The sequence below is a fragment of the Microvirga antarctica genome, assembly GCF_017921815.1.
In the GTDB taxonomy this organism is placed as follows: domain Bacteria; phylum Pseudomonadota; class Alphaproteobacteria; order Rhizobiales; family Beijerinckiaceae; genus Microvirga; species Microvirga antarctica.
Genome location: NZ_JAGEMM010000009.1, coordinates 56,412 through 111,956 on the forward strand (window position 1 = coordinate 56,412; position 55,545 = coordinate 111,956).

55 protein-coding genes, 1 tRNA gene and 2 pseudogenes (2 of these 58 running past the window's edge) are annotated in these 55,545 nt (G+C 62.0%); 28 read left to right on the forward strand and 30 right to left on the reverse strand.

The features are described from left to right. Window positions 1-1,720, reverse strand: partial view of a [protein-PII] uridylyltransferase gene (locus J4G32_RS20285; RefSeq protein WP_210497381.1) — the 5' portion only. The gene continues 998 nt to the left of window position 1, outside the view; only the first 1,720 of its 2,718 coding nucleotides appear in the window; its start codon is at window positions 1,718-1,720; the stop codon falls past the left edge of the window. Window positions 1,721-1,971: 251 nt separating this feature from the next. Here J4G32_RS20285 and J4G32_RS20290 point away from each other — a divergent pair, with 251 nt between their 5' ends. The 4 genes from J4G32_RS20290 to J4G32_RS20305 are packed head-to-tail and all read left to right on the forward strand — an operon-like array spanning window position 1,972 to window position 5,121. Continuing rightward, window positions 1,972-2,931 carry an aliphatic sulfonate ABC transporter substrate-binding protein gene (locus J4G32_RS20290; RefSeq protein WP_210497382.1) on the forward strand — a complete coding sequence of 320 codons (960 nt, stop codon included), beginning with the start codon at window positions 1,972-1,974 and terminating at the stop codon, window positions 2,929-2,931. Between the two features lie 22 nt (window positions 2,932-2,953). Next, window positions 2,954-3,808 carry an ABC transporter permease gene (locus J4G32_RS20295; RefSeq protein WP_210497383.1) on the forward strand — a complete coding sequence of 285 codons (855 nt, stop codon included), beginning with the start codon at window positions 2,954-2,956 and terminating at the stop codon, window positions 3,806-3,808. Further along, window positions 3,808-4,596: an ABC transporter ATP-binding protein gene (locus J4G32_RS20300; RefSeq protein ID WP_210497384.1), complete on the forward strand. Its 789-nt coding sequence runs from the start codon at window positions 3,808-3,810 to the stop codon at window positions 4,594-4,596. The genes J4G32_RS20295 and J4G32_RS20300 overlap by 1 nt, the downstream gene beginning before the upstream one ends. Window positions 4,597-4,611: 15 nt before the next feature. After that, window positions 4,612-5,121 (forward strand): OsmC family protein, encoded by a 510-nt coding sequence (locus tag J4G32_RS20305; RefSeq protein WP_210497385.1) that lies wholly within the window; start codon window positions 4,612-4,614, stop codon window positions 5,119-5,121. Window positions 5,122-5,131: 10 nt separating this feature from the next. Here J4G32_RS20305 and J4G32_RS20310 read toward each other — a convergent pair whose 3' ends face one another. Continuing rightward, entirely contained in the window at window positions 5,132-6,373 is a 1,242-nt protein-coding gene (locus J4G32_RS20310) for a penicillin-binding protein activator (RefSeq protein ID WP_246505396.1), read from the reverse strand. 125 nt (window positions 6,374-6,498) lie between these two features. Between J4G32_RS20310 and rsmI the strand changes: the two genes are divergently transcribed. Continuing rightward, entirely contained in the window at window positions 6,499-7,437 is a 939-nt protein-coding gene (gene rsmI, locus J4G32_RS20315) for a 16S rRNA (cytidine(1402)-2'-O)-methyltransferase (RefSeq protein WP_210497386.1), read from the forward strand. Next, window positions 7,434-7,811, forward strand: coding sequence for a YraN family protein (locus tag J4G32_RS20320; RefSeq protein WP_210497387.1), 378 nt, complete (start codon window positions 7,434-7,436; stop codon window positions 7,809-7,811). Before rsmI ends, J4G32_RS20320 begins: the two co-directional genes overlap by 4 nt. Here the strand turns inward: J4G32_RS20320 and J4G32_RS20325 are convergent. Further along, window positions 7,808-8,677, reverse strand: a complete 870-nt coding sequence (locus J4G32_RS20325) for a lipid kinase (protein WP_210497388.1) — start codon at window positions 8,675-8,677, stop codon at window positions 7,808-7,810. The genes J4G32_RS20320 and J4G32_RS20325 overlap by 4 nt on opposite strands. Window positions 8,678-8,809: 132 nt before the next feature. Between J4G32_RS20325 and gshB the strand changes: the two genes are divergently transcribed. After that, window positions 8,810-9,751, forward strand: a complete 942-nt coding sequence (gene gshB / locus J4G32_RS20330; RefSeq protein WP_210497389.1) for a glutathione synthase — start codon at window positions 8,810-8,812, stop codon at window positions 9,749-9,751. Between the two features lie 3 nt (window positions 9,752-9,754). Here gshB and hemW read toward each other — a convergent pair whose 3' ends face one another. Beyond that, window positions 9,755-10,918 (reverse strand): radical SAM family heme chaperone HemW, encoded by a 1,164-nt coding sequence (hemW, locus tag J4G32_RS20335; protein WP_210497390.1) that lies wholly within the window; start codon window positions 10,916-10,918, stop codon window positions 9,755-9,757. A 165-nt stretch (window positions 10,919-11,083) separates the two neighbouring features. On the opposite strand from hemW, the gene J4G32_RS20340 reads away from it, so the two are divergent. Continuing rightward, complete coding sequence (locus tag J4G32_RS20340) at window positions 11,084-11,725, forward strand: TetR/AcrR family transcriptional regulator (RefSeq protein ID WP_210497391.1); 642 nt, start codon at window positions 11,084-11,086, stop codon at window positions 11,723-11,725. 148 nt (window positions 11,726-11,873) lie between these two features. Beyond that, window positions 11,874-12,329: a DUF2852 domain-containing protein gene (locus J4G32_RS20345; protein WP_210497392.1), complete on the forward strand. Its 456-nt coding sequence runs from the start codon at window positions 11,874-11,876 to the stop codon at window positions 12,327-12,329. 57 nt (window positions 12,330-12,386) lie between these two features. On the opposite strand, the gene rdgB is transcribed toward J4G32_RS20345, so the two are convergent. Both rdgB and rph read right to left on the reverse strand, forming a co-directional pair. Continuing rightward, window positions 12,387-13,031 carry an RdgB/HAM1 family non-canonical purine NTP pyrophosphatase gene (gene rdgB, locus J4G32_RS20350; RefSeq protein ID WP_210497393.1) on the reverse strand — a complete coding sequence of 215 codons (645 nt, stop codon included), beginning with the start codon at window positions 13,029-13,031 and terminating at the stop codon, window positions 12,387-12,389. An 11-nt stretch (window positions 13,032-13,042) separates the two neighbouring features. Then, on the reverse strand, window positions 13,043-13,756 hold the full coding sequence (gene rph, locus J4G32_RS20355; RefSeq protein WP_210497394.1) for a ribonuclease PH: 714 nt from the start codon (window positions 13,754-13,756) through the stop codon (window positions 13,043-13,045). A gap of 148 nt (window positions 13,757-13,904) precedes the next feature. Here rph and hrcA point away from each other — a divergent pair, with 148 nt between their 5' ends. Beyond that, a complete protein-coding gene (gene hrcA / locus J4G32_RS20360) occupies window positions 13,905-14,996 on the forward strand; it encodes a heat-inducible transcriptional repressor HrcA (protein ID WP_210497395.1) in 1,092 nt (363 codons plus the stop codon). Window positions 14,997-15,028: 32 nt separating this feature from the next. Here hrcA and J4G32_RS20365 read toward each other — a convergent pair whose 3' ends face one another. Further along, the gene (locus tag J4G32_RS20365) at window positions 15,029-15,565 is read right to left on the reverse strand and encodes a Dps family protein (RefSeq protein WP_210497396.1); all 537 of its coding nucleotides are present in this window, start codon (window positions 15,563-15,565) and stop codon (window positions 15,029-15,031) included. A 231-nt stretch (window positions 15,566-15,796) separates the two neighbouring features. On the opposite strand from J4G32_RS20365, the gene lepA reads away from it, so the two are divergent. Further along, window positions 15,797-17,602 (forward strand): translation elongation factor 4, encoded by a 1,806-nt coding sequence (lepA, locus tag J4G32_RS20370; protein WP_210497397.1) that lies wholly within the window; start codon window positions 15,797-15,799, stop codon window positions 17,600-17,602. 12 nt (window positions 17,603-17,614) lie between these two features. On the opposite strand, the gene J4G32_RS20375 is transcribed toward lepA, so the two are convergent. Together J4G32_RS20375 and J4G32_RS20380 are read right to left on the reverse strand one after the other, a co-directional pair. Next, window positions 17,615-18,397, reverse strand: a complete 783-nt coding sequence (locus tag J4G32_RS20375; protein ID WP_210497398.1) for an SDR family oxidoreductase — start codon at window positions 18,395-18,397, stop codon at window positions 17,615-17,617. Between the two features lie 54 nt (window positions 18,398-18,451). Then, the gene (locus J4G32_RS20380; RefSeq protein WP_210497399.1) at window positions 18,452-19,057 is read right to left on the reverse strand and encodes a hypothetical protein; all 606 of its coding nucleotides are present in this window, start codon (window positions 19,055-19,057) and stop codon (window positions 18,452-18,454) included. A 186-nt stretch (window positions 19,058-19,243) separates the two neighbouring features. On the opposite strand from J4G32_RS20380, the gene J4G32_RS20385 reads away from it, so the two are divergent. Then, window positions 19,244-20,047, forward strand: a complete 804-nt coding sequence (locus J4G32_RS20385; protein ID WP_246505398.1) for a lytic murein transglycosylase — start codon at window positions 19,244-19,246, stop codon at window positions 20,045-20,047. Between the two features lie 152 nt (window positions 20,048-20,199). On the opposite strand, the gene J4G32_RS20390 is transcribed toward J4G32_RS20385, so the two are convergent. The 6 genes from J4G32_RS20390 to J4G32_RS20415 form a co-directional block, all read right to left on the reverse strand. Beyond that, window positions 20,200-20,373, reverse strand: coding sequence for a DUF1328 domain-containing protein (locus J4G32_RS20390; RefSeq protein WP_210497401.1), 174 nt, complete (start codon window positions 20,371-20,373; stop codon window positions 20,200-20,202). A gap of 103 nt (window positions 20,374-20,476) precedes the next feature. After that, window positions 20,477-20,833 carry a response regulator gene (locus J4G32_RS20395; RefSeq protein ID WP_210497402.1) on the reverse strand — a complete coding sequence of 119 codons (357 nt, stop codon included), beginning with the start codon at window positions 20,831-20,833 and terminating at the stop codon, window positions 20,477-20,479. Beyond that, window positions 20,830-22,344: a DUF7125 family protein gene (locus J4G32_RS22120; protein ID WP_210497403.1), complete on the reverse strand. Its 1,515-nt coding sequence runs from the start codon at window positions 22,342-22,344 to the stop codon at window positions 20,830-20,832. The genes J4G32_RS20395 and J4G32_RS22120 overlap by 4 nt, the downstream gene beginning before the upstream one ends. A gap of 22 nt (window positions 22,345-22,366) precedes the next feature. Further along, the gene (locus tag J4G32_RS20405; RefSeq protein ID WP_210497404.1) at window positions 22,367-23,149 is read right to left on the reverse strand and encodes a sensor histidine kinase; all 783 of its coding nucleotides are present in this window, start codon (window positions 23,147-23,149) and stop codon (window positions 22,367-22,369) included. A gap of 126 nt (window positions 23,150-23,275) precedes the next feature. Beyond that, the gene (locus J4G32_RS20410; protein WP_210497405.1) at window positions 23,276-24,367 is read right to left on the reverse strand and encodes an ATP-dependent DNA helicase; all 1,092 of its coding nucleotides are present in this window, start codon (window positions 24,365-24,367) and stop codon (window positions 23,276-23,278) included. Next, complete coding sequence (locus J4G32_RS20415) at window positions 24,364-25,230, reverse strand: DMT family transporter (RefSeq protein ID WP_210497406.1); 867 nt, start codon at window positions 25,228-25,230, stop codon at window positions 24,364-24,366. The genes J4G32_RS20410 and J4G32_RS20415 overlap by 4 nt, the downstream gene beginning before the upstream one ends. Window positions 25,231-25,858: 628 nt before the next feature. On the opposite strand from J4G32_RS20415, the gene J4G32_RS20420 reads away from it, so the two are divergent. Continuing rightward, the gene (locus J4G32_RS20420) at window positions 25,859-26,644 is read left to right on the forward strand and encodes a histone H1-like repetitive region-containing protein (RefSeq protein WP_210497407.1); all 786 of its coding nucleotides are present in this window, start codon (window positions 25,859-25,861) and stop codon (window positions 26,642-26,644) included. A gap of 109 nt (window positions 26,645-26,753) precedes the next feature. Here J4G32_RS20420 and J4G32_RS20425 read toward each other — a convergent pair whose 3' ends face one another. After that, window positions 26,754-27,152, reverse strand: a complete 399-nt coding sequence (locus J4G32_RS20425) for a PRC-barrel domain-containing protein (RefSeq protein ID WP_210497408.1) — start codon at window positions 27,150-27,152, stop codon at window positions 26,754-26,756. A gap of 179 nt (window positions 27,153-27,331) precedes the next feature. On the opposite strand from J4G32_RS20425, the gene mepA reads away from it, so the two are divergent. Next, on the forward strand, window positions 27,332-28,243 hold the full coding sequence (gene mepA, locus J4G32_RS20430; RefSeq protein WP_210497409.1) for a penicillin-insensitive murein endopeptidase: 912 nt from the start codon (window positions 27,332-27,334) through the stop codon (window positions 28,241-28,243). Window positions 28,244-28,316: 73 nt separating this feature from the next. Here mepA and msrA read toward each other — a convergent pair whose 3' ends face one another. Together msrA and J4G32_RS20440 are read right to left on the reverse strand one after the other, a co-directional pair. Beyond that, window positions 28,317-28,976: a peptide-methionine (S)-S-oxide reductase MsrA gene (gene msrA / locus J4G32_RS20435; protein ID WP_210497410.1), complete on the reverse strand. Its 660-nt coding sequence runs from the start codon at window positions 28,974-28,976 to the stop codon at window positions 28,317-28,319. A gap of 79 nt (window positions 28,977-29,055) precedes the next feature. Beyond that, entirely contained in the window at window positions 29,056-29,376 is a 321-nt protein-coding gene (locus tag J4G32_RS20440; RefSeq protein WP_210497411.1) for a PetM family of cytochrome b6f complex subunit 7, read from the reverse strand. Between the two features lie 199 nt (window positions 29,377-29,575). On the opposite strand from J4G32_RS20440, the gene J4G32_RS20445 reads away from it, so the two are divergent. Further along, a tRNA-Ser gene (locus J4G32_RS20445) sits at window positions 29,576-29,665 on the forward strand. A gap of 835 nt (window positions 29,666-30,500) precedes the next feature. Here the strand turns inward: J4G32_RS20445 and J4G32_RS20450 are convergent. Then, window positions 30,501-30,917, reverse strand: a complete 417-nt coding sequence (locus J4G32_RS20450) for a DUF411 domain-containing protein (protein WP_246505424.1) — start codon at window positions 30,915-30,917, stop codon at window positions 30,501-30,503. 607 nt (window positions 30,918-31,524) lie between these two features. Between J4G32_RS20450 and J4G32_RS20455 the strand changes: the two genes are divergently transcribed. Further along, entirely contained in the window at window positions 31,525-32,016 is a 492-nt protein-coding gene (locus J4G32_RS20455) for a DUF305 domain-containing protein (RefSeq protein WP_210497413.1), read from the forward strand. A 135-nt stretch (window positions 32,017-32,151) separates the two neighbouring features. Here the strand turns inward: J4G32_RS20455 and J4G32_RS20460 are convergent, their stop codons facing one another. The 6 genes from J4G32_RS20460 to J4G32_RS20485 form a co-directional block, all read right to left on the reverse strand. Further along, window positions 32,152-34,533: a heavy metal translocating P-type ATPase gene (locus tag J4G32_RS20460; protein WP_210497414.1), complete on the reverse strand. Its 2,382-nt coding sequence runs from the start codon at window positions 34,531-34,533 to the stop codon at window positions 32,152-32,154. A gap of 94 nt (window positions 34,534-34,627) precedes the next feature. Beyond that, window positions 34,628-35,602, reverse strand: a complete 975-nt coding sequence (locus J4G32_RS21880) for a copper-binding protein (protein WP_246505402.1) — start codon at window positions 35,600-35,602, stop codon at window positions 34,628-34,630. Between the two features lie 99 nt (window positions 35,603-35,701). Next, window positions 35,702-36,193, reverse strand: coding sequence for a cupredoxin domain-containing protein (locus tag J4G32_RS20470; protein WP_210497415.1), 492 nt, complete (start codon window positions 36,191-36,193; stop codon window positions 35,702-35,704). 33 nt (window positions 36,194-36,226) lie between these two features. Continuing rightward, a complete protein-coding gene (locus tag J4G32_RS20475) occupies window positions 36,227-37,639 on the reverse strand; it encodes a multicopper oxidase family protein (protein WP_210497416.1) in 1,413 nt (470 codons plus the stop codon). Window positions 37,640-37,652: 13 nt separating this feature from the next. Then, a complete protein-coding gene (locus J4G32_RS20480; RefSeq protein WP_246505404.1) occupies window positions 37,653-39,140 on the reverse strand; it encodes a TolC family protein in 1,488 nt (495 codons plus the stop codon). Window positions 39,141-39,161: 21 nt separating this feature from the next. Continuing rightward, a complete protein-coding gene (locus J4G32_RS20485; protein ID WP_210497417.1) occupies window positions 39,162-39,425 on the reverse strand; it encodes a hypothetical protein in 264 nt (87 codons plus the stop codon). Between the two features lie 1,088 nt (window positions 39,426-40,513). On the opposite strand from J4G32_RS20485, the gene J4G32_RS20490 reads away from it, so the two are divergent. From J4G32_RS20490 to J4G32_RS20535, 11 genes and pseudogenes are all read left to right on the forward strand, one after another. Beyond that, a complete protein-coding gene (locus tag J4G32_RS20490) occupies window positions 40,514-40,873 on the forward strand; it encodes an ArsR/SmtB family transcription factor (protein WP_210497472.1) in 360 nt (119 codons plus the stop codon). Then, window positions 40,866-41,393, forward strand: coding sequence for an arsenate reductase ArsC (locus J4G32_RS20495; protein WP_210497418.1), 528 nt, complete (start codon window positions 40,866-40,868; stop codon window positions 41,391-41,393). Before J4G32_RS20490 ends, J4G32_RS20495 begins: the two co-directional genes overlap by 8 nt. Before the next feature lie 3 nt (window positions 41,394-41,396). Then, window positions 41,397-41,780, forward strand: a pseudogene (gene arsC / locus J4G32_RS22025) (arsenate reductase (glutaredoxin)); the annotation flags it as partial. Window positions 41,781-41,828: 48 nt separating this feature from the next. Next, window positions 41,829-42,221: pseudogene (arsN2, locus tag J4G32_RS22030) on the forward strand (arsenic resistance N-acetyltransferase ArsN2); the annotation flags it as partial. Window positions 42,222-42,230: 9 nt separating this feature from the next. Next, on the forward strand, window positions 42,231-43,286 hold the full coding sequence (gene arsB, locus J4G32_RS20505) for an ACR3 family arsenite efflux transporter (protein WP_210497420.1): 1,056 nt from the start codon (window positions 42,231-42,233) through the stop codon (window positions 43,284-43,286). Further along, a complete protein-coding gene (gene arsH / locus J4G32_RS20510) occupies window positions 43,283-43,996 on the forward strand; it encodes an arsenical resistance protein ArsH (protein WP_210497421.1) in 714 nt (237 codons plus the stop codon). The genes arsB and arsH overlap by 4 nt, the downstream gene beginning before the upstream one ends. Window positions 43,997-44,928: 932 nt before the next feature. Next, a complete protein-coding gene (locus tag J4G32_RS20515; RefSeq protein WP_210497422.1) occupies window positions 44,929-45,570 on the forward strand; it encodes a TetR/AcrR family transcriptional regulator in 642 nt (213 codons plus the stop codon). 526 nt (window positions 45,571-46,096) lie between these two features. Further along, a complete protein-coding gene (locus tag J4G32_RS20520) occupies window positions 46,097-47,761 on the forward strand; it encodes a thiamine pyrophosphate-binding protein (RefSeq protein WP_210497423.1) in 1,665 nt (554 codons plus the stop codon). A 59-nt stretch (window positions 47,762-47,820) separates the two neighbouring features. Continuing rightward, window positions 47,821-48,600 (forward strand): fumarylacetoacetate hydrolase family protein, encoded by a 780-nt coding sequence (locus J4G32_RS20525; protein WP_210497425.1) that lies wholly within the window; start codon window positions 47,821-47,823, stop codon window positions 48,598-48,600. A gap of 46 nt (window positions 48,601-48,646) precedes the next feature. Next, window positions 48,647-49,408: an SDR family NAD(P)-dependent oxidoreductase gene (locus J4G32_RS20530; protein ID WP_210497427.1), complete on the forward strand. Its 762-nt coding sequence runs from the start codon at window positions 48,647-48,649 to the stop codon at window positions 49,406-49,408. Window positions 49,409-49,435: 27 nt separating this feature from the next. Continuing rightward, entirely contained in the window at window positions 49,436-50,200 is a 765-nt protein-coding gene (locus tag J4G32_RS20535; protein ID WP_210497429.1) for an SDR family NAD(P)-dependent oxidoreductase, read from the forward strand. A 37-nt stretch (window positions 50,201-50,237) separates the two neighbouring features. Here the strand turns inward: J4G32_RS20535 and J4G32_RS20540 are convergent, their stop codons facing one another. Genes J4G32_RS20540 through J4G32_RS20560 form a run of 5 tightly spaced genes read right to left on the reverse strand, consistent with a single transcriptional unit; the run spans window position 50,238 to window position 54,933 of the window. Beyond that, entirely contained in the window at window positions 50,238-50,954 is a 717-nt protein-coding gene (locus tag J4G32_RS20540) for an ABC transporter ATP-binding protein (protein WP_210497431.1), read from the reverse strand. Then, window positions 50,951-51,694, reverse strand: a complete 744-nt coding sequence (locus J4G32_RS20545; protein ID WP_210497433.1) for an ABC transporter ATP-binding protein — start codon at window positions 51,692-51,694, stop codon at window positions 50,951-50,953. The genes J4G32_RS20540 and J4G32_RS20545 overlap by 4 nt, the downstream gene beginning before the upstream one ends. Next, entirely contained in the window at window positions 51,687-52,697 is a 1,011-nt protein-coding gene (locus J4G32_RS20550) for a branched-chain amino acid ABC transporter permease (protein ID WP_210497435.1), read from the reverse strand. The genes J4G32_RS20545 and J4G32_RS20550 overlap by 8 nt, the downstream gene beginning before the upstream one ends. Before the next feature lies 1 nt (window position 52,698). Next, the gene (locus J4G32_RS20555; RefSeq protein ID WP_210497437.1) at window positions 52,699-53,598 is read right to left on the reverse strand and encodes a branched-chain amino acid ABC transporter permease; all 900 of its coding nucleotides are present in this window, start codon (window positions 53,596-53,598) and stop codon (window positions 52,699-52,701) included. A gap of 57 nt (window positions 53,599-53,655) precedes the next feature. Then, window positions 53,656-54,933 carry an ABC transporter substrate-binding protein gene (locus J4G32_RS20560; RefSeq protein ID WP_210497438.1) on the reverse strand — a complete coding sequence of 426 codons (1,278 nt, stop codon included), beginning with the start codon at window positions 54,931-54,933 and terminating at the stop codon, window positions 53,656-53,658. 265 nt (window positions 54,934-55,198) lie between these two features. On the opposite strand from J4G32_RS20560, the gene J4G32_RS20565 reads away from it, so the two are divergent. Continuing rightward, a protein-coding gene (locus tag J4G32_RS20565; RefSeq protein WP_210497439.1) for an FAD-binding oxidoreductase crosses the window boundary here: on the forward strand, window positions 55,199-55,545 show its 5' portion. Its footprint extends 1,063 nt past the window's final position; only the first 347 of its 1,410 coding nucleotides appear in the window; its start codon is at window positions 55,199-55,201; the stop codon falls past the right edge of the window.

The window sequence follows — 55,545 nt, forward strand, 5'->3', positions numbered from 1 at the left end:
TCAACAGGTGGTGTTCCACCAGCCACGCCACGGTCTCGGTCTCGGCCTCTGACAGGCCGAAGCGCGGACCGAGCTTGCGGGCGATGATCGCGCCCGCCTGCGAATGATCGGCCGGCCGGCCCTTGGCGATATCGTGCAGGAACACCGCCACGAACAACGCCCGCCGGTTGCGGATCGTGCCCACGATGGTGTTGGCCAGCGGGTGATCGTCGCCCAGCCGTCCGGCCTCGATCTCGGTCAGCACCCCGATGGAGCGCAGCAGGTGCTCGTCGACCGTGTAGTGGTGATACATGTTGAACTGCATCATCGACACGATGCGGCCGAAATCCGGCACGAAGCGCCCGAGCACGCCGGCCTCGTTCATCAGTCGCAGCACCACCTCCGGCGCGTTCTTCGACGACAGGATGTCGACGAACATCCGGTTGGCGTCCGGGTCCTTGCGCAGGGTCGGGGTGATGAGCTTGAGCGAGCGCGTCGCCAGGCGCGTCGCGTCAGGGTTGATCGGCAAATTGTGTTTGTCGGCGAGCCAGAACAGGCGGATGAGATTGACCGGGTCGCGCTCGAAGGCGAGGTCATCGACGACGTTGATGCGGTTGTTGTCGATGATGAAATCGTCCGCCACCAATGCGCCGCCGCGCTGACGGCGGAAATGGCCGAACAACCGGTTGAGGACAGGACGACGCTTGGTCTGCCGGGCTTCGAGTTCCGCGCAGACGATGGCGGTGAGATCGCCCACATCCTTGGCGACGCGAAAATACGCCTTCATGAAGCGCTCGACGCCGGACAGTCCGCCGCGCCCCTTGTAGCCGATCCGTTCCGCGATGACGCGCTGCAGGTCGAACGTCAGGCGCTCCTCCGCGCGGCCGGTGACGAAGTGAAGATGGCAGCGCACCCGCCAGAGAAATTCCTCGCAGCGGGCAAAGAGCTGGAATTCTTCCGGCGTGAACAGGCCCGCGCGCACCAGCTCTTCCGGCTCACGCACCCGATAGACGTATTTGGCGATCCAGAAGAGCGTGTTGAGATCGCGCAGGCCGCCCTTGCCGTCCTTGACGTTGGGCTCCACGAGGTAGCGCGACACACCGGCTTTCGCCACGCGGGCGTCGCGTTCCTTGAGCTTGGCGTCCACGAAGGCGGGAGCAGAAACGGCCACCAGTTCCCGGTCGAAGCGCTCGACCAGCGTGTCGTAGAGTTCGAGATCGCCAAAGAGATAGCGCGCTTCCAGCAGGGAGGTGCGGATCGTCATGTCGCCTGCGGCCTCGCGCATGCACTCCTCGACCGACCGGGTCGCGTGGCCGACCTTTAATTTCAGGTCCCACAGCACATACAGGATCGCTTCGACGACGCTCTCGCTCCAGGCAGTCTGCTTGTAGGGCAGCAGGAATAGGAGATCCACATCCGAGCCGGGAGCGAGCGTCCCGCGCCCATATCCCCCGGTCGCCACAACCGCGAGCCGTTCGCCCGATGACGGGTTGGCGGCGGGGTAGAGATGGCCCACCACCGCGTCGTAGATGGTGCGGACGATGCCATCCATGTCGGCGCACAAGGTGCGGGCGCAGGCGAGGCCATCCTGGTGCGCGAGAAGGTTTTTCTCCGCCTCCGCATGCCCTTCGGAAAGCTGGCGCAGCAGTTCAGGCACCAGCACCTGTCGCAGATCGCTCGTATCGCGAATGGTGGCCTGCTTCAGGGCGGTCAGGACATGGGCGGAGGACGTGGTCAGCATGAGCGGCCTTGGTTGTCTCGCCTCCGCCATAGCATTTCGCCCTTCACAAGCCCATGCGGTGTGTGCAATGCAGGAAGCACAGTTCTTTCTTGAACTCCACGTTTGACATAAGAAACACTACGTCCTACAAAAAGGACACGCGCCGATTTGAGCATGCAGCTTGCGGGCGCGAAACAAGTGCAGCTAAAGCGCCGGGTAGCGACAGCCGATCAAGGCCGAAGCTCCAAAGCGCGGAACCCAGGACATTCCTCATGAGCGTCTCCCGCCGTCTCCTTCTCGTTGCCGCCTTCACGGCAGGCCTCGCCAGCACCGCGTTCGCCCAGCCCAAGGAAGTGCGGATCGATTACGCGACATACAATCCCGTCAGTCTCGTCCTGAAGGACAAGGGTTTCCTCGAGAAGGAACTGGCCAAGGACGGCATTTCGGTGCGCTGGGTGCTGTCGGCGGGCTCCAACAAGGCGCTCGAATGTCTCAATGCCGGCTCGATCGATTTCGGCTCGACGGCGGGCGCAGCCGCGCTGATCGGCAAGATCAACGGCAACCCGATCACCTCGATCTATGTCTATTCGCGCCCCGAATGGACGGCGCTCGTCACGGGCAAGGACTCGACCATCACCAAGGTCGCCGACCTCAAGGGCAAGCGCGTGGCTGTCACCCGAGGCACCGACCCGCATATCTTCCTGGTGCGCGCGCTGCAGGAAGCCAAGCTCACCGAGAAGGACGTGAAGCTCGTCCTGCTCCAGCACGCTGACGGGCGCACCGCGCTGGAACGCGGCGACGTCGATGCCTGGGCGGGTCTCGATCCCCTAATGGCGGCAGCCGAAGTCGAGAGCGGCGCGAAACTCTTCTACCGCAATGCGCCCGCCAATACGTGGGGCGTGCTGAACGTCAGCGAGTCCTTTGCCAAGGACAACCCGGCCCTCGTGCAGAAAGTGCTCAAGGCCTACGAGGAGGCGCGGGCCTACGCGCTCGCCAATCCGGCCGAGCTGAAGAAGTCCCTTATCGCCTATACCAAGCTGCCGGACGCGGTCATCGACCGTCAGCTTGCGCGCACCGAACTCACGCATTCGACCATCGGCAAGGCGCAGGCCGAGACCATCCTTGCCGCCGGTCTGGCGCTTCAGGAAGCAGGCGTGATCGCGGCCGACACCAACGTGAAGGCTGCCGTCGACTCCCTTATCGATCCCCGTTTCGCGACCGCGTCTCGCTGAGACCTCACCACGGGAGAGCGCCGTGACAGGCAAAGCCGAACGCCAAGCCTGGTCCTCTGTCGAGGAAGCCGCCGCTCTCGCGGCTCCTCCACCTGCCGGGAAGCAGCGCCCTTTCGAGTGGCGCGTGCTTCTCGGTTTTCTGTTGCCCGTGATCGTGGCGCTCGCATGGGAGGCCGCGGTCCATTTCGGCTTCGCGCAGGGCCGGCTCGTCCCGCCCCCGAGCCGGATCTTCGCCACGCTCAGCGCACTTGCCGCGACCGGCGAACTCTGGACGCATGTCAGTGCGACCTTGTGGCGGGTCCTTGTCGGATTCGTTCTCGGTGCGTCGGCGGGCATCGTGCTGGGCGCACTGTCTGGATCCTCGGAGACGACCCGCAGGCTGCTCGACCCGACCCTCCAGGCCCTGCGCGCCATTCCGTCCATCGCCTGGGTGCCGCTGTTCATCCTCTGGCTCGGCATCTTCGAGGCCTCGAAGGTGGCGCTCATCGCCATCGGGGTGTTCTTCCCCGTCTATCTCGGCATCACGGGCGCGATCCTCTCGGTCGACCGCAAGCTCGTCGAGGTCGGCCGCGTGTTTCGCCTGTCGCGCCTGAAAATGGCCCGCCGGATCCTGCTTCCCGCCGTGCTGCCCGAAGCCTTGATCGCGTTGCGGTCGGGGCTGGGCCTCGGCTTCATGTTCGTGGTCGCCGCCGAGATCATGGGCGCGTCGGAAGGGCTCGGCTATCTTCTCGTCGACGGCCAGCAGATGGGCCGTCCGGACCATATCCTGGCGGCCATCATCGCCTTCGCGATTTTGGGCAAGCTCGCCGACAGCCTTCTGGTTGGCGCAACGAAACCCCTGGTGCGCTGGCAGGACACGGCGCGGGGAACGCTCTGATGCTGAATCTCGCGCATCTCTCCAAGGTCTATGCGGACGGCACGCGGGCCCTGTCGGACATCAATCTGGCGGTGCGCGAGAGCGAGATCGTTGGCCTGATCGGCGGCTCGGGCTGCGGCAAGACCACCCTTTTGCGTCTCATCGCCGGCCTCGATACCGCCAGTCAGGGCCAGATCAGCCTCGACGGGGAAATCATCACAGAGCCGCATCCGGCCATCGGCATCGTCTTTCAGGAGCCGCGCCTGCTGCCCTGGCTTACGGTCTCGGACAACGTGGCGTTCGGCCTCGACCAGGTGGCGCCGGCAGAGCGCGCCGCGCGGGTCGCCCACGCCCTCGACAAGATCGGCCTTGCCGAACACGCCACGCGCTGGCCCCGGGATCTTTCCGGCGGGCAGCAGCAGCGGGTCGCCATCGCGCGGGTCTTTGTCGCCAACCCGAAGGTGTTGCTGCTCGACGAGCCTTTCTCGGCGCTGGATGCCTTCACGCGCGCCAGCCTGCACGAGCATCTGCTTGGCCTCTGGGAAGAGACGCGCCCCACCGTCGTCCTCGTCACCCACGACGTTCAGGAAGCGGTGACGCTTGCTGATCGCGCCATCGTCATGCAACCCAAGCCCGGGCGCATCTTCGACGAATTGCCGCTGGGCATTGCCCGTCCGCGCGACCGCTCCTCCCTCCCCTTCGAGAGCGCGGTCCGGCGCGTCATGGGCGCTCTGGACCATTCGCTCAACACCGTGCAAACATCGCCGCAACGCGAGCGCGACCGCGAGGCGGCCGGGCTCTGGTGGTAATTCAGGAAACGCATCATGGAATCGACGGAACTGCGCGCCCTCCAGGCGCCGCTCAAGGACCAATATCGGGCAGCGCCGGAATCGGCCGTCGTCACGTTGAAGGCGCAGGGCACCCTCGATGACCAGAGCATCGCCTGCAAGGTCGAGACGGGACGCGCCCTTGCCATCGCAGGGCTTCATCCGGCCAGCGGCGGAACCGGTGCGGAATTGTGCTCGGGCGACATGCTGCTGGAGGCGCTCGTCGCCTGTGCGGGCGTGACCCTGAAGGCGGTCGCCACAGCGCTCGAGATCGACATCCGCCACGGCGTGGTGAAGGCCGAGGGCGATCTCGATTTCCGCGGCACGCTCGGCGTCGACAAGACGGCGCCGGTGGGCTTCCGGGCCATTCGCCTGAGCTTCGAGGTGGACACCGACGCGCCGCAGGAGAAGGTCGATCAGCTGCTCAAGCTGTCGGAGCGCTATTGCGTGGTCTACCAGACGCTCAACCACCGCCCCGAGCTGACCAGCACCCTGTCGCGCGCCTGAGACCTCTCGCTTAGTTGCCGCTCAACGACCGCGGCGCAGGGCTGATGGTCGCGGTCGCGCCCGTGTGGATTTCCTGCACCGACAAAGCGCGCTCATTGGTGCCGTCGGCCTTGAAACGGAACACGCCGTCGGCCCCGGCAAAGCCCGCCGGGTTGGTGAGCACGCCATCCGTGAAGCGCTGCGAGCCCTGGACCCGTGTGAGTGCGGCCGCGAGGGTCACGGCGTCGTAGGACAGGGTGGCAAGGCGGATCGGATCGCTGTTGAACCGACCCCGGTAGCGGGCCGCAAAGGCGTTGAACCCGCGATTGTCCGGCGCCGAGAACCAGGCCCCGTCCAGGATCGCCACATCGAACAGACGGGGCTCATTCCACAGGCCGGTGCCCAGCAGCTTCACCTTCTGCGGATCGAAGGCCACGGCCTGGAGGTTCTGCGCGACGGCGCGCAGGCCATCGGCATTCTCCGGGACGAAGAGCGAATCCGCCTGCGGGGCGGATCCGCCGATCACCGCGCGCAGACGCTGAATGGCAGCCTGCGATTGCCCTTCCGCATAGCGCTCGATCGCCACCACCCGCAGGCCCTGTCGGGCGGCGGCCTCCCGGAACTGCGCCTCGGCGACGCTGCCATAGGTCGTCTCCGGCACCAGCGCTGCGACGGACCGGCGTCCTTGCGAGGCCGCGTAGGTGATGATCCGGTCGACCTCCGCCTGGACCAGGAAACTGAGCAGATAGATGCCGCGCGCCGCCACCGTGGTGTCGGTCGAAAATGCGATGACGGGCTTTCCGGCCTGACGGGCGACCTGCCCCGCCGCCCGAACGGATCCGGCAAAAAGCGGCCCGATGATCAATTCGGCGCCTTCGCCGATTGCTTCGCTTGCGGCCTCGCGCGCGCCCTCCGGCGTGCCGCGATCGTCCTTGACCATCAGGGAAATCTCGGCGTTCGGCGTCTCGCCCAGCGCGAGTTCGGCCGCATTGCGCATGCTCTGGGCAGCGGCCGCCCCCTGCCCCTGTCCCGAAAGCGGAATGATCAGGGCGACCCGCACCGGCCCGGTGCCGATTGTGGAACCGGCCGCACTTTGCTGCGGCGCGGCAGCGACGCTGGCAGGCGGAAGATCGGGAGGACCGGCATCCCGGCCGACCCGACCGGGCGGAATCATGCTGCCGGAGCCGACACAGCCGGATAGACACAGGCCAGCCAGAACCGCGATCCGCGAACCGATACCGGCACGCCACGCGACACGGGATAAACGCACCATGTTCGGCCCCCTGGCGAAAGCAATCTTCTGTCGAGCCTGCCCATGGTAGAAAGAAAAGGTAAACATTGTTTCCAACCGGATATCCGGCTTCCGCCTGTGCCCGTCCCCATGCGAAACTGCCCGCGATGACACAGAGAATCGACAATCGGACTCGCCGGCGTGAGCCGTCCGGCCGCACCAGCACCTTCACGGCCTTTGGCCTTGCCGCGGAAGCCCAGCCCCTGCCGCCGGGCCTTTATGTGGTGGCCACCCCCATCGGCAACCTGAAGGACGTGTCGTTCCGCGGCCTCAGCACGCTTGCCGCAGCCGACGCGGTGCTGGCCGAGGACACCCGGGTCACGAAGACCCTGCTGGCCCATTACGGCATCACCACGCCGCTGGTGGCCTATCACGAGCATTCCAACGACGCGGTCCGCGACCGCATGGTGCACCGGATCCGCGAGGGGCAGGCCCTGGCGCTGGTCTCGGATGCCGGCACGCCCCTCGTGTCCGATCCCGGCTACAAGCTGGTTCAGGCTGCCATCGCCGAAGGCCTGCCGGTGACCCCGATTCCCGGCCCGTCGGCCGTGCTGACCGCGCTCGTGGTCTCGGGGCTGCCGACGGACCGCTTCTTCTTTGAGGGCTTCCTGCCGCCCAAGAGCGCCGCGCGCCGGGCGCGTCTTGCCGAGATCGGCAGCATTCCCGGCACGCTCATGCTGTTCGAGGGGCCGCACCGGCTGCCCGAGATGCTGGCGGATGCCGCGGCTGTTCTGGGCGATCGGCAGGCGGTGGTCGCCCGCGAGCTGACCAAGATGTTCGAAACCATTCGACGCGGCTCCCTGCCGGACCTCGCCGCGACCTTCGCGGCGGAAGGGCCGCCCAAGGGCGAGATCGTCGTGCTCATCGGCGAGGCCACAAAAGCCATGCAGGCGGTCGAAGTGGATGCAGCACTCGACGGCAAACTCGAGGCCGCCCTCAAGAACCATTCCATCAAGGACGCGGCGGCGATCGTCGCCGACGAACTCGACATGCCCAAGCGCGAGATTTACGCCCGCGCCCTCGCCCTCGCCAAAAAGGCCGAATGACCGGCGCGGCGGAGCGGCGGCGGACGACCTTTCTGCGCGGACATCAGGCCGAGTGGATCGCTCTCCTGTATCTTCTGGCCAAGGGCTACCGCCCCATCGCACGCCGCTTTTCGGCGGCCGGGGGCGAGATCGACCTCATCGTGTCGCGCGGCGACACGATTGCGTTCGTCGAGGTCAAGGCGCGAGGGCTGATGGACGATGCCCTCACCGCCATCACGGCGACCAAGCGACGGCGGTTTTCGCGCGCCGCGCGAGCCTGGCTGTCCCGCAATGGCTGGGCGGCTGGCCGGACGTGGCGGGCAGATGCGGTTTTCGTGGCCCCGGGACGCTGGCCCCGTCATCTGAAGGCGGCGTTCGAGCTCGAGATTTCCTAGGGCGCAAACACCGTCACGGCCCCCGGCTTGAGGGAGAAATGGGCGGGCGTCTTGGTGACGATCTCACCATCCGCGTTGACGGAGCGGGGCCGCCTCGTGCGAAGCTCGAATTCGGTGGCGCGGATCGCCCGCACCTCGTCCCATGCACCTTGCTCGCCGTATCGAAACGACCGGGCCATCAGCGCAAGTTTCCAGGCGCGGCGGAATTCGAGGCTGTAGAGGTCGAGATGCTCGTCATCGATGGCGGCGTTCTTTTCCACCGCGTTGCCACCGCCGTAATAGCGCCCGTTCCCGACAGCGATCTGCAGGGTCCTGACCCGCACGCTGCCCTCTTCGCTCGTGATCGTGGCGCGAAACGGACGGGCCTGCGACAGGACCTTGAGGGCCGTGAACGCATAGGCGAGGCGGCCGAAACGACGCTTCACATCCTTGGTCAATTGCCGCGCCAGTTCCGTCGACAGGCCGATGCTGGCCACGTTGAAGAAGGGCTGCCCGTTCACCAGCCCGAGATCGATGGCGCGCGTCCGCCCCCGCGCGATGATGCCGGCCGCCTGCCCGATATCGGGCGGAATGCCCAACGTCCGCGCCAGGTCGTTGGCGGTGCCCATGGGCAGGACGCCGAGGGGAAGACCCGCCTCCATCACGCCGAAGGCTGCAGCGTTGAGGGTGCCGTCGCCGCCGCCCACCGCCACGAGGTCGACCTTGCCCGCATAGGCCATGATCAAGGGCGACAGATCCTCGCGACGGCCGCATTCCACATGGATCGGCGTGACGCCCTGCGCCAGCAGTGCATTCTTGGCCGTCTCGCAGCCATCGGCGCCGCTGCGGCTCTTGGTGTTGACGATGAGAAGGGCGCGGCGGGACATGATGGGCACAGGGTTCTCAAGCTCAGCTGGCTGGATACGACCACGTCAACACCTTGACCGTGGCTTGGTTCAGACTGGTTGCTATTCTACCGGTTCGGTTCGATAACCCGACCATATCGGAGATTCGACGCCATGACGCTCACTGTCGCGGTCCAGATGGACCCCATCCAGAACATCCGGATCACAGGCGATTCGACCTTCGCGATGTTGCTGGAAGCACAGCGGCGCGGTCACCGGCTCCTCCATTACACGCCCGATCGCCTGAGCATGCGTGACAGCCGCGTCACCGCCATGGCGGAACCCGCCGAGGTGCGCGATGTGGACGGCGATCACGTCACGCTGGGCGAGGCGGAGCGGGTTGATCTTGCCGATGTGGACGTCGTGCTGCTGCGGCAGGACCCGCCCTTCGACATGGCCTATATCACCACGACCCATCTGCTCGAGCGCATCCATCCGCAGACGCTGGTGGTCAACGACCCCGCCCATGTGCGCAATGCGCCCGAAAAGCTGTTCGTCACGCATTATCCGCACCTGATGCCGCCGACGCTGATTTCGCGCGACAAAAGCGAGATCGACGCGTTCCGGCGCGAACACGGCGACGTGGTCATGAAGCCGCTCTATGGCAACGGGGGTGCGGCCGTCTTCAAGGTGTCGCGGGAAGACCCGAATTTCGGATCGCTCTTCGACCTCTTCTCCGCAACTTTCCGCGAGCCATGGGTGATCCAGCGGTTCCTGCCGAAGATCACCGAAGGCGACAAGCGCATCATCCTCATCGACGGCGTCGCGGCCGGCGCGATCAACCGGGTGCCGGCGCTCAACGACATCCGCTCCAACATGGTGCGCGGCGGCGCCGCCAAGCCCACCGACCTCACACCGCGCGAGATCGAGATCTGCGAGACCATCGGTCCCAAGCTCAAGGAAATGGGCCAGATCTTCGTGGGCATCGACGTGATCGACGGCAATCTTACGGAGATCAACGTGACCTCGCCCACCGGGCTTCGCGCCATCAAGCGTCTGGGCGGCCCGGATCTGGCGATCACGCTCTGGGACGCAATCGAATCGAAATTGCCGTAGCGCCTAGGCCGCGAGTTCGGCGATCACCGCATTCAGCACCGGAAAGCCCTCGCGGGTGACCGTCAGGCGTGAATCGGCCCGGCGAACAATCAGGCCGTGGTCTTCAAGCGTGCGGATGCGGCGCTCGTTGAGGGTGCGGCCGGTAAAACGGGTATAGCGGCGCGGATCGATCCCCTCCTTGAGGCGAAGCCCCATGAGCAGGAATTCGTCACCCTCGGCATCCGCCGTCAGCACCTCTTCGTCGATGATTCCATGACCGTCGCGCTCCACGCGCTCAAGCCATGTTTCCGGGTGCTTTTCCGTTGCGGTCGCCAGCCGGGCATTGCCGGTCACAAGACGCCCATGCGCGCCGGGTCCGATGCCCGCATATTCGCCGTAGCGCCAATAGACGAGGTTGTGGCGGGATTCAGCACCCGGCCGGGCGTGGTTGGAGACCTCGTAGGCCGGCAGCCCGCGCGCCTCGCAGATCTCCTGCGTGAGGTCGAAAAGCGCCCGCGAGGCGTCGTCGTCGGGAACCGTCAGTTTGCCGGCGCGGTGAAGCTTTTCGAACCATGTGCCGGGCTCGATGGTGAGTTGATAGAGCGACAGATGTTCGGCCGCGTGGCCGATCGCCCGCTCCAGTTCCGCGCGCCAGGCCTGCGGCGTCTGATCGGGTCGCGCATAGATGAGGTCGAACGACGACCGCTCGAAGATCGACGCCGCGATGGTCACGGCGGCCAGCGCCTCGTCGACCGAATGCATGCGGCCAAGCCGGCGCAGATCGGTGTCGTTCAGCGCCTGGACGCCAAGCGACACCCGGTTGATACCCGCCGTCCGGTAGCCGCGGAAACGCTCCATCTCGACACTGGTCGGATTGGCCTCAAGGGTGATCTCGGCCCCTGCATCGACGCTCCAGGCCGCCCCGATGGCGTCGAGAATCGCCCCCACCGTCTCCGGCTTCATCAGGGACGGCGTGCCGCCGCCGAAGAAGATGCTCGTGACTGTCCGGCCCGGGATCCGCGCCGCCGTGTGGGCGATCTCCCGCCGAAAGGCCGCAAGGAAACGCTCCTGGTCCACCGGTTGGTGGCGGACATGGCTGTTGAAGTCGCAATAGGGACATTTCGAGGCGCAGAAGGGCCAATGGACATACACGCCAAAACCGGCATCGCGCGTCGGGTGATCGATCATCGGAGGCTTATGGCAGGTTCCTCAAACAGCGTCACGTCCGGCCATCGCGCACCGGTGACGCAACCATCCGCCTGTGGGGCGGTTCACTCTCAGGGCGTCACGAGTCTAGCCTCAGTCCGGCCAAGCGATTAGGGTCGCGGCTCGGTACCAGACAGGGAAGCGATCATGCGGCACTGGCGCGCCCCGTTCGACAGACAGGGCTACCACCACGGCAACCTCAAGGAAGCGCTGATCGAGGCGGCGCAGCGCTTCATCGCCGAGCGCGGCCTGGGGGGATTCACCCTCGCGGACGCGGCCAAGCTCGTGGGCGTGACTCCGGCAGCCCTCTACCGTCATTTTCGCGGGCGCGACGCGCTGGTAGCCGAAGTGGCCTTTCGTGGGTTCACCCAGTTGGCCGAACGGCTGGGCCGGGCGCTGAACAGCGAGGGCACGCCTCTGGAACGCTTCACGCGGATGGGCGAGATTTACCTGACCTTCGCCGAGCAGGAGCCGGGCTTCTACGCCGCGATGTTCGCACCGCAAAATCAGCCCGCGACGGATGAGCCGGCCGGCTGCGGGGTGACAGGCCCGCCCTCCCAGCAGACGGCCTTCGACTTCCTGGTCAAGGCGCTGTCGGACACCTTTCCGGAGGGCTTCACGAGCGTCGACGTCAGGTTCATCGCCGTGGAGGTCTGGGCGCTGTCCCATGGCCTGGCGATGCTATCGGCCGCAGGACAGTTGCCGAAGGGGCCGGGGTTGCCCGACAAGTTCGAGTTGCTCAGGGCCGGTGTCCTCGCCCTCGTTCACGGGGCGCGACGGCCTACCTAGCTGGGAGTCGGTTCAGCTTCCCTCGACGTCAGGGAGGCAGCGGAGACCGCGAGCATCTCGGCACTTCCGAATTTGTAGATGCCGCCCTTGAAAGCGCCGGAATCGATCCGTATGTAAATGTTGTTATCATTAACATGCGGGAGCCGAGATGTCTGATTCTGCCTCACCTGCCTGGAATACAGGCGCTCACCGGCGCTGCGGGAAACCACCGCGCCGGCTCTTGGAAATCGCCGGCGTCGTGCTGGCCTTCATCTGGTTCTGGCCGCTCGCGCTGGCCTATCTGGTCTGGAAAGTCATGGGATATCCGAAATTCGACGAGGCGAAAGCCTACCTGCAGAGCAATTTCGGCCGCGGGGCCGGTGACTTCTTTGCGTCACGCGCCGCTCCCGGCGGCGGCTTCGGCTCTGGCACCGGCAACGCCGCTTTCGAGGATTACCGCCGGGCCGAACTGGCGCGCCTCGAAGAGGAGCGTCGCAAGCTCGACGAGGAGGCGCGCGCCTTCCGCGGCTTCGTCGAAGAGCTGAAGCGGGCCAAGGATCGCGAGGAGTTCGACGCCTTCATGGCACGGCGCCGCAACGACCAGGGCGGCGGCACCGACATCTGAACCGGCCATGCCGGTCATCAAAACGGGGCGCTTCGGCGCCCCGTCTTCGTTTGAGGCTCAGGCCCGGCGAAGGCAGCCTTCGGCCAGCCTGAGAAAGGCGCGGGCGCGATGGGACAGCGCCTTCGCCACCCCGTCCGTCCAAACGATCCCGTGCTTTTCCTCGGCCGTGAGCTGCCCGAACGTCTGTTCGAAACCATCGGGCTGGAACATCGGGTCATAGCCGAAGCCCTTTTCCCCGCGCGGCGGCCAGACGACTTTGCCGTGCACCCGGCCCTCGAACAGGTCCTCGTGCCCATCCGGCCAGGCCACCACCAGGGCCGAGACGAAATGGGCCCGCCGGTTGGGCTCCATACCGTCGCTTCGCTTCTGCAACTCCTGCTCCACCCGCCCCATCGCGGCGGGGAAATCCTTGGTCGGGCCAGCCCAATCGGCCGTGAACAGGCCGGGAGCGCCGTCAAGCGCCTCCACGCAGAGCCCCGAATCGTCCGAGATGGCCGGCAGGCCCGTGGCTTTTGCTGCCGCATGCGCCTTGATGGCGGCGTTCGCGGCAAACATGTGCCCGGTCTCGTCGGGAACCGGCAGGCCGAGTTCGCCTGCCGACACCGCCGTGATCCCATAGGGCGCAAGGAGGTCGCGCATTTCCCGAAGCTTGCCGGCATTGTGCGTGGCGATGACGACTTTTCCGGTGAGGGGGCGGGCCATGGCGGGTTCTCCTACGCGACGGTCTTCTTCTGGAGATCGACGAGCTGGGCGACGCCCTCCTTGGCAAGCCGTAGCAAGGCCAGGAACTCCTCCTCGGAGAATGGCTTGCCTTCGGCCGTGCCCTGCACTTCGACGATGCCGCCGGAACCCGTGATGACGAAATTGGCGTCCGTCTCGGCGGTCGAATCCTCGGCATAATCGAGGTCGAGGACGGGCTTGCCCTGGTAGATCCCGCACGACACGGCCGCGACCGGCTCCCGCAGCGGGTTGATGGAGATGATCGACCGGCTCTGCATCCAGGCGAAGCATTCGTGCAGCGCCACCCAGGCCCCGGTGATGGACGCGGTCCTTGTGCCCCCATCGGCCTGGATCACGTCGCAATCGAGCACGATCTGCCGTTCGCCGATGGCCGGCAGATTGACGACGGCGCGCAGCGAACGGCCGATGAGGCGCTGAATCTCCTGCGTGCGCCCTGACGGCTTGCCGGACGTGACCTCGCGACGGGTGCGCTCATGGGTGGCGCGCGGCAGCATGGAATATTCGGCCGTCACCCAGCCCTTGCCGGTTCCGCGCAGCCAGGGCGGACCCTTTTCTTCGAGGGAGGCGGTGCACAGGACGCGGGTGTTGCCGAAGGACACGAGACAGGACCCTTCTGCGTAGCGCGCGACGCTGCGCTCGAGCGAGATGGGGCGCAACTCGTTCAGGGCGCGGTTGGATGGGCGCATGGCGGTCAGTCTCCTTGGGGCCGGATCAGGTGCAGCCTCTTAGAAGGTGCAACCGGGCGCGGCAAGCGCGGCGCTTGCGTTATCGGCTCCGGGCCAGCACATATAACGGCGTTGCCTCTCGGTCGCCCAAGGGTTGAATGTCACGCGAATGCACAGACCCGGCCACTTCTCCAGCCCCTCCGACATCCGCGCCATCGCGGAGCTGAACGACCGCTCGCGGGAGATTTTCCGGCAGATCGTCGAGAGCTACCTCATGACCGGCGAGCCGGTCGGCTCGCGCAATCTCGCGCGAATCCTGCCGATGGCGCTCTCGCCCGCCTCGATCCGGAACGTCATGTCCGACCTCGAGACCGCAGGCCTGATCTTCGCGCCGCATACGAGCGCCGGCCGGCTTCCGACCCAGAGCGGCCTGCGCTTCTTCGTCGACGCGATGATGGAGATCGGCGATGTGGGCAGCGAGGAAGGCGCGCGGATCGAGGCGCAGATGAAGGCCGCTGCCTCAGGTCATACGCTCGAGACCGCATTGGCCGAGGCCTCGACGCTGCTCTCGGGCGTGTCGCGGGGCGCAGGCGTCGTGGTGACGTCGAAATCCAACCCCACCCTCAAGCACATCGAATTCGTCAGGCTCGACCCCCGCAGGGCGCTGGTGGTTCTGGTAGGCGAAGACGGCTCGGTGGAAAATCGCATCCTCGATCTGCCGGAGGGCCTGCCAGCTGGCGCGCTGGTGGAAGCCGGCAATTTTCTCAACGCGCAAATCCGCGGCAAGACCCTGGCGGATCTCAAGCGCGAAGTCGGCCAGCGCCGCGAAGACATGGAATCGCAGCTGGACACGCTGACGGCACGGCTCGTGGAAGCGGGCCTTGCAACCACCGTCGGGACCGCCGACACACGACAGCTCATTATCCGAGGACAGGCCAATCTGCTTGAGGATCTCAAGGCGGCCGAGGATCTCGACCGGGTGCGGCTGCTGTTTGCCGATCTCGAGACGCAGACCGACGTCATCGACCTTCTGACCCGGGCCGAGGGCGGCGAAGGGGTGCGGATTTTCATCGGCTCCGAGAACAAGCTGTTCTCGCTCTCGGGATCATCGATGATCGCGGCGCCGTTCCGCGATGCCAGCCAGAAGATCGTGGGCGTTCTGGGCGTCATCGGGCCGACGCGGCTCAATTATGCGCGCATCGTGCCCATGGTGGATTACACCGCCAAGGTGATCTCGCGGATCATCGAGCAGGGCCGATAGGCGCAGGGCCGATCCTGCGCCACGCCCCCCGGTCAGTGGCCGCTATTGTCCCCGGCGCGGCTCGCCTCGAACAGGAACCAGGTCCGGCGCTCAGTGGCGTCGATCCAGTTCTCGATCAGGCTGGCGGTCGCCACATCGTCGTGCTTGTCGCACAGCTCGTGCGCCTTGCGCAGATTGGCGGTGAACGCCTTGTTGTCGTTCATCAGTTCGCGCAGCATCTCGACCGGCGGCACGAACTCGGCATTGTTGTCGACCACCCGCTGAAGAGACGCGATCTGGCCGATCGACCGCAGGGTGGTGCCGCCGATCTTGCGGACGCGCTCGGCGATATCGTCCGTGGTGGAAAAGATCTGGTCCGCCTGCTCGTCCAGCAGCAGGTGATAATCGCGGAAATGCGGGCCGCTCACGTGCCAGTGGAAATTCTTGGTCTTGAGATAGAGCGCGAACGTGTCGGCCAGCAGCGCATTGAGCGCCTTCGAGACCGCCGCCACCCCATCCGGCTTCAGATCCGTCGGTGTGTCGAGCGAGCTGGCTGTCTTGCTGGGGTCGAGGGCACGGACCTTGGCCATGGCGATCTCCTGATGAGGTGGGGTGTCGGGGCCACCTGCAGGATTGCAATCCTCCCGGCGCGGCGACTGCCAGACAACGCATTCAACCACGAAGCGTTGCCGTAGGTCACCGGTTGATTTCACGACTGGCCGCTGAGAGTTCCTTTCGCGCGACACCGCCTTCCCTTGGCTTTCGCGGGCTGGACTGCTATTGCCGCCCCAACAGGGTTTCACACCCGCCCGAGTTCATGAATGACCACGCGCACCTTTGACAACATTCGCAATTTTTCCATCGTGGCCCATATCGACCATGGGAAATCGACGCTGGCCGACCGTCTCATCCAGACGACGGGCACACTGACGGCGCGCGAAATGACCGAGCAGGTGCTCGACAGCATGGATATCGAGCGCGAACGCGGCATCACCATCAAGGCCCAGACAGTCCGCCTCGAATATCTGGCCGAGGACGGCAAGACTTACATTCTCAACCTGATGGACACCCCCGGCCACGTGGACTTCGCCTATGAGGTATCGCGCTCGCTCGCCGCCTGCGAGGGTTCGCTCCTGGTGGTGGACGCATCCCAAGGTGTCGAGGCGCAGACGCTCGCCAACGTCTATCAGGCGATCGACGCCAACCACGAGATCGTCACCGTCCTCAACAAGATCGACCTGCCTGCTGCCGATCCGGACCGGATCAAGGAACAGATCGAGGAGGTCATCGGCATCGACGCCTCGGATGCGGTGCCGATCTCGGCCAAGACCGGCCTCAATATCGAGGCGGTGCTCGAAGCCATCGTCAAGAAACTGCCGGCGCCGAAGGGCGATGCTGACGCGCCGTTGAAGGCGCTTCTCGTTGATTCCTGGTACGACGCCTATCTGGGCGTGGTCGTCCTGGTGCGCATCATCGACGGCACCCTCAAGAAGGGCATGACCATCAAGATGATGGGCACCGACGCCTCGCACGGGGTCGACAAGGTCGGGGTCTTCACGCCCAAGATGCGCGACATCGGCTCTCTCGGGCCGGGCGAGGTCGGGTTCTTCACCGGCTCGATCAAGGAAGTGGCCGATACCCGGGTCGGCGACACCATCACCGACGACCGCAAGCCGACGGCCCAGGCGTTGCCTGGCTTCAAGCCTGTCCAGCCCGTCGTGTTCTGCGGCCTGTTTCCCGTTGACGCCGCCGAATTCGAGACGCTCCGGGCCGCCATGGGTCGTCTGCGGCTCAACGATGCCAGCTTCTCGTATGAGATGGAGACGTCCGCGGCCTTGGGATTTGGTTTCCGCTGCGGGTTCCTCGGCCTCCTGCATCTCGAAATCATCCAGGAACGCCTCGAGCGCGAGTTCAACCTCGACCTGATCTCCACCGCGCCGAGCGTGGTCTATCACCTCAGGATGACCGACGGGACGATCAAGGAGCTTCACAACCCGGCCGACATGCCGGACGTGATGAAGATCGAGACCATCAAGGAGCCGTGGATCCGCGCCACCATCCTGACGCCCGACGAGTATCTGGGCGCGGTGCTCAAGCTCTGCCAGGACCGCCGCGGCGTTCAGGTCGATCTCAACTATGTCGGCAAGCGCGCCATGCTGGTCTACGACCTGCCGCTGAACGAGGTGGTGTTCGATTTCTACGACCGGCTGAAATCCATCTCGAAGGGTTACGCCTCGTTCGATTATCACATCTCGGATTACCGCGAAGGCGACCTCGTGAAGATGTCGGTTCTGGTCAACGCCGAGCCGGTGGATGCGCTCTCGATGCTGGTCCATCGCAACCGCGCCGAGAGCCGCGGCCGCGCCATGTGCGAGAAGCTGAAAGAACTCATCCCGCCGCACATGTTCCAGATCCCCGTCCAGGCGGCGATCGGCGGCAAGATCATCGCCCGCGAAACGATCCGCGCCCTGCGCAAGGACGTCACCGCCAAATGTTACGGCGGCGACGCCTCCCGCAAACGCAAGCTCCTCGACAAGCAGAAGGCGGGCAAGAAGCGCATGCGGCAGTTCGGCAAGGTCGACATTCCGCAGGAAGCCTTCATCGCGGCCCTCAAGATGGACAGCTGACGCCAGCGCCCGCTAAACCAGCAGGGACTGCCCGCCGTCGATCCAGACCGGCGTTCCGGTAATGTGCCGGGACCGGTCGGAGGCGAGAAACAGCACGAGATCCGCGACCTCGTCGCTGGTGCCGGCTTTTCCATTGGTCAACGGGATGTCGCCGTCGGGATACTCCGCCCGAACGCCGGATTCCGCCGTATCGCGCTTCTCGGTGCTGTCGGGAATGTTGGTCTCGATCATGCCCGGACAGATGGCGTTGACGCGGATCCGGTGTTTGGCGAGTTCGAGCGCCAGCATCTGGGTCATCGCCAGTTGAGCGGCCTTGGTGCAGGAATAGGCCGTCGCACCGGGGCTGGTGAAGGTGCGGGTGCCGTTGATCGACGACGTGATGATGATCGACCCTGCGCCGGCCTTCTTCAGATGCGGCACCGCATAGTGAAGGGTGAGATAGGTGCCGCGCAGATTGATGTTGACGGTGCGGTCCCACTCGTCCGGCTGAAGATCGTCGATGGGCGCCCATACGCCGTTGATGCCCGCATTCGCGAACACGATGTCCAGGCGCCCATAGGCGCCGACCAGATCGGCCACGGCTTTCTGTGTCTGCTCAGAATCGGCGATATCGGCGCAAAGGGCGATGGCCGTCCCGCCTGCCCTCTCGATCTCCGCGACAGTCTTGTCGATCTCGCTTTCCGTCCTGCTCAGAACGCCGACCTTGACGCCTTCGCGGGCAAGCCGCAGGGCAGCGGCTTTGCCGAGGCCAGAGCCGGCACCCGTCACGAGCGCTACTTTTCCCTCAAGCTCCATGGAGCGGTTCCTTTCTGATAATGGATTTCTGAACGCTGGGGCTCGGTCGCGGAATCAATCCGAGCGGGCGCACCGGGACGTGGTCTGAAGACCGGAAAGGATGCGGGCCACCAGCGCCTCGTGAAGACGCCGATCATCGATTTCGGACACGGACAATTCGACGAGCCAGTCTCGCGAAGCAGGCACAATATAGGTCTCGACCGTCATGGAATGGCTCGGCGACGGCAGACTGGCGTCGATCCAGGTGGCGGTCCAGCGGGCTGCAGCCCCGACAGCTTCCAAATTGACTGCTTGGGCCGGTCTGCCGAGGAGACTTTCATGATCGCGCTGGAGGAAGGCCGCATCGCGCTTGACCGCATCCGCATCGGACCAATCCGTCAGGTCGCGGACGGGCCGCAGGACGATCTCCAGCTCGCCCTCACCGGAGGAGGCCCGCAGCGTGAGCTGTCCGTCGTCATTCGTGCCGCCACGCCATTCTTTGGGAAGAGCCAGCGCCACACAGACCGAACCGGTCTGCGTCGACACATGGGTCTCATCTAGCCCTGCCATGTAGGTGACGGCCGTCCCCTCGAGCGTCCTCTCGGCGAGGCTCGCCTGCGATGGGCTCGCAAGCGGGGCGATGAAGACCGACAGCAGGAACATGGGGACCAGAGATCGCATGGGTCTCTTTTCGGTCATTTTTCCCATGCGGTCACTCCATTCCTCAACAAACCGTTAATGAAACGCCGATCAGGCTGCTAAGTTGCCGGCTGATCCACTTGCGAGAGGGCAAACCGGCCCTACCTCGCGTGGAGGTTTATTTCTCGGGAGGCGTCTATGGTCGGAGTGTGGCGGATTTCATGGGCGATGGCTGGCATTCTTGTGGCCTCGCAGGCGCAAGCCCTGACCTGTCGCGATCCTGCGGGGTTCGACAAATGGCTCGGCGATGTCCGGCAGGAGGCTGTCGCCAAGGGTATTGCGCCGGCCGCGGTCGACGCGGGCCTCACGGGGGTGACGTATGATCCCGGCATCCTGAAGCGGGATCGTGGCCAGGGCGTCTTCAAGCAGAGCTTCGAGCAATTCGCCGGCCGCATGGTCTCGGCGAACCGCCTGAGGGTCGGCGCGTCGCAGCTGAAGAAGCATGCCCCCACCCTGGCGCGGATCGAGCAGCAATTCGGCGTACCTGGCCCCGTGCTGGTCGCCATCTGGGGGCTGGAGAGCGATTTTGGGGCCGTGAAGGGAAATCTGCCGGTGATCCGCTCGGTTGCCACCCTGGCCTTCGATTGCCGGCGCACCGAGATGTTTCAGGCGCAGATGTTCGATGCACTGCGCATCGTCGAACATGGCGACCTGAAGCCGGCGGAAATGCGGGGGGCCTGGGCGGGCGAAATGGGCCAGACCCAGTTCATGCCCTCATCCTACGTGAAATACGCAGTCGACTTCGACGGGGACGGGCGAGCCGACCTGCTCCGAAGCCCCACCGATGTGCTGGCGTCCACGGCCAATTATCTAAAGGGGCACGGCTGGGTGCGCGGCGGAGACTGGGAACCGGGCAGCGCCAATTTCGACGCCCTGCGGGAATGGAACAAGTCTCAGGTCTATTCGCGCACCGTCGGATTTTTCGCCACCAAACTCGCCAATGGCGAGACAGCCGCCAATCTGGGGCAGTAGGCGCCCTGAAGCTGTCGGTGTCCCCTGCGCCACGCTGCGTCCTTGCGTTGCCCGGCACCCGAACGTGCCTCTTTCTTTGATCGCCGCCATGGCCCTCGCCGTGCCAATCCGGACGCGCTTCTGGCGTCGGATTGGCCGAGGTCAACGGGTGGTCAGAAGACCAGTTCGCCTGCGCCCCACGCTAGCAGGATCAGCAGGATAAACATTGCGAGAAAGAGCCCGAAGAGGATCTTCGAGATGGATTTCGCGCCGGATGCAACGCCTGTGAATCCGAGTCCACCGGCGATGAGGGAAATGACGAGGAAAATGAGCGCCCACTTGAGCATGGTTCAGGCCTTTCGAAATCCAGGGTTCACGAAGGGCTTAAAGTCCCGGAACGGCTAAGGTTCCCTCGACGCATCCATTGGCGTCGGACTTTTTCGAATTCCGTCAGCGCAGGGCGGATTCGACGGCGTCGAGGACGGCAGCGACGCGGAACGGCTTGCGCAGGAACACGACGTATCCCGTGCAGCGCTCGGCAATGGTCTGCTCCGGAAGCGAGCTCATCACGATGACAGGAATTGCCGCTGTCTTTGGATCGCTCTGCAGGGCTGCCAGGGTCGCGCGCCCGTCCATGACGGGCATCATGAAATCCATCATGATGAGATCGGGCGGCCACTCGCCCAGACGCTCGAGGGCCTGCTTGCCGTTGTTGGCGATGATGACCCGATAGCCTTCGTCGCTCAGGAGCGATTCAAGCACCTCGGCGATCGCCCACTCGTCATCGACAACGAGAATGGTTTTCACGCCGCATCTCCGGGAAGCCGAGGGGCGATGGCGCCGAAGGGCGACGGCGCGACGCCCGTCGGTTGGACAAGCCGCGACAGGACGATGTCGGCCTGAACGGAATCGGGCTCGATCTCGAGGCCTCGCGCCGTGAGGTCGTAGCGCCGGAATTTGAGTGCAAAAGCGCTGTCCCGCGCCTTCAGGGTGATAATCAGCCGGTGGACGTCGGCACCGAGTACCGCGAGGCGCATCAGGACGATGTTCTCAGCGACCGGCGACAGCCCGAGAACAGGCAGGCCTGCGAGGGGTTGGCCGGGAACCACGCCATTGAAGGCGAGCTCGAGGCTCACCATCGTCGTGGCCCCGAGCGTCCGGCACTCGTTGGTCAGCGCCGTCAACGCCTGAGTCATGCGGGCTTCTTCGCCCGTCATCTGCGCGAAATCGTTGATTCCGTCGATGAAGATCCGCTGCACCTTTCCGGCCCGGACCCGTTCCAGAAGCGCGCCGAACACCTCGTCGAAGACCGCCTCGGTCGAGGGCCGCCACATGAACTCGACCTGTCCCTCCTCGAACATTCGGCCCACCGGCAGATCGAGCGACTTGGCTTTCAGCCGGATCGCCGCCGGCGCCTCATCGAAGCTGACGAAAATGCCGCGCTCATCCTTGCCGGCGCCCAGGAAATGCAGGCCTGCCGTTGTCTTGCCGGTGCCGGCAGCGCCCATGACAAGGGTCGCCGAACGCCGGTAAGGCCCTCCCCCCATGATCTCGTCGAACATGGCGACGCCCGTGGAAATCTTCGGCCCGTCGATGACGATCGGTTTGCTCGGCTCGCTCAGAACCGCCTCGATCCGCGGCTGAACGGTGATTCCTTCGTCGGTGACCGCAAAGGAGTGAACGCCCCGGATAAAGCCGCTGCCCCGCAGCTTGTGCACCACCAGATCGCGTTCCGACCGGCGACCGCGCATGCGGGTCTGCAATTCGATCAATCCGTCGACCATGGTGTGCTCGGCCGATGCGAAGCTCGGATCGGCCGCGGCGCTCGTCAGCAACATCATGGTGCAATCCGCAAGGTCTGCCTGAATCTGCAGTTCGTGGATGAACTTCTTGAATTCCCGCGGTGTTCCGGCACTTTCTTCGGCCGAGACAAGACCGTCGAGCACAAGAAGGTCGACCTTTCGGGCTCGTATCTCGCGCCGCAACGCGTCGGCGAGCCCCTTCAAACCCTCGGTCTCGAGAATGCGGAACGCACTCAGGTACGACACGCCGTCGGGGATCAGCGCCTCATCAAAGAACGCCAATTGGCCGATATGGCCGAGCATGCGGCCGTGCGTCTCCGCCAGGAGGGTCACGTAGAGCGCGCGCCCGCCAGCCGCCGCGTGGTTGAAGCACAGCTGATTGCCGAGGATCGTCTTCCCGGCACCCGGCGTTCCGAGGATGATATAGATCCCCCCTCGCAGCACGCCTCCGTGAAGGATGGTGTCAAAACCCTCAATGCCGGTGGGCAGCTTCTGGATTCGCCTGTCTTCGCTCACGGCTGGTTACTCGCCCGGTTTGTCATGTGTGTCTCGATGCCTCCAGAGGAAGGCTTAAGGTGAATGTGGTGCCGGCGCCCACCACGCTGTCGACCTTGATGTCCGCCCCCATCGCGTCGACCAATTGGCCTACGACCCAAAGCCCGACGCCGAAGCCGCCGATCGTCGACCCTTGCGAGACCGCCCGTTCAAAACGATCGAAGATGCGCGACTGATCGGCTGCCGAAATCCCCGCTCCCTGATCCTTGACGTGGATGTCTGCATGCGCGGGTCCGGTCGAGAGGATGAGTTCAACCGGCCGGCCCGCGCCATATTTCACCGCGTTCGAGATGAGATTGTCGAGTATCTGCTCGACCGCCAGGCGATCCAGTACCACGGAACATTCATCCGGGGCCTCGAGCGAGAGAGTGGAGCCGACATAGAGAGCCGCGGGTCGCACCGCCTCCACCGCGTCGCGCAGCAGGTCGGCCAGATCGAAGCGTTCCGGATTCAGGACGAGCTTGCCCGTGGTCATGCGGGACACCTCGAGCAAGGCTGTGGCGCGGCGAATGTAATGCTCGACGAGCCGTTCAAGCCGCTTCAAGCCCTTGGCCATTTCGGGGTCACCGCTCACGGCCGAGATGCGCGCCAGACGCTGCACATGCGCGAGGATAGGGGTCATCGGATTGCGCAATTCGTGGGCGGCAACCGCGAGGAACGCGTCGCGCGCGGCGACCGACTCCGTCAAGACAGCAATCTGCTGTCGAAGCGACGCCTGCGACAGGGGATCGTCGACAGGCAACCCAGTGGTGAGGTTATCCTTCAACGCAATACCTCCGCCGGACGGCGCATATCCCGGGTTCCACGACATCTGACCTAGGGATAGGGCGCGCGGCCCAGGACTTCAACCACAAACCCGCCAGATGCAACCGGCGCGCACGGGGGCCATGCGTCACATGACGACCGTGATCGTCTCCGCGGCCCGAGTGAGCGCCGTGTAGAGCCAGCGGCTGCGATGCTCCCGGAACGCGTAGGATTCGTCGAAAAGCACGAGGTTGTCCCATTGCGACCCCTGCGCCTTATGAACCGTCAGCGCATAACCATACGTAAACTCGTCCGATTCGCGCCGGATCGAAAATGCGATGTCTTCCTCGGCCCCCTCGAAGAAGGCCTTGTGGACCGAGACCTCGACGGATTTTCCGCGTGCATCCCCGTCCGGCAAAACATCCATGCGGATGAAATCGTTCCGGATGCCGTGGAGCGTTTGGATCGTCCAGGTCCCCCCATTGAGAAGACCCTTGGTCTTGTCGTTGCGCAGGCAGACGAGCTTTTCCCCGGCCGCAGGCATCAGGTTGCGATAGCCGTTCAATTCGCGCAGGCGGGTATTGTAGAGACGGCGGGACTTGTTCAATCCGACCAGGACCTGGTCGGCCGCCATCACCATCGTCGAATTGATCTCGCTCCGACGGATCACCTTGCTGTGCCCATAGGCCCCGTGCGCGAGTTGCCCGCCCTCGCGGACGGTCAAAGACATCTGGATGATGGGATTGTCCTTGGCCTGGCGATGCACCTCCGTGAGCATCACATCGGGCTCCGCGTCGGTGAAGAATCCGCCGCCCTTGACGGGGGGCAATTGGGCGGGATCGCCGAGTACCAGCACCGGCTGCCCGAACGACAGGAGATCGCGGCCGAGTTCCTCGTCCACCATCGAGCATTCATCGATGATGATCAGGTCCGCTTTCGCGGCGGCGCTCTGGCGGTTCAGGACGAATTGCGGACCGTTCTCGTCCGATTCCCGGGAGCGGTAGATCATCGAGTGAATCGTCGACGCGTCGGCACAGCCCTTCGAGCGCAGCACAAGCGCCGCCTTACCCGTGTAGGCGCCGAACGCCACGTCGCCGTCGACGCCTTCGGCGAGGTGGCGCGCAAGCGTCGTCTTGCCCGTGCCGGCATAGCCGAACAGCCGGAACAAGGGCTTGTCGCCCTTGCGCAGCCAATCCGAAACCGCCTTCAAGGCGGCATCCTGTTGGGGGGACCAGGTCATGTGGTTCTTGCTTCGCGACGCAGGCTGTAAAAGAGGCCCGCAATGATGCACGCGCTCCCGACGAACACGTAGGGGTCGAGCGCTTCCCCGTAAAGCCTCCAGCCGACGATTGCGATGAGTGGGATGCGCAGGAAGTCGAGCGGCATCACCATGCTGGCATCCCCATACCGGTACGCGTTAGTGAGGCAGTAATGGGACAGGAGGCCGCCCAGACTCACGCCGGCAATCGGCCATGCATGAACCAGCTCGATCTTTTGCCAGAAAGCGCCGTCGACCCAGATGAGATTGAGCGGAAGCTGGATCACATTCATCATGAAGACGATGGAGAATGTGCTCTCGGTCAGGGTGAGGCGCTTGGTGACGATGGCCACGAGGGCGAACACGAACGCCACGACCAGCATGAGGGCGCTCGCCGGCTGGAAGGTTTCGACGCCGGGCCGCAGAATGATCAGAACGCCCGTGAAACCAGCAACAATCGCCACGAGTCGGGGACGCGTCAGCCGCTCTTTCAGAAGCGGGATCGCCAGAAGCGCGACCCAGGCCGGCGCCGTGAACTCGAGCGCGAAGGCGGTCGCGAGCGGCAGGACGGCGATGCAATAGGCCCAGCCGTCGGTGCCAAGGAAGTGCAGCACGTTCCTGACGAGGTGAGTCTTGATGCGTCGCGGTTTCAACTCGTGCCGCAGGCGCGGCTTGACCAGCACGAGCGCGAGCAGGATCGCCACGCCCAGCGCGTTGCGCATCGCCAGAATCTCGAACACCGAGAACGCCCGGGACAACCCCCGCACGCCCACGGCGGTCGCCGAGAAGGCGAGGAGAGCCCCGGTCATCCAGACGATGACCCTCAGAACGTTGGAAGCTGGCACGATGTGAACCGCGTGTTGGAGGAGCTGTCGCATAGCCCGCCGAGCGTATCGCGTGAAGCGGCAGCGACGCCGCAAGACGGGGAGCCAATCGGCGATTATCGTCCTGCGACGAAGCTCCCGATGCGTCAAGCACAATGGCTCTCGCCGCGATGCAAGTGATTCTCTCACCGGTTTGCCATCCTGAAGCACTCTTCGGACGCACAACCCACAGATTTTTTGAATCCGTGCGAAAGTTTTTTTGTGTGCTCGGGAAGTTCTGATTTCGCCCGCGATGGGCGTCCAGATCGACAGAGTTTCGCGTCGCCCGGGAAGGCGGAGGGAACAGCGCACGTCAAGATTACGCGACTTGTTTCGGAGGCGCTAAACCGCTGCCGGAAAACCGTTATTTGCACCTTCGCGCGCGCTTCATCTCTCACTTCTTGCGCGACGATGATGACGCCAAAGCAACGTGTACGAGTCTCATCTGGGGCGATCATGCTCCGCCCTCTACGAGCGAAGTTGAGCGCGCGCCGCACGCGAAGTATCCACAGAAATCGTCGGCGATCTACTTTCTACACTTTCCGTTAATCGGAACCCGCTTGGTATAACGACGTTGCCTTACAAGCGTGACGGTTGCACGCGAAGGCCCTTGAAGGAGGCGGCTATGCCGATAGACGAAAAGTCAAACCCGCTGACGATGTTGTTCACGGGGGACACTGGTGCGACCAGCACCAAGAAATCCGCAAAGAAGAGCAGCGCACGTCGCGGCTCTACCAGCACGAAGAAGACGACTGGCGCCGCTAAGACCGGAGCCAAGAAGACCACTGCCAAAAAGGCGACCGCCAAGAAAACGGCTGCCAAGAAGGCCACCACTAAGACCGCTGCGAAATCCACCGCACGGTCCGCCGCGAAGAAATCGACCGTGAAAACGGCCGCCAAGAAGACCGCAGCGAAAAAGACGGCCGCCAAGAAAACGGCCGTGAAGAAGGCCCCGGCCAAAAAAGCCACCGCCAAAAAAACCGTTGCCAAGAAGACCGTTGCCAAGAAGACCTCGGCGAAGAAAACCGTTGCCAAGAAGGGTGCGGTGAAGAAGAGCGCGGTCAAGAAGACAGCCGCTAAGAAGTCAGCGGCCAAGAAGACGACGACTCGGAAAGCAGCGGCCCCACGGGCAGCAGCCAAGCGGTCTTCAGCCAAGACGACCTCGCGTTCGACCGCCAAGAAAGCCACCGCGAAGAAGTCCACCGCCCGCAAATCCACTGCCAAGAAGGCGACGAGCGCCCGTAAGGTCGCAACCCGCAAGACGGCATCGCGGACGGTCAAAACCGCCGCAAAGGGCGCCGCAAAGACTAAGCGTGCGGCCAGCGCGACGAGCCGGACAAGCACTGCCAAGCGTACCAGCACGGCCCGCAAGGGTTCGGCCAAGGGCAAGCGTTAAGCCAAGCGTGCCGATGCCGCGACGCGCTTCGGCCCATCGCCGCTTCGGCACTTAAGAAAATCGCCCGGATGATCCGGGCGATTTTTTTGGGGTCGGGATGGAACAGGTCTTATCGCTTGGGATCGTTCTCGCCCCAGTAGGGCGTCGCGCTGTAATACCGGTGAACATGCTCTTCCCACTCTCGATCGTAGGACGAGTCGTGGCCCTCTGCCGTTCGCCGGGGCGCGCCACGCAATTGGTCTTCGGTGAGGTTGAGCTCATAGGCGTCGAGGTCGGTGTTGAACTTCAGAACGCCCCAGGGCAACGTGTAGTACTCTTCGCCAAGGCCCATGAATCCACCAAAACTCATCACCGCGTAGACGACCTTTCCGGATCGCTTGTCGATCATGACGCGCTCGATGGTGCCGATCTTGTCCCCATCGGTCCGGCGTACGGGAGTGCCTTCGACCTTATCACTGGCGATCAGGCTGTGAGTTTCGCGGATATCGCCGCTTTGTGCCGTCTGCATGCTCGTCCTCCATTCCTGGTATGAGATGCGACAGTAACGCGTGGCGCAAAAGTCCGGTTCCGGGACAGCCGCGCTTGGTGCGCTCGGTGGGGCGGCGCCTCAATCCGAGAACCGCCCTTGGGACAGCAGGTTCGAGGCGACCCGTTCCCGTCCGTGCGCAAGCGCGATAACGTGGCGGCATGAATACGATTCGATGCCTTGTCGCCGTCTCCTTTTGTCTCGTCGCGTTGTCGGCGTCCGCCCAGGACAAGGGTACGCTGAACCCAAAACCGCTCCCGCCGCTTGCAAACCCGGACAGCCCCACGGTCGCCGCCAAGGAACTGTTCGGACGCGCGGCAACAGCTGCGGCGCTTCAGCCCCAGGCCATCGGCAGCTACGCGCGGGGATGCGTGGCTGGCGCGGCTCATCTCCCGATCGACGGGGACACCTGGCAGGTGATGCGGCTTTCGCGAAACCGGAACTGGGGCCATCCCGATCTGATCCGGATGCTGCAGCGATTGTCGTCCCGTCTGCCGCAGATCAACGGATGGTCCGGCCTGCTGGTTGGCGACATTTCGCAGCCGCGCGGTGGGCCGATGATCACCGGCCACGCGTCGCATCAGGTCGGCCTGGATGCTGATATCTGGCTCAGGCCCATGCCTGACCGGCGGCTGACCCGCGCCGAGCGGGAGGAGATGTCGGCCACCGACATGGTTCGGTCTGATCTGCTCGACATCAATCCGTCTGTCTGGACGCCGCAGCACACGGCCTTGATCAAGGCGGCGGCGAGCGAGCCCTCAGTGGCCCGGGTCTTCGTGAACGCGGCGATCAAGAAGGCGCTGTGCCGAGAGGCGGGCGCGGACCGGGGCTGGCTCACCAAGGTGAGGCCGATCTTCGGGCACAATTACCATTTCCACATCCGGATTGCCTGCCCGGCCGGGAATGCATCATGTGCGGATCAGGATCCGCCGCCAAGCGGCGATGGCTGCGGAGCCGAGCTTTCAGCCTGGTTCACCCCCCAGATGCTTCACCCGACCCCGGGCAAGCCCCGCCCGCCGCTGACCATGGCGCAACTGCCGGCCGAGTGCCGCCGCGTGCTCCAGGCGCCATAGGTCCGCCTGCCGCGAGCCGACAGACTGGTTGGCCGCGAGCCAAGCGGCGGCCACGGCCGCCGCTCATATCGCTTTACGCAGCTTTGACGCCTGTCCCAATCGGGCAAGCGACGCCCGTGCCCCCGATACCGCAATACCCGTTCGGGTTCTTGGCGAGATATTGCTGGTGATAGGCCTCAGCATAGTAGAACGGGCCTTCATCGGTGATTTCAGTGGTAATGGCCGGAAGGCCCTTGGCCGCCAGCGCTTCACCATAGATGCGCCGTGACTCCTCGGCAGCGCGGCGCTGCTTCTCGTCCGCCACGTAGATCGCGGACCGGTACTGCGTGCCGATATCGTTGCCCTGGCGCATGCCTTGTGTCGGATTGTGATTTTCCCAGAACGCTTTCAGCAGGGTCTCATAGGAAATCTTGTGGGGATCGAACGCGACGAGCACCACTTCCGTATGGCCGGTCCGGCCGCTGCAGACTTCTTCATAGGTCGGGTTGGGGGTCGAGCCGCCGGCGTAGCCCACCGCCGTCGTCACGATTCCGTCGCCCATTTCCCAGAATTTCCGCTCCGCGCCCCAGAAGCAGCCCAGACCGAACACGGCGGTCTCGACGCCGGCGGGAAACGGGCCATGAAGCCGGCTCCCGTTGACGAAATGCTCCGCGGCGGTCGGGATGGCATCAGGCCGTCCCGGAAGAGCATCGGCCGCATGAGGGATATCGAGGGATTTGAGATTCTTGAACATGGCGCATTCTCTCGTTGGGGTCTCCCTTATGTAGGGACTTCCCGCCAAAACGCGAGAGTGTGGCGTTCAACCAGGCCACTTACCGACCGGCGAGATAACCGATGGGCTCCAGCGGCTTCTGGCCGAGCCACAGGAGAAACGCCCCGATAAAGAATGCTGTCACGGAGGCCGGCAACTGCACGAGGTGAACCAGAACCGGGTCCCACACCACCGGATGAAGCTGAGCCGTCACTTTGGCCTGAAGGCCGGTCACCCCTGCGGGAAACACGGAATTGATCATCCCGGCCACCGACGTGAAGGAGATCGCGTTATTGACGATCGATCGCGTCCCGTCGATGACCAGACCGACGAACCCCGCGGCGACAAGGAGGAGGCCCAAACTGCGCGCCAGAAACTTCAACGGGACACCCCTGCCAGAACCAAGAGCTACAGTTTAGTCTGTTTTCCAACGCCGGCAAAGCCTTCCCTGAAGTTCGACCTTGCCTTCCGCCCGGTTTTGGCGATACAGGACCCTCCTCCGCCGACGACGCGGAGAAACACCAGCCCCATTCTCCGATGGAACCGCGCTGGTGTGGCGCGCCCCGCAGGGCGCGTATGACGGAGGGGTGGCCGAGTGGTTGAAGGCGCACGCCTGGAAAGTGTGTATGCGGGAAACCGTATCGAGGGTTCGAATCCCTCTCCCTCCGCCAACTTTCCATTCTAACTCCCTGATAGATAAGACCAAATTTTTTTCTAAGTCTGTTTGCCCCTACAATGGCCGCAACCGCTCCGTCTGCTAGATCTCGTTCGCTTTGCTGGGAGACACACGCTTGCTCGGCAGAACTCTTGCCTCATCGAGGGGATGGCCCGTGCCCGCATTTGTATCTCATGTAAAGAGCCGGGGGTGCCTCTGAAATAGGAGGGTGGCAAAACCCTGCTTTCCTGCGTGCGGGTCTCAATGGGTGGAGTGTTGATGACTGAGCTGACCGTGCGCCATGGCGACAATCGCCGCCCGCATAGGGAAGCGGTCGAATTCGGAGTCGCGCTATGGATTCAGAGCGCTATCGGGGGCCGGATGCGCAAGGATCGTTCTTCTCGCAAATGGCCAACTGACACCCGTCGGGGAAGAACTTTCGATAACAGGCCATTTTCAACGCGAATGTCCAAGGGGCTGCAAAGCCGCCTATCGGCCTCCCTGCAAAAACCTTTGATGCACCATGCAGCAGGCCCACTATGGCCAAAACAAAAAGAGGCATTCGGAAACGCTTGGGCGGAATCGGGAAGAGGGGCGCCAAGACGGTAATCGGGAGTGAACGGGGGCTATCAAGCCCTACCGCAGGCGCAGGAGGCCGAATTCGAACGCGCCCTGAGGGAATTCGCGAATCTCGCTAAAAATCCCGTCCAACCCTTGTCCGCGGCCGTCCTTCACCGCTTTCGTTATTTGGGAGTAGGAGGTAGCAAACTTGGCTTACGGACCTAGGTCCAAGAGACTTCCACCCTTGGTCCGCATGACCCCAAGGTTTTGCCGCTTGGTCGGCTCTGGCATCAGGCCGCGCTGGGTCCCCGGTACCGGGCAAATGTCGTTTGGCCAGACGGTCCAAACAGGACCACCTCATAGGTGTCTGGTTCGACTCCCTCGACCTCCATGCCAGGTGAGCCGACGGGCATGCCGGGAACCGCCAAACCTTTAGCTTTGGGCTTCTCGGCGAGGAGACGCTTGATCGCATCAGCAGGAACATGCCCCTCGATGACGTAGCTGCCGACCTCGGCCGTGTGGCAAGAGGCGAGGGCATCCGGAACGCCCAGCCGGACCTTCACTCGATTGACCTCGGCAGTCTCATGAATCTCGACTGGAAAGCCCGCGGCCTTGAGGTGGTTGACCCAGCCAGAACAGCAGCCGCAGGACGGGTCCTTGCTTACAACCACTTTCGGCAGGCCCGCCTGGCCGAAGGCGGGTTTCATGGTCAGGACGGCCCCCGTCGTGCCGAGAGCGGTCAGAAAATGGCGGCGGTCAAGCATAAGAGTCTCCTCAGGCAACAGTCCCTCACCCGCCTACGGAACCTAACACTAAGGCCATCGTTGGCGCTATGATCCCAGGGACGATGCCGTGCATGTGATCCGCTTCGTGTTCAGTCGCCTGATGATCGCGCTGGTGGCCATCGGCCTTAGCAGTGCGCCTCTGTATGCGGTTGTTCAAGCTAATGCTCTACTTCATGCCCCATCTGCCTATGAGGTGGAATCCGCACACGCATCCCATAGCCAGCCCAATCACCACCACAGCGGTGCCTTAAGGACTTACGGGGTCGGGCAGATCTGCTGCCATCCCGGCTGCATCATGGCCGTCTTGCCGACCCCGATAAACTTGGCACAGAGCGAGCCAATATCCGAAGTAGTTCCAATCCCGCCGGACCTGGCCCCCGTGTCGGCCATACCTTCCCGCATCGACCATCCACCGAAACCCGCGTGAGTCCCGTCAGAGGGGCACGCCGCTCCTGATGGAAGCCGGCCCTTCGGCGCCCGCCGCGCCCGCGGTGATCGATGAACCTACCGCCCTTGGAAGGATACCCAAATGACCATTCGAATGATTGCTTTCGCCAGCGCCGTCCTGTCGGTCAGTGCCTGGAGCGCCTTGGCTCAACCGGCTCAGATGCAGCGCCCCTCAGGCGGACAGAGGACCATGTCGGCTGAGAGCCTGCCGGAGGAGTGCCGGGCTGCGGTCCAGGCCGACGGGCAGATGCAGAACATGCAGGGCATGGACATGTCAGGCATGATGCAGAACATGCAGGGCATGATGGCCAACATGAGCGAGGCTCGGAAGGGCTACATGGAGGCTATGATGAAGATGCATGGCCCTATGATGACCGGAATGATGATCAAGGATCCTGAGGTCGCCTTCATCTGCAGCATGATCCCCCACCATCAGAGCGCCATCGACATGGCTAACGTCGCCCTCAAGACCGGTGACAATGCAGAGGCCAAGATGATGGCCGAGAAGGTTATCAAGGATCAGGGGCAAGAGATCACTCAGATGAAGGAATGGCTGAAGAAGAACACGAAGTAGGAAGGGCCGCATTAGCGATAGCGAGCCCCGCCTTGGTTCTCGGGGCTCGCTATAGTCCTTCGCAAGATCCCGTTTGTTCGGGACCAATGACGGGGACCCTACAACCGGCTGATCTAACACCGTGCGAGAATTTCGTCATAGGCGCACCGTCCGGAGCCGGATGGCGTTGCCTATCACACTCACCGATGACAGTGCCATGGCCGCTGCTGCGATGATCGGCGAAAGCAGGATGCCGAAGAATGGGTACAGTACTCCCGCAGCCACCGGTACGCCGAGCGCGTTGTAGACGAAGGCGAAGAACAGGTTCTGGCGGATGTTCCCCATGGTGGCTCGCGACAGCCGCCGCGCCCGCACGATCCCGGTCAGGTCGCCCTTGAGTAGGGTTACGCCCGCGCTCTCCATAGCTACGTCGGTACCAGTCCCCATGGCGATGCCGACATCAGCAGCCGCGAGGGCCGGAGCGTCGTTCACACCATCGCCCGCCATGGCCACAACCCGACCCGCACGTTTGAACTTGTCGACCACGGCGCTCTTTTGGTCGGGCAGGACCTCGGCCTCGACCTCGTCAATCCCGAGCTGACGCGCAACGGCCTTGGCCGTTGTCCAGTTGTCCCCGGTGAGCATCACCACTCGCACGCCCTCTGCCTTTAGGCCAGCCAGGGCCTCGGGGGTCGAGAGCTTCACCGGATCAGCGATCGCAATGGCGCCCGCGACCTTTCCATCAACGCCGACAAAGATCGCGGTGGCACCGTCCTCCCGAAGCTTGTCGGCGGCTTCCGCGAGTGGAGCGACGTCAACGCCGTGCTCGGCCAGGAATGCCTTGTTGCCTAGTACGATTCGCCGGCTCTCGACCGTGCCGAGCGCACCCTTGCCAGTGGGGGAGTCGAAATCCGTGACCGGTGCTGTCGCGAGCCTCTGCCTCTCGGCGGCCGCGACGATCGCTACCGCCAGCGGATGCTCACTCGCCCGCTCGACACTGGCCGACAAGCGCAGGACCTCGGCTTCGGTGAAACCGGGAGCCGGCACAATGGCAATGACCGCCGGTTTGCCTTCAGTGAGCGTCCCGGTTTTGTCTATTACCAGCGTGTCGACCTTCTCCATGTGCTCCAGCGCCTCGGCGTTCTTGATCAGCACACCAACCTGCGCGCCACGGCCAACGCCAACCATGATCGACATCGGCGTAGCGAGGCCCAGCGCACACGGGCAGGCGATGATCAGGACCGCCACAGCCGCCACAAGCCCGTAAGAGAACCGTGGTTCGGGTCCCCAGATCGCCCAAGCAGTAAAGGCAAGCACCGCCACTCCGATCACAGCCGGGACGAAGTACCCCGAAACCTGGTCGGCCAGCCGCTGGATCGGGGCGCGGCTGCGCTGGGCCTCGGCAACGAGTTGCACAATGCGTGCCAGCATCGTGTCGCGTCCGACCTTCTGAGCTTCGATGACAAGGCTGCCAGACTGGTTCATGGTGCCGCCGATCACCTTCGCGCCGACCTCTTTGGTGACCGGCATCGATTCGCCGGTTACCATCGACTCGTCGACTGCGCTACGCCCCTCCATAACCACCCCGTCGACAGACACCTTCTCGCCCGGGCGCACCCGGAGACGGCCGCCGACCTGCACGGTATCGAGTTGGACCTCCTTCTCGGTGCCGTCAGGCATGATCATGCGCGCTGTCTTCGGCGCGAGATCGAGGAGGGCGCGAATGGCGCCGCTCGTAGTCTCGCGGGCTCGCAGTTCGAGGACCTGCCCCAGCAGGACTAGCACCGTGATCACCGCGGACGCCTCGAAGTACACGGCGACCGAACCGCCAGGGCCGCGGAAGGCGGCCGGGAACACGTCCGGAACTGCTGTCGCAACCAAGCTGTAAACCCAAGCCACTCCGGTGCCCATCGCAATCAGAGTGAACATGTTCAGGTTGCGGGTAAGCAGCGAATGCCATGCTCGTACAAAAAAGGGCCAGCCCGCCCAGAGCACAACCGGGGTCGCCAGAAGCATTTGAATCCAATTAGAGGTCTGCTGGCCGATGTAGTGGCTGAGACCTGTCAAATGGCCGCCCATTTCCAGCCCTACCACGGGCAGCGAAAGGGCAAGGCCAATCCAGAAGCGACGCGTCATGTCGACGAGTTCGTGACTGGGACCTGTCTCGTTAGTCGCAAGCAGGGGTTCGAGCGCCATGCCACAGATAGGACAGGCACCTGGCCCCATCTGGCGTATCTGGGGGTGCATCGGGCAGGTGTATATCACGCCCTCAGATACCGGCTCCGCGTTCCTTTCTGTTGCGGGGTTTGCGTATGACGCCGGCTCGGCCATGAACTTCGACTGGCAGCCCGACGAACAGAAGTAATACGGCTTGCCCTCGTGCTGGGCCCGGTGAGCGGTGGTCTGCGGGTCGACCATCATCCCGCAGACCGGATCCTTCACCTTCCCCGCGTCCGTTGCAGGCTGATGGTGGTTGCCTCCGTACGCGTAATGGCCGTGGTGGTGGCCGTGCCCATTTGTGCCTTGGTCATCGCTCATGGTCGTTCTCCACTGCGTTTCCCTGTTAAGCAGACTGAGGCTTCCCATAATGGGAAGGTCAAGTCGCCGCCTAGGCGATCTGCCGACGCGTCTTCTACTTGCGCTTCTGGATCCGGACGACGCTGATCTGGCCGTTCACGCGGTCGGCCTGGAATAGGATGCGATCGCCTGCCTTCACGCCCTTCAGGACTGCTGGATCTTGCGCCCGGAACACCATCGTCATGGCATCCATGTTCAGGTTTGGGATGGGCCCGTGGTCGATAGTCACCTTGCCCTGAGCGGCGTCGATCTTCTCGACAGTGCCGGAGACAGTGGGGATATTTGCCGCCGCTACCGGCAGGGCCGCAGTCTGGGCCGAGATCGGTTGTGACGTGCCGGATCCGAACCGCACGACGGAGATCTGTCCGTTCACGCGGTCGGCCTGAAACTGTACCTTGTCGCCAGCCTTCACGCCTTGGAGCAGAGCAGGATCCTGAACCCGGAACACCATGGTCATGGCATCCATGTCGAGGTTGGAAATGGGGCCATGGTCGATTGTGACCTTGCCTGCGCCTGCGTCGACTTTCTCCACCATGCCGGACACCATGGGCAACTGGCTTGCGATGGCTGGCTGCGCGGCGGCCGGGGCCGGGGCAGCGGCCTGCATCTGCGCGGTCTGCCCGGCCTTTTGATCAAGGGGACCAGAGCCATGTGGCGGCTGGTCTGCCTTGGCACGATAGTCCCCTTGGCGGTTGCGGACCTGCCACTCCTTAAGCTCGGAAATCTGCCTCTGCTGCTCGTCCAGGATCTTCTGTGCGACTCGGCGGAGCTGCTCGTCGGCGCCGTGCTCAAGCTGCGTCCTTGCAAGGAATATCAGGTCTTCATGGTGGGCGATGAGGAGCGCCGCGAAGTCCCTGTCAGGATCGCCTGCAAGCTTCATATTATTGAAGCGGTCGTCCATGACCTCGCGGACGCGCTCGTAGGCGGCCGATGCCCCCTTAGCGGGCTGTGCCTGCGCAAATCCATTCGTGCCAATGGCGCCGATAATCAGTACGGCACCGGCGGTGAGGGTGACGGTAAAGCGGTTCATAATAATGCCTCTCGTCCGGAAGGATCGCCCCGCAACGTCGGTTGCGCGGGACGATCGGGCCTTACGAGCCCTTCTTGAATAACATGACGCGATTGTGCGTCACTTCACGACCACGATGCCGTGCATGCCGGACTCGTAGTGGCCCGGGATTAGGCAGGCGAACTCGTAGGTGCCGGCCTTGGTGAAGCGCCAGACAATGTCGTCAGCGCCGCTTGGTGCGAGCCGCTTCCCGTTCGGGTCGTCGTGCTCCATGTCCGGGTTCTTCTCCATCTGGATCTTGTGCTTCGCGTTGTTCGCGACAGAGTCGAGCATGAACTCGTGATCTACCTTGCCGCCGTTCTTGAGGACGAACTTCACCTGTTCGCCGCGTTTGATCTCGACCTTGTTCGGCTCGAACAGCATCTTTGCGTCCTCGGTCTCCTTCATGGTGACCTCGATTGTGCGGGCGACAGGTTTCACTGGGTCGCCCGGCTCGCCCGCCGCGAACGACTTGTGGCTGTGGCCCGGCTCACCAGGGGCGGCGAGTGCCAGCCCGGCAGAGAGTGTCAGCACCCCGGCGGCGGCTATGAGGGCAGAATTACGTGTCTTCATTGATTGCTCCTTTGGCATCGGTTCTTGTCGGGATCAGTGATTGTCGTGGTTGCCCGCCTTGCGGATCGGGTGCTTGCGCGGATCGATGGCTCGGAACTCTGCCGCCTTCACGTTGCTGTCGGGAGGGGCTGCCCGGGTGGGCTCGGCGAGTTTCTCGCCCGTCCACTCGTACGCGACGGTTCCCTCCGGGTGCTTGTACCAGCCGGGGTCCTTGTAATCGTCGGCCGCGAGGCCCGGCCGCACCTTCACGACGGAGAACATGCCGCCCATCTCGACGGGGCCGAACTGCGCGAAGCCCGTCATCATCGGCAACGTGTTGTCAGGCAGGGGCATCTCCATCGAGCCCATTTCCCCCATGCCCCTGCCGCCCATCGGCATGTAGCCCGGGGCAAGCTTCTTGATGGCGGGGGCCGTCTTGTTCATGTTCACGCCGATGTAGGTCTTCACGTCATGGCCCATGGCGTTCATGGTGTGGTGCGACTTGTGGCAGTGAATCGCCCAGTCACCGGGTGCATCTGCGACGAACTCGAACGCCCGCATCTGCCCGACCGCCACGTCGATCGAAACCTCCGGCCACGCCGCTCCTTCTGGCACCCAGCCGCCATCCGTGCCGGTGACCTTGAAGTCGTAGCCGTGCATGTGAATCGGGTGGTTGGTCATGGTCAGGTTGCCGAACCGGACGCGGACCTTGTCGCCCTGACGCACCACGAGCGGATCGATGCCGGGGAACACGCGCGAGTTCCAGCACCAGAGATTGAAGTCGAGCATCGTGTTGACCTTCGGCACGTAGCTTCCAGCCTCGATGTCGAACGCGTTGAGCAGGAACACGAAGTCGCGATCGACGCGGCGCTCGGCCGGGTCGCGCGGATGCACGACGAAGAAGCCCATCATGCCCATCGCCATCTGGACCATCTCGTCCGAGTGGGGGTGGTACATGAAGGTGCCGGACTTTTGGCAGATGAACTCGTAGACGAATGTCTTGCCCGGAGGGATATGCGGTTGGGTCAGGCCGCCGACCCCGTCCATGCCGTTGGGCAAAAGCTGGCCATGCCAGTGAACCGCAGTGTTCTCCGGCAGTTTGTTGGTGACGAAGATACGCACCCTGTCGCCCTCGACCGCCTCGATGGTCGGCCCCGGCGATTGGCCGTTGTAGCCCCATAGGTGCGCCTTCATGCCGGGCGCGAGCTCGCGCACAACAGGCTCGGCCACGAGGTGGAACTCCTTCCAATCCCCATTCTGGCGCCAGGGCAGAGTCCAGCCGTTAAGGGTGACGACGGGTTGGTAGTCCGGCCCGCTCTTCGGGTAGAGTGGCGGCTGCATCGTGCCCTCCGCCATAGTCGGCGCCTCAGGCAGGCTCGCCGCCTGCGTGCGTCCGCTGATCATGGATGCACCGGCAAGAGTCAGGCCTCCGGCCCCGAGGAAGTTCCTGCGTGAAAGGTCGGTCATTGGTCTTTCCCTCTCAGTGTCCACCGCCACCGCCGCCAGCGGCAGCAGTCACAGGTGTGCCGCCACCTTCACCGCCGCTGCCGCCCCCACCCCCGACGAGTGCGGCCTTGAGGTCGGTTGAGGCGATCCAGAAATCGCGACGGGCGTTTATGGCGTCGACGTTGCTGAGGATGCGGGCTCGGGCGTCGAGGATGAGCTGGCTGACGTCGACAAGCATCCCGCTGTACTGAAGCAGTGCCTCGTCCTGGATGGTTTTCTGCAAAGGCAGGACACGACCCTGATAGTGGCGGGCGAGGTCGTGGTTGCCGCGGTAGCGTAGATAGGCCTCGCGTGTCTCCGAGCGGGCGTTCACGGCCAGCTCGGCCAGGCGGTTCGCCGCGGCCATGTAAGTTTCCTGAGCATTGCGCACTGCCGTACCGCCGAAGTCGAAGATCGGGATCTGAAATTCGACCTCCAAGCCCTGGCGTTTGATCCTCTCACGATCGACTGCCACGCCCTCCGGCCCCACGGCAAAAGATGTGGCGCGCTCATAACTGGAGATCCCAGCGAGCTCGATATCCGTCACCAAGCGGGTAGCGTTTGTAAGTCCGTACTGTCCAGCGACGGCGTTCAGGTCGTGGCGCAGCGCCTGGATGTCGACTCGCTTCTCCAGCGCCTGGCGTTCGATGTCCTTCGCCGAAGCAATGCGAGCCGGCAAGGGTGGCAAGGAATTCGGTAGGCGGAAGTCGAGGTCGCGGTCCCACAGCCCTAGCTGCCTAATCAGGCGTTCGCGGGCAACTTTCTGCTCGATGCGGGAACGGGCAAGCTGGGCCCCAAGTTCCTGGTAGAACGCGTGCTCGCGGGCCTGCTCCAGCTTGTTGAGGGCGCCGCTTTCGCCGAGCTGCTTGGTGAGCTCGGAAGCGGTCTCCGCCGTCCCGAGCGCCTGCTGCATAAAGGCGACCTGCTGGTTGGCAGCAATGGCCCGGTAATATTCTCGGCGGGTCTCGGCGGCGAGCCTGAGCACGGCCTCGGCGGTGCGGAATTGGGCAGCGCGGAACCGCTGCTCGGCGATAGCGGTGCGCGCGGGCAGCGTGGCCAGTTCAAACAGGCCGATCAGGATCTGGCGTTCGATCTCGAGCTCCAGACTGCCGCCAAGTCGCGACAGGGCCACCGTCGGGTTTGGGGGCAGACTCGTCTGGACGTATTCGGCCTCAGAGACTCCGAGTTCGTTGAATGCGACTTGCAATCCCCTGTTCTTGAGCAGAGCGATTTGAACCGCGCTGTCCGCGGTTAAAGGCCGCTTGAGAAGAACCTCGGCCTGCTGCTGCGTCGCGAGGGCGCCGGCCTCGTTGGTAACCTTCACGACATCCTTGTTCAGCTCGGCGTAAGCAACCGTCTGCGCGGTTGACAGCCCGCCATCAGCCGAGAACGACACGCAGCCGCCCAGCATCAGGGTAGCGGCCACGCCCCCGAGCAGCCGCAGCCCGGGCCCCCGTCCAGCATGTCCATTGTCGGTCATCATTCTACTGTCCTTGCGCATGGGTCATCGGCCCCGGCGGGCGGCATCGTTGCTGTTGCCACGCTCGGCTTCAGTCCCGGCCCCAGGCGCGACACGACGGTTGAGCTCCCGCCAATCGAGAGGATCGACGACCTCGTATGCGCGCACCCCTGCTGTGACGGAGGAGTAGGCCGGCAGGCGAGTGCCTGCGGCGGGATCTGCGGCCGCGACGAGATAGGAGGTGGGTTGAGTAGGTATGCAGGCAGCCAAGCCAAGGCTGAGCGCGGCCAGTAAAATCAGTTTAAGCATGGGATCCGTCTCGGTACGGACCTCCAGGGCAGGATCGACGCGGTGATGACTATCGTGACGGGTGGGCGTACCGCCTCGTCACGGGTCTGGCGTTATGATCAATTTCCCCGGAGGATGACCGTCTTGGGTTTCAGGTCGGGCATGCCTGACGTTGCAAACAGCCATGCCGATGCGTGCGGGCGAAATCGCCCGCGCCTGAATCAGACGGTTCGTGGAGGTCTCTTAAGACCGCCGGGGACGATACCCTCGACCTGCTCATCCCTGGCCGCGGGGATGGAGACAATCCGGTTGAACGGCGAGAGGATACTGGGGCCTGCGCTGGTCTGGAAAGCGTGGCAGAGGGTCATACTGCAGCAGCCAGAACCTGTCGCCTCATGGTGGCCAGCCTTTTGGTCCCCACAGGATACAGTTGCTCCGTGCCCGCACGAAGCATCTACAGCGTCATGGCGGTGGTGGGAATCAAACGTTACGGCATGCTCTTGGTTGCCCACTTCAGCCGCCTTCGGCATGGAGATCGGGAAGATCGCCATGGTGATCGCAAGCAGCACAGCGATGATAGGGGCCATCCGCCGCAAAAACGCACCTCAAGGTCAGGGCTTGATATGTGTCACGTAGGGACTGCTTCGACAAGGTGCTTTATGCCGCCCTTCGATCTGTATCATTCGCCACTCCTAAACCTTCCCACCGTTGCAAGGTCAACGGTCATGTACGATTTTAGACCTAGAGCATAGTTGCATCTTTCCGAGGCGCGCCGAGTAACACCTGACCTCGGATGACAAACAGGAACCGCCCAGTTGCAAGAGGCATGGTGGGACAAGCTGGTTAAGGTCGAGCACCAAACTGCAAACAGAAAGAGGCATGCGGAAGCGACAGGGCTGCGATCGACGACGAGAGGGGGGACAACCAGTCCCAACGGAGGCGCAGGTGGCTGCTTTCGAGCGTTCCTTGAGGTGAAATTTGACAACCTCCCCAGAAATCCCGTCCAGCCCCTGTCTCTAGGCGCTATTGGCCGCCTTCGTCCTTCGGACAGCCCGCTGATAGAGCAAGCCCACTTGCCAAAGATCCTATCTGTCGATAATGCTCGACATATGGAAAACGAAACTGCAATCCTCTCCTTTGCGGCCTTGGCACAGGGAACGCGCCTCGATGTCTTCCGGCTTCTGGTGCGCCATGAGCCCGAGGGCTTGCCGGCCGGTGAGATCGCCTCGCAACTCGCCGTGCCGCACAACACCATGTCGAGCCACCTTGGCATCCTGACCCGCGCCGGATTGATCCAGTCCCAGCGGAAAAGCCGATCGATCATCTACCGCGCCGACCTCAACCAGATGCGTGAAATCGCTCGCTTCCTGCTCAAGGATTGCTGCGGCGGAAAACCGGAAATCTGCGCGGGGCTTATTGCGGATCTCACCCCGTGCTGCTCACAAGTCGAGGAAGAAGCTCATGTCTGAGCGGGTCTACAATGTCCTGTTTCTCTGCACTGGTAATTCGGCCCGCTCGATCATCGGCGAGGCCGTACTCAATCATCTGGGGGAAGGCCGATTCAAAGCCTATTCCGCTGGAAGCCAGCCTAAAGGCAGTGTTCATCCCCTCGCCCTGAAAGTGCTGAAAGAGGCAGGCATCCCAAGCGATGGCGCTAGCTCAAAGAGCTGGACGGTGTTTGCCGATCCGGATGCACCTGTGATGGATTTCATCTTCACGGTCTGCGACAGCGCAGCGGGGGAATCCTGCCCTCATTGGCCAGGGCAACCGTTCACTGCCCATTGGGGGATTGAGGATCCGGCCGCCGTCGAGGGGACCGAGATCGAGAGGGAGCGCGCCTTCGTTACCGCTCTGCGGTACCTCCGCAATCGGATTGTGGCCTTCACAGCACTCCCGGTTAACATGCTCGATCGGGCGTCTCTGCAATCGCAGTTGCGGGAAATCGGCCAAACTGAGGGAGTTTCGTCTCCTCGCCAGGGAGCGGCCTGATTTATGGATGTCATCGTCTACCACAACCAGGCTTGCGGAACCTCGCGCAACACCCTCAGGCTCATTCGCAATACGGGTGTTGAGCCTCATGTCATCGAATATCTCAAAACCCCGCCCTCGCGAGCTTTGTTGGGCCAGCTCATCAAGCGTATGGGCGTCCCTGTGCGAGCAGTGATCCGAGAAAAGGGCACACCGTTCGAGGAGTTGGGGCTCGACAACCTCGCCTTGAGCGATGAAGAGCTTCTCGACGCCCTGATGGCTCACCCGATCCTGATCAACCGGCCCATCGTCGTCACACCAAAAGGTGTGAAGCTCTGCCGGCCGTCGGAAACCGTGCTTGATCTCTTACCCGTTGAGGCGATGACCGATCTCGACAAGGAGGAGGGTTCGCCCTTTCTCACCGACACGGCCATCGAGACATCCCAGGAGCTGATCGACGCCCTTCAGACGGCGGGACTGCCGACAGACGACCTAAACGACTCCGGCCGATCCTTCTTCCGATACAGCAAACTCGGAGGTTCGCCTGTCGGGTTTGGCGGGTTCGAGCTCTATGGCTCCGATGCCCTGTTGCGCTCCATGGTCGTCTCTCCCGATGCACGCGGTCAGGGCATTGGTCGAAACATTGCGCTGTTGTTGTCACGACGAGCCTCTGATCTGGGTGCCCGGACGGCCTATGTCCTGACGACAACGGCAGCACCGTTCTTTGAGGCGCAAGGCTTTAAGCCCATCAGTCGCGACGAGGCCCCCGCAGCCATTCTCTCGACCCGGCAGGCCGCTGATCTTTGCCCAGCTAGTGCAACCGTGCTCGCCAAGCCGCTCACTTTCTGAAAGCCCATCATGTCCACCTTTGAACGTTACCTCACCGTATGGGTGGCCCTCTGTATTGTCGCTGGGATCGCCCTTGGTCATCTGATGCCTGGCTTCTTTCAGCTCATCGGCTCGATGGAGATCGCCAAGGTCAATCTGCCCGTGGCAGTGCTGATCTGGTTGATGGTCATTCCGATGCTGCTCAAGATCGATTTTACTGCCCTGGGCCAGGTGGGAAAACACTGGCGGGGGATCGGCGTCACCCTCTTCATCAATTGGGCCGTGAAGCCGTTTTCCATGGCGGCATTGGGCTGGTTCTTCATCGCCTACCTGTTCCGGCCCTATCTGCCGGCTGACCAGATCAACAGCTACATCGCGGGGCTGATTATCCTGGCTGCCGCGCCCTGCACTGCCATGGTGTTCGTGTGGAGCAACCTGACCAAAGGTGAACCTCATTTCACCCTTAGCCAAGTCGCGCTCAACGATGTCATCATGGTGGTGGCGTTCGCGCCGATCGTCGGCTTGCTGCTGGGCCTCTCGGCCATCACGGTTCCATGGGACACGTTGGTTCTGTCAGTTGTTCTCTACATCGTGGTGCCCGTCATCATCGCGCAACTCCTGCGTCGGCGTATCCTTGCCAAGCGCGGCGAGGCGGCTTTGGCAGGCGTACTGCGGAACCTTGGGCCGGTCTCATTGGTGGCCCTGCTCACGACACTCGTGCTGCTGTTCGGCTTTCAGGGTGAACAGATCATCGCCCAGCCCATGATCATCGCCATGTTGGCGGTGCCGATCCTCATCCAGGTTTATTTCAATGCCGGTCTTGCCTACCTGCTGAATCGCCTTGTCGGCGAGCAACACTGCGTCGCAGGCCCTTCCGCCCTGATCGGTGGCAGTAACTTCTTTGAGCTGGCGGTTGCGGCTGCCATCAGCCTCTTTGGATTTCAATCCGGTGCTGCATTGGCAACGGTTGTTGGCGTTCTGATCGAGGTCCCGGTGATGCTCACCGTCGTGTGGATCGTGAACCGCAGCCAAGGCTGGTACGAACGCGGCAGGCCGGCTGTCATTCCCGTGCGAGCAAAATCATGAGCCTCACTGATCTTCCCAACATCGAAGCTGAAAGCCTCGACATTCCAACCGCCGCGAGGCTTAGGCCGCAGACCTTATCGACTCACAAGCCGCGTATTTTGCTGCTCTACGGTTCATTGCGCGATCGATCCTATAGCCGATTTCTGACGCTTGAAGCGGAGCGGTTGCTTCAACATTTCGGGGCAGAAACCCGTGTGTTTGACCCCCATGGTCTGCCCTTGCCGGATGCCACGGCTTCCGATCATCCGAAGGTTCGGGAGTTGCGTGATTTATCGCTATGGTCAGAGGGACAGGTTTGGACGAGCCCTGAGCGGCACGGCTCCATGAGCGCTGTCATGAAGGCCCAGATCGACTGGATTCCGCTTGCAGTTGGCGCTGTTCGTCCAACCCAAGGCCGCACTCTTGCCGTGATGCAAGTTTCGGGGGGGTCGCAGTCCTTCAACGCGGTGAACCAGTTGCGCGTTCTCGGGCGCTGGATGCGGATGGTGACGATCCCCAACCAATCATCGGTGGCCAAGGCCTATCAGGAGTTCGATGAGGCGGGACGGATGAGGGCTTCTTCCTATTATGACCGGGTTGTCGACGTCATGGAAGAATTGGTCAAATTCACACTGCTGACCCGAGATGTATCGAACTACCTCACTGACCGCTATAGCGAGCGTCGGGACGCATCACATGAACGGGCTAGGAAGCTGACCGCCGCTCTATGATCAAGGATCGACCGTTCAGGGTGCCGTCGGAGAGGGAGCGTCGCCTCGTTCGCTATGGCGACAGCCGCGACTGCCCTCACCGAGAAGCGGTTGAATTCGGATTCCCACTATGGATCCAGAGCGCTATCGCGGGCAGGATGCTCAAGGATCATTCTTCTCGCAAATGGCCAACTGACACCCTTCGGGGAAGAATCTTAGATAACAGGCATTTTTAACGCGACCGGACCACGGGCGGCTTTGCCGCCAATCGGCCTTCCTGAACAGATCTGTGCCGAAACGTGGATCCCGATGACAATGGCCCCAACAGAAAGAGACGGCCGTCAGGCCGGAGGTGGAAGGGCAGCCGTCCAACCCTGCCATCAGCGACGAAAGAGCCTCAAGCCCCAACGGAAGCGCAGGAGACCGCTTTCTAGAGCGCGTTGAGGGCACTTGCCGGCCTTGCCAGAAACCCCATCAAGCCCCTGTCTGTGCCATCAAGAGGCAATTTATGAGAGGGCTTATATGATCCCGATGTCGCTAGTCGCATGATCGGCGGCAAGGATCGTACTTTATGGCGCAGGATAACATCCATCCTAGGATAATCTCCAGACAGTGCTTGATCTTCGCGCCGTCGTCCATCGCCTCCTCGCGCTGGGTCGCCTCGGGATCCTCTAGATAGGCTTTCAGCTTGCGAAGGTCGTGTTCGAAGGTCCTGCGCTGTTCGGTCCATATGTCCACGCTCGGCCCTGCTCCGCGGAGCGGTCAGATAGTGATACGGATCTAGGCCGCCTGTCGAAGCGACTTGCACATGAGCTCTGCTCCTACCCGCAACTCTCCACGACGTCTCCGGCTGCTACTATGCATGGCTTGTTTCACCCGTGCACGAGCCAACAAAGTTGATGCCCAGTCGATTTTCGGTCATTGTGCGAGTGATATTCTGTCACCGAGGAATGATGAAAACGCCTGTCAAATCGTCGGTCTCCCAGAAGCGAGTCCTTGATGCCGCCGCCAAAATTTTCCGTGAGACCGGCTATGTTCAAACCACGATGCGGAGCGTGGCGAAAGAATCAAATCTCAAAGCCGGCAGCCTCTACTACCACTACAGGTCGAAGGACGACTTGATCCGTGCCGTTCTCGATCTCGGTACTCGAACGGTGATCTCGTCCGTCAAAGAGGCTTTAAATCGGTTGCCGGCCGACGCGGACTGTCGGCTCCGGATCGAAACGGCTATACAAGCCCATTTGTCGGCGATTGTTGACTGCGGCGACTATACGCTGGCAACCCGCCGGGTATTTGGACAGATCCCAGCAGACATTCGCCGCGAAAATTTGAAGTTGCGAGTTTCCTACGTGAGCATCTGGCAAGACATCCTGCAGAAAGCTCAGAGTGATGGTCAATTTCGCGCGGAAGCCAACATGACCCTCGTCCATCTCGTCGTTCTCGGGGCGCTGAATTCGACTATCGAGTGGTTTAAGCCCGACCGTGGGAGCATCGAAAAGATCGCGAGTGATTTTTCATCGATGGTTCTCAACGGTCTTCTGAAACAACCAGCTTTGCAATCCACATCGCATAAATCGCAGCATCCGATTTTGTAAAGCTTTGTAACCAGCATGCCTGATCGCACGAAGCTTTTGTTGCTTTTCAAGCTGGGTCCGACCATTTGCAGCGGCTCTGGATCTGTTTGGAATCGGCCGGCCCGACTGATTGCCCAGTACTTAGTTGCTCGCACCGATTCGCGGGCTCCGCGAGCAAGCTCGCGAGCAAGATAACCGAGACGTCTTTTGTGCAGTGCAACCTGCAAACCGATCTGGTCTCCGCACTCGCAGTATTCAAACCTTTCGTCTGACGGCACCGCCTCAGCGGCGCTAGTTTGAGACGCCATGATGTTCTGATCCTTGTCGGTAACGTGCGCCCGGTCGTTGGTTGACATCTCAAAATTGTTGAACGATTGTTAGAAAGTTGGGATGCCAGTCGAGGTTTGTACCGCCGCCCGTCAGTGTAAGCGGGATCGGCTAGGCGTTTATGTTGTGCGAGTCGTCGCTCTAAAAGTGACGCTTCGCCAATGTGAATTATTGCCCGACTTGCAAACTCCTTTGTGTCTTACGAGAAAATGGATCGAGCATGAGCTACACAGTCGGGGATCTTGTCGCCGAGTTTCTGACCGGCTGCGGTGTTGAGGTGGCTTTTGGTATCGTGTCCGTTCACAACATCCCAATTCTTGACGCCATCGGTCGACATAACCGCGTGCGTTTCGTCATGGCACGTGCAGAAGTCGGCGCCGGCCACATGGCGGACGGGTACGGCCGGGCCAGTGGCGAATTGGGCGTTCTCATATCCAGCACCGGGCCGGGTGCCGCTAACTGCGTCCCAGGACTGGTCGAAGCGCAGTTCGCCGGAACGCCTCTCCTTCACATCACTGGCCAGACCGACAGCAGGTTCACCGACCGCAACAATGGCATGGTGCACGACGCCCGCGATCAGCTTGGAATGCTCAAATCCGTCTCGAAGAGCGCCTATCGCATTCGCTCACCAGGCGAAGCGCTCGGAGTGCTGACGCGCGCGGCCGTCGACGCACTTTCTGCACCCTTCGGACCGGTCAGCGTCGAGATACCCATCGACATTCAAAAGGCGCAGCTTGCACGACCCGCAACGCTCGATAATTTTCACCTGCCCGTGCCACTTGCGAGGCAGGCCAGCAGCCAGGAATTGGATGACCTCGCCGAGTTGGTAGCGAAGGCGCGCCGACCGATGCTCTGGCTCGGCAACGGAGCGCGCGACGCGGGAGGGATAGCGGAGAAGTTTCTTGATCTTGGCTTTGGCATGGTCTCTAGCCTGGCAGGGAGAGGGATCGTGCCCGAGGATCATCCGATGAACCTCGGTGCACTAAGCGGTCACGGTATCCCCATCGTCAACGAATTCTATCAAACCGTCGATCTGATGCTTGTGGTCGGCTCTCGATTGCGCGGGCACGAGACCGGTGACTTTAACATCAAGCTACCGGGCAACCTGGTTCATATCGATGTCGATCCACTCGCGAACGGTCGAACCTATTCCAATACCTTTTTTGTCTGCGCGGACGGGGCCTCGACACTGGAGCAGCTTCATCAGCGCATTGCCTCGGCGAACGTCATTGACCCAGAATTCAAGTTAGAATTTGCTGCTATGAAAGGCCGAGCGAAACGAATCTTTCAAGGGTCCCTCGGGCCTTATCGCGAATTCGCGTCCCAACTCCGAAAAGTCATGCCGAGAGACGCGTTATGGGTCCGCGACATTACTATCAGCAACACCACTTGGGGCAATCGACTGTTCGAGGTTCTGGCGCCGCGGAGCAGCATCCATCCGGTCAGCGCGGGCATCGGTGAAGGACTTTCGCTCGGTGTTGGCGCGGCCGTCGGCGCAAAGGGGCGGAAGACCGTCATCATGTCGGGTGACGGCGGCTTCTTCTTTAATATGAGTGAGCTCTGGACCGCCGTTCAGGAAGGATTGGACGTCACGATCATCGTCATGAATGACGGGGGCTATGGCGTCATCAAACATATCCAGGATACGACCGCGAAAGGGCGCCGCTACTACACGGACCTCTTGGCTCCGGAGCTATCCGAGGTCGCGAAGCTGGCAAAAGTCCCGTTCTGGCGCGTTGACGATGCCGATGAGTTTGGCAATACGGTCGCGATGGCCCTAGCCGTCGTCGGGCCGACGATCGTGGAAGTCGATATGCGCGTAATCGGCACGCCGCCACCTTACTTCCCGTTCGCTCCGGCACCAATTGAGGACAGTGCGCAATAGCATTCCCAACTCGGCCGCCGCCGAGCTCAGTTCAATAATAAATGGAGGAAAAAACTCAGATGCGAATTGTCCGTTTTCAAAGCAGAGGCAGGCCTACCCCATCCTATGGTATCCTCGAGGACGACGTTGTCTATGCGGTGCGAGGAACTCCATTTGATGGGGATCTCGCACGCACTGGATCGTCCGAGCCTCTCTCGAGCGTGACACTCCTCGCACCCTGCGAGCCGACAAAAATTGTTGCGGGCGGAATCAGCTATCGCTCACACGCAGTGGAGATGGGTTTGGCGATTCCGACCGAGCCAGTCTTTTTCCTGAAGCCGTCGACCTGCATCACCGGGCCGGATGCGACGATCGACTACCCGCAGCAATCCGAACGCCTGGAGTACGAGGCTGAACTTGCGGTGATCGTGAAAAACAAGATGCACCGTACGCCCGTTGACAAGGTTCGCGACAATATCGTCGGTTTCACCTGCGCCAACGACGTGACCGCGAGGGATATCCAAGCTCGGGGCGGCAACATGGTGTATCTCTGCCACTCGAAAGCGTTCGATACATTCTGCCCCATCGGACCATGGATTGAGACTGATATCGACGCCAACAAGCTCGACATTCATCTCACTGTGAACGGAGAAGTTCGCCAGGCAAGCAACACAAGCGACATGCTGTTCACGATCGAGGAAATGGTTAGCTACTTTTCTCACATCATGACCCTGCTACCTGGTGACGTCGTGTTGACGGGTACTCCATTTGGTGTCGGGGAGATCAAGTCCGGAGACGTCGTGAACGTGACAGTCGAAGGCATCGGCACGCTGAGCAATACGGTCGGCTACAAGGACTAACTTTGCACGATAAGCCGACGGTAACTGCCTTGGGGAGCATTCGGCCATGAACGAAGATAAGCAAACTGCAATTGTGACCGGAGCTGGCTCGGGAATCGGGCGTGCGATTGCCGTCCGATTTCTCAGGGGCGGATGGAATGTGTTGGCCGTAGAGCAAAGTTCTGAGACCTTGGAAAGCCTGCTCAAGCAGGAATCTGCAGGTTCAGCGTTGGCTGGCATACAGTGCGACGTGACAGATCCAGCGGCGGGAACCACTATTTTCGATGCCTGCCAAGCCTCGTTCGGCCCCCCGAACTGCCTCGTCAATAACGCCGGAAAAGGCAACGCCAAAGAAGCGTCCCAAACCTCCGACGCGGATTTTGAGTTCTTCATCGACCTCAATCTGGGGAGCGTATTCCGACTATCGCGAGCGGCCGTGGATCGATTGGCGCCGCAGGGCAGCGTCGTCAACATTGCGTCGGTCTTCGGTATGACTGGATTCCGCGGCAGTGCGCCCTACTCCGCCGCAAAGGCGGGCGTTATCGGACTGACAAGGCAGATGGCTGCGGATTATGGGCGTCGAGGAATTCGATTCAACGCTGTCGCCCCCGGCATCACCGTGACCGCGGGCACGGCTGACCGCATACAGACCAATGAATGGCTGTTAAAAGCAATGGTTGGAACAGCGCCGCTCGGCCGCCTTGGGCAACCTGAAGACATTGCCGAAGCCGTGTTCTTCCTCGCCTCGCCGGCCGCATCGTATATCAGCAGCGTTGTACTGCCGGTCGACGGCGGATGGACCGGTACGCATTATTATCCGGATTTGTGACCTTCTGATCGTATTAGAGGACTGACAATGGCACGTCTCGACGGACTATGCGCGATAGTAACCGGAGGAGCCTCTGGCATCGGCGCTGCCACATCACGTCGTTTCGTGGAAGAAGGCGCGAGCGTCGTCATCGCAGATGTCCAGACTGGTGCTGGCGAAAAACTCGCGGCAGATCTCGGCAAACGGGCTATTTTTGTTCGTGCCAACCACACGAAGATGGAAGACAATCAGGCATTGGTGGCGGCAACGCTGCGACAGTTCGGAAAGCTCGACGTTCTCTGCAACAATGCCGGCATGTTGATCGAGGGAGAGATTCTTGGGATGGATCAGGACAGCCTGCAGAACCTGATCCAGGTGAATCTGGTCGGTCCTTATCTGATGGCACAAGCGGCGCTCCCGGCCCTTCGCGCCAACGCTCAAGGAACAAACCGATCGATGTTGTTTACGGGTTCCGTGCAATCGGTAAAAGGTCGGCCCGGCTATACGGCGTATGGGCTGACAAAACATGGAATTGCCGGCCTCGTCAAAAGCCTGGCCCTTGAACTCGCCCCGGAGGGGATTCGCGTCAATGGGATTTGCCCAGGCCCGACTGAAACGCAACTGTTCAAAGACGCTATGGCGCGTGCTCAGGCGCCGGACGATCTGTCGGAGAAATTCCGTTCTGGCATACCCATGCGTCGTCTGATTCAGGCAACCGAAGTGGCTGCAACTGCGGCGTTCCTGGCGGCATCGGATGCGAGCGCCATAACCGGCGCGCTGCTCCCGGTCGATGGCGGCATTACGGCGGGCTGACCTCTAGCCGATGCGCCGATGGTCGGCCTGGTTTCTGTCAGGCGAGACCAAAAATCTCTCGTGTTAGAAGCGCCTCGTCATCGAGCTCTGCGGCATCCAGTTTCCGAATGGTGCCGTTTACGATCAGGTGAACGTTGCGGGTGGTAGAAGACACGATCTGAAGGTCCTGTTCGACGAGAAGGACAGTCATCTCCTCCGCAATCGAGTTGATTGCACCGTAGACGGCTTCGACGATTTGAGGGGCGAGGCCCTGCGATGGCTCGTCCAGCATCAGAAGCTTCGGTTCGGACATGAGCGCGCGGCCAATGGCGACCATTTGCTGTTCGCCACCCGACATGACGCCAACAGTCCGATGATAGAGTTGACGAAGTTTCGGGAAGAGCGTCAGTACCCGTTCTGTCGTCGCCTCGACATTCTGCCTGTCCCACCGCGTCTCGCGTGGCGCTGCGCAACGGCCGAGTCGCAGGTTTTCTCCCGTCGTCATATCCGAAAACAGGTTTCTTTTTTCAGTCACCAGGGCAATGCCGCGTTCGGCACGAAGTTCTGGTTTCAACCGACCGATCTCGAAGCCGTCCATGGTGATGGACCCGCTGCGCAACGGAACAAATCCCGCGATGGTCTCGAGTAAAGTCGTTTTCCCGGCGCCGTTCGGTCCGATCAGCGCCACGCGATCGCCCGCCGCGAGCGATAGGTTAATTTCATGCAGAACCTGGATGATCGAGTATCCCGAAGATACTCCTTTCATCTCCATCATATTTGAGCCCCCGCCGTCTTCTGCCGTCCGAGATAGACGCTGATCACATCGGGGTTTCGCGCAATTTCCAGAGGCGAGCCCACAGCGATCTTGCGGCCGTGGTCCATCGCGACGATCCTGTCAGCCAGTTCCATCATCAGCCGCACATTGTGTTCAATCCAGATGATCGCGATGCCGGTATCCTTCAGCTTGCGCACAACGGCAGCCGTGCTGCGCTGCTCCACTTGGCTCAATCCTGCGAAAACTTCATCAAGGAGAAGCAATTTGGGTCGCAACGACGCTGCACGTGCAAACTCAAGAAGGCGAAGCTGTCCCGGCGTGAGATCACTAGGCAGGCTGCTCATTTTCGCTTCCAGTCCGAGATCGACCAGCGTTATGTCCGCAATCCGCTTGGCGTCCGATTTCGATTTACCGTGAGCGATCAGTCCGACCTGCACATTCTCGCTGACTGAAAGACTCCAGATCGGGAGGGGGATCTGAAATGTCCGTGAGATACCTGCAATCGAACGCTTCCATGCCGGATACGTCGTGATGTCTTCGCCGTCCATGAGAAGGCGGCCGCCGTCAGCCTTGTAGATACCCGCGAACGTGTTGAACAGCGTCGTTTTTCCGGCGCCGTTCTGACCCATGATTCCCAGAATTTGTCTCGGAATGGCTTCAAGCGAGACATCATTGACCGCGATCAATCCGCCGAAGCGCTTTGTCAGGTTTTCTGCAACTAGTACGGGGGACTCAGACATGGATGTGCTCCGGCCGCAACGCTGGCTCGGCGTTCCGTCTGTTTCTCGCGTTTCTCAACTGCCTGAAGATGCCGATCAAACCACCTGGAAACACGACGACAATGAGCACGAGCGTCGCGCCATACACCATGTCGGTGAGTCCTACGGCGTCTGTGACGCCCACGCCCCGACGAACGCCTTCGTGGATCAATGTCACTGCCAACGCGCCGATAAAGGGCCCCCAAAGTGTTCCGAGCCCGCCAATCACCGTAGCGATAATTGTCGACAGGAGAAGTTCGAATGGAAACACATTGTCGACGGTGACAAAAAGCGAACTGAGCGCGAAGATCGATCCGACGAGCGCCGGGGGTATGGCGCTCGCAACAGCAACGGAGGTCAAAATGCGCACAACGGGGACGCCCAGTGACGACGCAGCCCGTTCACTGTCCCTGGACGCAGTGATCAACAGTCCCCACTTGCTTCGCTGCACCCAGAGTTGGAGAGCAAGCAGCACGCCGGTTAGCCCGATCAGCGCATAATAGTAATATGTCTTGTCCAGAAATGCGAAGCGGCCGGGGTCATTGACGAAGGGAAGATAAATGCCGCCGAGCGAGTACTCATTTTCAAAGCCTCGGCTTAGAGCACCAATTCCCTCGGCAGCCATCAGCGTCAAAAGCGCGAAATAGAGCTCGGTGACCTTCAGCCGGAAGCTGAGATAACTGATGACGCCCGCAAGCGTCGCGGTGATGACCGTTCCCGCGAGAATCCCAAAGATAGGATGAATTCCAAGCTTTGCCACTGCAATAGAACAGCTGTAAGCACCAATTGCGTAGAACGCGATATGAGCCATGTTCATGAGGCCGCCGAGACCGCACACCCAGTTCCAGCTGACTGCGAGGGCTGCATAAGCCGCGAAGCTCATGAGCAGATCGATTGTCGTCAGATTGAAGCTTGGCACCAGCAAGCAGACCGACATCACAAGCGGAATGATCATGAAACCAAAAAATGGTTTGAATGAGGACATGTCAGCGCTCTTTCTTCATGCCGAAATTCAGACGGATGTTCCCAAGACCCTGCGGAACCAGAGCAATGAAGGCGCCCACGAAAAGGTACGGTACTGCATTCTTGATGATGTTTGGCATGTAGGTCTGCGAAAAAACCTCCACCAGTGCAACGAGGAATGCCGCGATCATCGCGCCACGCAGACTGCCAAGCCCCCCCACCGCAATCGTAAAGAATGCAATCAAGATGTACTTGTTGGAATCGGCCGGCGCTAGCGGCAGAAACAAGACGAGCAGTCCACCTGCCAACGCACCGAGTGCTGCCGCCAACGAGACTGTTAAGATGCGGATCCGCAGAATATGGATGCCGACGAGCGCCGCACCCTTGGGGTCGGTGGCCGTGGCCCGGATCATCTGTCCAAACCGTGTGTTCAGCATGAACATGAACAGAATGAGCGTGGCGATCCCAATGAGCCCCCCGACGACGCGGCCCGTGCTGAGATAGGTCGGGCCAATTTGCAGTGTCGTTTGAGCAGCGGGAATCTGAGCGAGAACGATGTCCGTCCCGAATTTTGTCAGCAGCGCACCGCCGATAACCACCGCGATACCGATGGTCCCCACCAGTTGCGGCAGGTGGTCTCTCTCCAATAGCTTTCGGAGGAGCACGCCCCAGACAAATGCTCCGAAAGCAGCCACGGCAACCATTGCAAGAAGAATGCACAGGGCGGCATCCAGAACGGTGCCCCCTGTGAAAAGTTTTGTGCTCGCCCAGTACGTAATGAAGCCAGCAAGAACGACGTATGACCCGTAGGCAAAGTCGATCACTTTCAGGGTTCCGAGGACGAGCGAGAAGCCGACCGCGATCAACGCGTACATAGCGCCGACCACGAGCCCAGATGCAAGGGCTTGGAGAAACAGTTGCATGCGTACAGCCTTGGTTCGCGGTCGATATCCGCCTAACGCGCCAGAGTGTGCCTGCGGCTAGCCCTTCATGATGTCCGCCCATTTGGGACGCGGATAAACGACCTGGGTTGTCGCGAACTCCGAGGGCAATACGGCCCGATGGACGCCATCCCGGATCTGGTAATAGGCACCGCGACTAACAGGATTTGCCCCGTTGGGGCTGATTTTGATGCCATCCGGGATGATTACATTCTGGTCGCCGACCTTTACGTCGAGGCTTGCGAGCGCTTCCCGTATCGAATCACGATCGCTTGGATCTGGCGCCGCGCGTATAGCCGCGACGACGCCGCTAAATCCGTTGTAGCTAACGCCGGCCAACGGATCAGGCAGCCGGCCCGTTTTCTCCAGGAACAGCTTTACAAAGCGCTGACTTGCTTCCGCCTTCAGATCATGAAGAAAGGGGGTCTGCCCCATCACATAGTCCGCGCCTTTGCCCAGCGCTTTGATGAATTCGAGGTTCGGCATCGCGCCGTAAATGGAGGAGATGGCAAGAGGATTGTAGTCCTGTTCACGCATGGCTTTCAGAACGAGCACCGAGTCCTGCGGAAAGGAGATGACAATCGGAAAATCAATGCGATCCGACTTCAGGCGCGAAACGAGGGGACCGAAGTCTGACGTCAAAGGATCATAGGGATAGCTGGGGGCGATGTTCCAATCGACCGACTTGGGGGCCAATTTCTCGAATTCACGGTGATAGGATGGTCCGCCGAACTTGTTTTCGAAAACAAACGCAACGCGTTCTGGTTTGACGCCCGATTTCGCGATGATGTCCTTCGTGAAATCAAGGTAGGCTTGCACCATGCCTTCGCCATTGTTGCAGGTGCTGAAGGTATATTTGAGACCACGTTGATTGATCTCCGGCGGCGTCGACGCCATGTTTATGATCGAAATCCGTTGACGCTCTGCCTCAATGGAGGATTGCAGGATCGACGGGCCAGCAACAAGCGACGGCAGCGCGATGATAGTCTTGTCCCGTGCCAGGCGCGCGATTTCCGACACGCCGACCTCGGGTTTGCTTTGATCATCCGCGAAGGTCAGCTTTATCATCCCGGCGCCGTTGCCCCAGATTCCGCCCTGGCTGTTGATCTGTTCTATGCACAGCTCGAATGTGCTCTTCCCAGAAGTGCCGAAAGCAGCTGCCGGACCCGTCAAAGAGAAAAGCGAGCCGATATTGACCTCAGCGGGTCGCTTGCTCTGTGCCCGACCAATGCTGGGTGCGGCAAGCACGAGCACGCCGGCCCCAGCTCCTTTCAGAAACGTGCGTTTGTCGAGACCGATCTGTCCACGAATCTTCATAAGTTCCTCCCCATGGCCGCATGTTTGAATGGCGGCTCTTTCTGTATGGCGTCACGAAAGAACGGATGATCCCGAGCTAGGATTCTTTTTACCTGGGATAACCAGTCTTGCTATCAAACGTGCGTTAGAAAATTTTTGCAAGCGAATTTGAGGGACCTCAGTATTTAAGAAACCGCGTCGGGCACGGGATGACAGATCGGCTTGCATTCTAACACTTGTTCAGTCATGGATTCGGGTAATGAGACGCCAACACCTTGGGGGGATAATGACGGAAGTCACCAGAACTGAGGAATCGACCCCGCTCAAAATTCGTGCTTTCGAGGAATTGTCGGACCTGCTGCGCGCTCGCTTCACGACGAACGAGATACTACGACAGCAGCACGCGAATACGATAGCTTGGGCAACGAACCAGCCGCCCGAGGCCGTCGCTTATCCCGAGAATGAAGACGAGGTAGTTGCCATCGTCCGCATTTGCAGCGCAGCGGGGCTCCCCATTATCCCGTTTGGAACGGGCAGTTCGTTCGAAGGTCAGACGAACGCACCTTTCGGCGGCGTCTCGATCGACACGTCTCGGATGAAGCGGATTATTGCAGTTCACGATGACGATATGGA

What these genes read in the sequence shown, in the direction of transcription:
- J4G32_RS20290 (WP_210497382.1), top strand. Translation starts at nt 1,972, where the DNA reads ATGAGCGTCTCCCGCCGTCTCCTTCTCGTTGCCGCCTTCACGGCAGGC.
- J4G32_RS20300 (WP_210497384.1), top strand. Translation starts at nt 3,808, where the DNA reads ATGCTGAATCTCGCGCATCTCTCCAAGGTCTATGCGGACGGCACGCGG.
- J4G32_RS20305 (WP_210497385.1), top strand. Translation starts at nt 4,612, where the DNA reads ATGGAATCGACGGAACTGCGCGCCCTCCAGGCGCCGCTCAAGGACCAA.
- J4G32_RS20310 (WP_246505396.1), bottom strand. Translation starts at nt 6,373, where the DNA reads ATGGTGCGTTTATCCCGTGTCGCGTGGCGTGCCGGTATCGGTTCGCGG.
- rsmI (WP_210497386.1), top strand. Translation starts at nt 6,499, where the DNA reads ATGACACAGAGAATCGACAATCGGACTCGCCGGCGTGAGCCGTCCGGC.
- J4G32_RS20320 (WP_210497387.1), top strand. Translation starts at nt 7,434, where the DNA reads ATGACCGGCGCGGCGGAGCGGCGGCGGACGACCTTTCTGCGCGGACAT.
- J4G32_RS20325 (WP_210497388.1), bottom strand. Translation starts at nt 8,677, where the DNA reads ATGTCCCGCCGCGCCCTTCTCATCGTCAACACCAAGAGCCGCAGCGGC.
- gshB (WP_210497389.1), top strand. Translation starts at nt 8,810, where the DNA reads ATGACGCTCACTGTCGCGGTCCAGATGGACCCCATCCAGAACATCCGG.
- hemW (WP_210497390.1), bottom strand. Translation starts at nt 10,918, where the DNA reads ATGATCGATCACCCGACGCGCGATGCCGGTTTTGGCGTGTATGTCCAT.
- J4G32_RS20340 (WP_210497391.1), top strand. Translation starts at nt 11,084, where the DNA reads ATGCGGCACTGGCGCGCCCCGTTCGACAGACAGGGCTACCACCACGGC.
- J4G32_RS20345 (WP_210497392.1), top strand. Translation starts at nt 11,874, where the DNA reads ATGTCTGATTCTGCCTCACCTGCCTGGAATACAGGCGCTCACCGGCGC.
- rdgB (WP_210497393.1), bottom strand. Translation starts at nt 13,031, where the DNA reads ATGGCCCGCCCCCTCACCGGAAAAGTCGTCATCGCCACGCACAATGCC.
- rph (WP_210497394.1), bottom strand. Translation starts at nt 13,756, where the DNA reads ATGCGCCCATCCAACCGCGCCCTGAACGAGTTGCGCCCCATCTCGCTC.
- hrcA (WP_210497395.1), top strand. Translation starts at nt 13,905, where the DNA reads ATGCACAGACCCGGCCACTTCTCCAGCCCCTCCGACATCCGCGCCATC.
- J4G32_RS20365 (WP_210497396.1), bottom strand. Translation starts at nt 15,565, where the DNA reads ATGGCCAAGGTCCGTGCCCTCGACCCCAGCAAGACAGCCAGCTCGCTC.
- lepA (WP_210497397.1), top strand. Translation starts at nt 15,797, where the DNA reads ATGACCACGCGCACCTTTGACAACATTCGCAATTTTTCCATCGTGGCC.
- J4G32_RS20375 (WP_210497398.1), bottom strand. Translation starts at nt 18,397, where the DNA reads ATGGAGCTTGAGGGAAAAGTAGCGCTCGTGACGGGTGCCGGCTCTGGC.
- J4G32_RS20380 (WP_210497399.1), bottom strand. Translation starts at nt 19,057, where the DNA reads ATGCGATCTCTGGTCCCCATGTTCCTGCTGTCGGTCTTCATCGCCCCG.
- J4G32_RS20385 (WP_246505398.1), top strand. Translation starts at nt 19,244, where the DNA reads ATGGCTGGCATTCTTGTGGCCTCGCAGGCGCAAGCCCTGACCTGTCGC.
- J4G32_RS20390 (WP_210497401.1), bottom strand. Translation starts at nt 20,373, where the DNA reads ATGCTCAAGTGGGCGCTCATTTTCCTCGTCATTTCCCTCATCGCCGGT.
- J4G32_RS20410 (WP_210497405.1), bottom strand. Translation starts at nt 24,367, where the DNA reads ATGACCTGGTCCCCCCAACAGGATGCCGCCTTGAAGGCGGTTTCGGAT.
- J4G32_RS20425 (WP_210497408.1), bottom strand. Translation starts at nt 27,152, where the DNA reads ATGCAGACGGCACAAAGCGGCGATATCCGCGAAACTCACAGCCTGATC.
- mepA (WP_210497409.1), top strand. Translation starts at nt 27,332, where the DNA reads ATGAATACGATTCGATGCCTTGTCGCCGTCTCCTTTTGTCTCGTCGCG.
- msrA (WP_210497410.1), bottom strand. Translation starts at nt 28,976, where the DNA reads ATGTTCAAGAATCTCAAATCCCTCGATATCCCTCATGCGGCCGATGCT.
- J4G32_RS20450 (WP_246505424.1), bottom strand. Translation starts at nt 30,917, where the DNA reads ATGAAACCCGCCTTCGGCCAGGCGGGCCTGCCGAAAGTGGTTGTAAGC.
- J4G32_RS20455 (WP_210497413.1), top strand. Translation starts at nt 31,525, where the DNA reads ATGACCATTCGAATGATTGCTTTCGCCAGCGCCGTCCTGTCGGTCAGT.
- J4G32_RS20460 (WP_210497414.1), bottom strand. Translation starts at nt 34,533, where the DNA reads ATGAGCGATGACCAAGGCACAAATGGGCACGGCCACCACCACGGCCAT.
- J4G32_RS21880 (WP_246505402.1), bottom strand. Translation starts at nt 35,602, where the DNA reads ATGAACCGCTTTACCGTCACCCTCACCGCCGGTGCCGTACTGATTATC.
- J4G32_RS20470 (WP_210497415.1), bottom strand. Translation starts at nt 36,193, where the DNA reads ATGAAGACACGTAATTCTGCCCTCATAGCCGCCGCCGGGGTGCTGACA.
- J4G32_RS20475 (WP_210497416.1), bottom strand. Translation starts at nt 37,639, where the DNA reads ATGACCGACCTTTCACGCAGGAACTTCCTCGGGGCCGGAGGCCTGACT.
- J4G32_RS20480 (WP_246505404.1), bottom strand. Translation starts at nt 39,140, where the DNA reads ATGATGACCGACAATGGACATGCTGGACGGGGGCCCGGGCTGCGGCTG.
- J4G32_RS20485 (WP_210497417.1), bottom strand. Translation starts at nt 39,425, where the DNA reads ATGCTTAAACTGATTTTACTGGCCGCGCTCAGCCTTGGCTTGGCTGCC.
- J4G32_RS20490 (WP_210497472.1), top strand. Translation starts at nt 40,514, where the DNA reads ATGGAAAACGAAACTGCAATCCTCTCCTTTGCGGCCTTGGCACAGGGA.
- J4G32_RS20495 (WP_210497418.1), top strand. Translation starts at nt 40,866, where the DNA reads ATGTCTGAGCGGGTCTACAATGTCCTGTTTCTCTGCACTGGTAATTCG.
- arsB (WP_210497420.1), top strand. Translation starts at nt 42,231, where the DNA reads ATGTCCACCTTTGAACGTTACCTCACCGTATGGGTGGCCCTCTGTATT.
- arsH (WP_210497421.1), top strand. Translation starts at nt 43,283, where the DNA reads ATGAGCCTCACTGATCTTCCCAACATCGAAGCTGAAAGCCTCGACATT.
- J4G32_RS20515 (WP_210497422.1), top strand. Translation starts at nt 44,929, where the DNA reads ATGAAAACGCCTGTCAAATCGTCGGTCTCCCAGAAGCGAGTCCTTGAT.
- J4G32_RS20520 (WP_210497423.1), top strand. Translation starts at nt 46,097, where the DNA reads ATGAGCTACACAGTCGGGGATCTTGTCGCCGAGTTTCTGACCGGCTGC.
- J4G32_RS20525 (WP_210497425.1), top strand. Translation starts at nt 47,821, where the DNA reads ATGCGAATTGTCCGTTTTCAAAGCAGAGGCAGGCCTACCCCATCCTAT.
- J4G32_RS20530 (WP_210497427.1), top strand. Translation starts at nt 48,647, where the DNA reads ATGAACGAAGATAAGCAAACTGCAATTGTGACCGGAGCTGGCTCGGGA.
- J4G32_RS20535 (WP_210497429.1), top strand. Translation starts at nt 49,436, where the DNA reads ATGGCACGTCTCGACGGACTATGCGCGATAGTAACCGGAGGAGCCTCT.
- J4G32_RS20540 (WP_210497431.1), bottom strand. Translation starts at nt 50,954, where the DNA reads ATGATGGAGATGAAAGGAGTATCTTCGGGATACTCGATCATCCAGGTT.
- J4G32_RS20545 (WP_210497433.1), bottom strand. Translation starts at nt 51,694, where the DNA reads ATGTCTGAGTCCCCCGTACTAGTTGCAGAAAACCTGACAAAGCGCTTC.
- J4G32_RS20550 (WP_210497435.1), bottom strand. Translation starts at nt 52,697, where the DNA reads ATGTCCTCATTCAAACCATTTTTTGGTTTCATGATCATTCCGCTTGTG.
- J4G32_RS20555 (WP_210497437.1), bottom strand. Translation starts at nt 53,598, where the DNA reads ATGCAACTGTTTCTCCAAGCCCTTGCATCTGGGCTCGTGGTCGGCGCT.
- J4G32_RS20560 (WP_210497438.1), bottom strand. Translation starts at nt 54,933, where the DNA reads ATGAAGATTCGTGGACAGATCGGTCTCGACAAACGCACGTTTCTGAAA.